Raw genomic sequence first — 55,861 nt, forward strand, 5'->3', positions numbered from 1 at the left:
GCGCCGCGGCCCGCGCGCCGTCCCGCGGGGCGGAGGGCCCGCCGAGGACCAGCGCGCCGGCGGTGAGCGCCAGCGCGAGGCCCAGCACCAGCGCCGCGTACAGGGCGGCGGCGCGCAGTCGGCCCGGGGCCGGTACGTCCATGGCTGCTGCCTTTCGGGAGGATGGGGTGGAGCCCGGCCGGGGCGCTTGCGGTGCGCCCCGGCCGGGTGCCGTGCGGTGTGCTTTCGGACCGGCGGCGGACCGGGCCTCAGGCCCGGCCGTGCGCCCCGCGGCCGGCGGGGCGGCGGCGCGTCCGCCACCACAGCAGCGCCGCCCCGACCAGCAGCACGCCCGCGCCGCCGGAGGCCGCGGAGGCGATCAGCACGGTGTTGTCGTCGTCACCGCCGCCGGAGAGCAGGCCGCTCCCGTTGAGTTGTGTGACCCCGTTGGACTGCGCCGAGTTGGTGGCCGGCTTGGCCAGCGGGCCGTCCGAGCCCGAGGCGGGCAGGGCCACGTACGGGAAGCCGGCGCCGAAGGCCTGGTCGTTGGCGTTGACGGCGTCGCCCAGGTCGTTCTTCGACCCGACCAGTTCGCCCTCCACCACCTGCAGTGCGATGTCGACGACGTCGTCACCGAGCCTGCGGCCGTTCGGGAAGCCCGCGTTGTCGCCGTCCAGGACGCCGAGCCGCTTGGGCGCGGCGGTCGGCGGGACGGCCGTGTTGAGCCGCAGCATCTCCGACGGGCGGACGTGCGGCGGCTGGTTGAGCCCGGGCACGCCCGTCAGGAACACCTGGACGAGGTCGTCGCGCGGGGTGGCCGGGGCCTTGATCTTGTAGATGCCCTCGATGAGCTTCGGCAGTTCGGGGTGCGTCACGTTCTTCAGGAACTGGGCGTCGTTCCAGGGCGAGGAGGCGTTGAACCGGTCCTTGTCCTTGAGCGGGTTGACCACCTCGTTGACCAGCGGCATGCCGAGCCGGGACACCTGCGCCCAGTCGCCGTTCGAGGTCCGCCGCTGCGTGGTGGACCAGATGCCGACGACGGGCTGCTTCGCCGACTTGCGGATCGCGGCCGTCGGGACCTGCAGGGCTATGGTGTTGACGTTGTAGCCCTTGAGGGTGTCGTCGCCGACCTCGGAGAGGTTGCCGCCGTAGAGCAGGTCGAAGACCCGCAGGTCCAGGAAGAACGGGTCGTCGGCCTGGCCGGCGAAGGCCTTGGTGCCGCGGCCGAGGTCCTTGACGGCCTGCCGGCGCAGCACGTCGTAGTCGGGCATGGAGGCCTTGCCGACGTTCGACGGCGCGACCGGCACGTCGTTCGCGACCTTGTAGCGGCCGGTGACCTGCTGGTCGTGCAGCCGGAACAGGTCGATGTCGTAGGTCTGGCGGAAGTTCAGGTCCGGGTCGTCGAGGCTGGTGACCGGGCCGGTGTTGTAGAGGAACGTCTTCTTGTTGCGGACGTGGTCCTGGAACGTCCACCGGTAGAGGTAGTCGCCCTGGGCGTCGCCGTCGTTGTCGATGTGGATGTCGTACTGGGCGTCGTCGGCGAACTTGTAGAAGTTCGGGCCGCCGGCCGGGTCCTGGAACGGGATCCAGTTGGCCACCAGGGTGGTGGTGTCCGGGCGGTCGGGGCTGACGAACGCGTAGACGTCCGTGGTGTCGTACTGCGGCTGCCCCGAGATCAGCGGTGCCTCCCGGTGGCTGGACGCCTGCGCCGTCCCCGGCTCCAGTCCGGTGACGCCCACGGTGGCGAGTCCCCCCGCGGCCACGGCGCCCGCGGCGAGCAGGGCGATCGTGCGCGATCGCCCGAACCGGGCCCTGAGCCTGCTCCTGCTGTGTGCGGTCATCGCGTCGGTCCTTCGCGAGTCTGGCCCCTCCCCCTTGGAAGAGGTCCTGCGTGGGTTGTTCGGGGCCGTTCGGACGGCGGATTGGCGGACCGGGGTGAATTTGTGTCACAGGGTTGTAACGTGATAAAGGCCCGGCCGGTCGGTGCGCGCACCGCGGAGGGAAGCGGGGCGACCCATGAGAGGTTCCGTGCACGAACTGGCCGCGGCGTACGCGCTCGACACCCTCGCGCCGCGGGAACTGCGCCGTTTCGAACGGCACCTGATGCGCTGCGACGCGTGCGCGGACCGGGTGCGGCGGCTCGCCGGGGACACCGTCCGGCTCGGCGCCGGGGGCTCCGCCGTGTCGGCGCCGCTGCCGCCCTTGGCGCGCCTGACGGCGCCGCAGACGGCGCCGTCCGCGGAGGTCCCGCCGCCGATCAGCGCCGGGCCGGACGGCGCGGACGCCCCGGAGGAAGCGCCGCCGGGACGATGGTGGGAGGCGTGGCGCCGGCCGCCCACGCCCCGTCTGGCCGTGGCGGGCGCCGGGGCGGCCCTCCTCGTCTGTGCGGTGCTGGGCGGCCTGCTGCTGTGGACCGCCGCGCAACTGGACCGCGTACGGGGTGACACACGCGCGGTGAACGAGGTCCTGACGGCCGCCGACGCCCGCCCCGTCTACTCCAGCGACGACCACGGGCGGGGGGTGTCCGCCGTCGTGTCACGGGACCTGCGCCGCGCCGTGGTGACCGTCCACGGGCTGCCGCCGCTGGAGGGGCGCGAGGTCTACCAGTTGTGGCTGGTGAGCGAACGCCCGACGTCCTTCCGCTCCCTCGCGGTGCTGGGCGCCGATCCGGCGGCGGGCGGCACGCCCGGTCCGTTCGTCACCGACGGACTCGACGAGTGGTCGTACGCCTTCACCGTGACGGTTGAGCCGACTGGCGGATCCGCGGTTCCGACCTCGGACGCCGTCGTCCAACTGCCGTTGCTCGCACTGGGTATCGGCTCGTGACGTCAACCCCCTTGACGGGAAGGTGAATCCGGGAACGCGGATGCATAGGTGACGCCGCAGGACGATAGGGTTACCCTGCCCGGTGCCGGGTGCCCTCGAACGGGTGGGGAGTGTCATGGATCAGATAGCAATGCGGAGCAGGGCGCGAGTGCCTGCCATCACGTGTGGGAGCAGCGCGTCCAGTGCGCGCCTCGACCGTCATCTCTCGGTGCTGGCCGGCCCTGCCGCGCCGCAGCAGGAGGCGGAGGAGGCCACGCTGTTGATGCGCGAGCTGACCTCGCGCGACCACGTGCGCGCGAACGCCAACCGCGGGGCGCGTGTATCGCTGTTCGCGCCACTGCGGCGACTGCGTCGTTCCCTCTTCGGCAGCCGCGGCTGACCGGAGGCGTTCTCGGCGTTCCTTCAGCGGACAGGCTCGGGCGCAGTACACCGTCCCGGCACCGCGCTGCGTCAAGCGGCGCGTCGGTGTACTCCGTCCGGGCCTGTTGTCATGTCGACTTGTGGTCACAGCAGGGCGAATTGCCCGTCCGGTCCCTCTTCGTGGTGATCCAGCACGGAGGCCGGGCGGCGCGCGGATTCCGGCACCGGAAGGACGCGCGCCGCGCGCAGCTCGGCGGCGCCGATCCGCGGGCCGGCCGCCACCCGGGCGGCGAGCGCACGGCGTGACGGCCGCGCCTCGGCCAGCAGCGCCAGCACACTGATCAGCTCCAGCAGCTCGGTCGTCCTCGCCCGCGGCCAGGTGGCGGGCCGGACCGCGTCGAGGCCCTCGGCCGGCCCGTCGGGGATCCGCCGCTCGAACCAGGTCTCCAGCACCCGCGTCCCCCCGGCGTGGAACTCCCACACCGCCTCCGGCACCGGCGACACCCGCCCGCTCCCCAGCACCAGCGCCTCTTCCCGCGGGTCGTACGACGGCGCCTCCCGCGGCACGTCGGGCAGCGCCGCCCGTACGTAGGGGCGCCGGCCGCCCGGCAGCCGGGGATGCCCGGCGGGGCGCTCCCGTGCCGGATCGGAGCAGCGGGCGCCCCGGGTGTGCAGCCACAGCAGACGGCGGCCCAGCGCGACCCCCTCCGCCCAGAGCGCCGGATCCGCGGTGAGCGGGACCTCGACGGGCGAGCCCGTGGCGAGCGCCGCGATCCAGGCGAGCACGTCCTGCGCGGCGACCGGGGTGCCCAGCCGTTCGGAGAGGCGGTCCAGCAGGCCCGGCGCCAGATTGGGGTCCTCGCCGCCGGGGCGGCGGAACAACGGCCGTACGCGGCCCGGCCGGCCGGCGGGGGAGTGGCCGTCCGGGAGCAGCGCGGAGAAGCCCAGCGGCGGCCCGGGGACCTGGGGCAGCCGCGCCAGCTCCACCGCGTACAGCTGGTGGTCCTCGTCGGCGACCCGCCACAGCTCGGGGCGGGCGGCGTCGATCAGCCGCTGGTCGGGGATGAGCCACTGCTGGTCGTAGGGCCCGTGCAGCACCCGCACCGGCTCCGCGCAGGGGCCCTCCGCCCGCTCCAGGCGGGTGGTGGGCGCCGGGTGGCCGGGCAGCTGGGCGACGGCGGTGTGCGGGGTGCGTGCCCGGGTCGGGTGGAACAGCCGCTCGCGCTCGGCGGCTCCGGCCTCCAGCAGCCGGTCCCAGCGCGCGGTGAGGGTCGCCGCCTCGGGGGCCATGACCCAGCTCCGCCCCAGGCGCAGGGGCGGTACGGACCACGGCATCAGGTCGGCCAGCGTCGGCGATTCATCGCTCACCGTGAGCATGCTACTGAGGCCCCTCAGGGTGCCTCCATGGTCACCGTGAAGGAGAAGCGGTCGCCCCGGTAGTGGATGCGGACCACGTCGACCGTGCGGCCGGTGTCGTCGTAGGTCACCCCCGTGTAGTGCAGGATCGGGCTGAGCAGGGGCACCTGCAGCAGCCGGGCGGTGTCCGGGTCGGCCAGCCGCGCCTCGACGGTGTCGGTGATGCGGCTGATCCGGACCCCGAGGGCGTCCCGGAGCACCTTCGTCATCGGCCAGCGCGCCAGGTCCGCCAGGTCTATCCGGGCCGCCAGTTCCGGCAGGACGAAGTTCTCCGCCCAGTTGGTCGGCTCACCCGACTCGTCGCAGCGCAGCCGGCGGTAGGCGACGGTGTCCGCCAGCCCGGGGAAGTACTCGGCGTACTCCGGCGGCACGGGCGACGGGCCGTGGCTGAGCACGCTGGTGCGCTCCCCGGACTGCTGGGCCACGATCGCGTCGACCGAGCCCAGCAGCCGCACCGGCGCCCCGCGCAGCGCGGCGGGCTCGATGAACGTGCCGCGCCGCCGGTGGCGGCTGATCAGCCCCTCCTCCTCCAGCTCCTTCAGCGCCTGCCGCATCGTGAGCACGCTGACGCCGTAGTGGCCCGCCAGCGCGTCCTCCGTCGGCAGCCGCAGCGGGGCGTCCGGACGGCGGCCGAGTATGGAGGCGCGCAGGGACTGCGAGACCTGGTACCACAGCGGGAGCTTGCGGTTCAGGACCAGCGAGTCGGGGGCGAAGGTGCTGCTCGGGCTCGTCGTCATGGCCTGAAGTGTCGCTCAAGCCCCCGCCACACGCCGTCGTAGTCCCGCTGCAGGTGCCCGGCCGTCATGGCCTCCGGTGTCGCCACCACCGGCCAGCGCGTCTCGAACATGAAGGCGAGGCCGTCGTCCACCTTCTGCGGGACCAGTTCGGCGGCGCTCGCCCGGTCGAAGGTCGTCCGGTCCGGGCCGTGCGCCGACATCATGTTGTGCAGCGAGGCCCCGCCGGGCACGAAGCCCTCCGCCTTGGCGTCGTACGCGCCCTCGACGAGCCCCATGAACTCGCTCATCACGTTCCGGTGGAAGTACGGCGGACGGAAGGTGTCCTCGCCGACCAGCCAGCGCGGGGCGAAGACCACGAAGTCGGCGTTGGCCAGGCCCGGGGTGTCGGAGGGCGAGGTCAGCACGGTGTAGATCGACGGGTCCGGGTGGTCGTAGCTCACGCTGCCCAGCACGTTGAAACGCCGCAGGTCGTACACGTACGGCACCAGGTTGCCGTGCCAGCCGACGACGTCGAGGGGGGAGTGGCCGTACTCGGCGGCCCACAGGTTGCCGCCGAACTTGTTCACCACCTCCACCGGCGCCTCGCGGTCCTCGTACGCCGCGACCGGCGCCATGAAGTCCCGCGCGTTGGCCAGGCCGTTGGCGCCGATCGGGCCGAGGTCGGGCAGCCGGAAGTGCTGGCCGTAGTTCTCGCACACGTAGCCGCGCGCCTCGCCGTCCGGCAGCTCGACGCGGAAGCGCACCCCGCGCGGGACCAGCGCGACGTGGCCCGGAGCGGCGGCCAGGACGCCGAACTCCGTGCGCAGCAGCAGCCGGCCGCGCTCCGGCACGATCAGCAGCTCGCCGTCGGAGGAGGAGAACACCCGGCCGTCCATGGAGCGGTTGGCCGCGTACCAGTGGATGCCGATGCCCTCCCGGCGCAGCACGTCACCGTTGCCGCCGACGGTGACCAGGCCGTCCACGAAGTCGGCCGGCTCCTGCGGCAGCGGCAGCGGGCTCCAGCGCAGCCGGTTGGGATCGGGCTCGGCCGTGAAGGGGGCGCTGCGCAGCCGCCCGTTGTCGATCCGGCGGAACGGCGGGTGGGCCGCCGAGGGGCGGATGCGGTACAGCCACGAGCGGCGGTTGTGATGCCGCGGCTCGGTGAAGGCCGTGCCGCTGAGCTGCTCCGCGTACAGGCCGAGCGGGGCGCGCTGCGGCGAGTTGCGGCCGGCCGGAACCGCTCCGGGGACGGCCTCGCTCGTGTGCTCGTTGCCGAATCCGGGGAGGTAGGCGAGGTCCTTGCCGTCCTGGATCTCTGTGCTGGCGATCTCTGTGCTGGTCACGATTCCTATGGTTGTCCATAGGAATCAACCCCGCAAGGGATCGGCCGGTCCCTGTGGAAAACCGGCATGATGGACCCCGTGCACAGCAGCGGCAACGGTCTCCGGCGCGTCCCCGTCCAGCAGCGCAGCGCCGAACGCTTCGCCCGGATCCTCGACGCGGCCGCGGCGATCCTCGACGAGGGCGGTTACGACGAGCTGAGCACGCGGGCCGTGGCCGCCCGCGCGGGTGTGCCGATCGGCTCGGTCTACCGCTTCTTCTCCAACAAACGCGCGATGGCCGACGCCCTCGCCCGCCGCAACCTCGACAAGTACCTCGCCGGGGTCACGGACCGCCTCGACGCCCTCGGCGCTGCCGACGGCGGCGCGGCCGACTGGCGCCTGCTGATCGACGTCGTCGTCGACCAGTACGTCGCGATGCGCCGCACCGTGCCGGGCTTCGCCCTCGTCAGCTTCGCCGGCCCGGCACCCGGCCCCGCCGTGAACGACCTGGCCAACCACCTCGTGGCCGACCGGCTGAGGTCGCTGCTCATCGCCCCGCTCGGCGCGGCGGGCGTGGCCGTGACCGACGACCGGCGGTTGCGCACCGCCTTCGTGGTGGGCGTGGAGGCCGCGGACGCGCTGCTCAAGATGGCCTTCCGCGCCGACCCGCAGGGCGAGGCCGCGCTCATCGCAGAGACGAAGGAACTGCTCCGCGCCTACCTGGCCGGGGTCCTGGAGCCGTAGGCCGTGTCGCGTTCCCGCGGCGGCCCTCCCACGGGGGTCGTCCCCGCGAACGCTATCCCGACATGCATACCGGTCGGTATGGTGACCGCACACGAGGAAGCGCCCTGCCCCGGGAGGCCCGATGGCCAGCAGTCGTACCGCCCTGCGTATCTGTCCGCTGTGCGAGGCAACCTGCGGACTGACCCTGACCATCGACGGAGACCGGGTCACCGGCGCCCGCGGCGACCGTGACGACGTCTTCAGCGCGGGCTTCGTCTGCCCCAAGGGCGCCTCCTTCGGCGAGGTCGACGGCGACCCCGACCGGCTCACCCGCCCGCTCGTACGCCGCGACGGCGTGCTCGCCGAAGCGACCTGGGCCGAGGCGTACGCCGCCGTCGCCGAGGGCGCCGCCCGAATCCGCGAGACCCACGGTGCCCACGCGACCGGTGTCTACCTGGGCAACCCCAACGTCCACACCATCGCCGGCGGCCTCTACCCGCCGGCCGTCGTCCGCGCCCTCGGCACCCGCGCGCTGTTCTCGGCCAGCACCCTGGACCAGATGCCCAAACAGGCGGCGTGCGGCCACCTCTACGGGGACGCGCTCGCCGTCCCCGTGCCCGACCTGGACCGCACCGACCACCTCGTCGTCATCGGCGGCAACCCGCTGGTCTCCAACGGCAGCCTCGCCACCGCCGCCGACTTCCCCGGCAAGCTCAAGGCGCTGCGCCGCCGCGGCGGCCGGCTGACCGTCATCGACCCCAAGCGCACCCGCACCGCCGAACTCGCCGACCTCCACATCGCCCCGCGCCCCGGCACCGACGCCGCGCTGCTCTTCGCCGTCGTCCACGTGCTGTTCGAGGAGGGGTTGACCGGCCTCGGCCACCTCGACGGGCACGTCACCGGCGTCGACGAGGTCCGCGACCTGGCCCGCGACTTCGGCCCCGAGACCGTCGCCCCGTACTGCGACGTCCCCGCCGAGCGGATCCGCACCCTCGCCCGCGACCTGGCCGCCGCCCCCAGTGCCGCCGTCTACGGGCGCCTGGGCAGCACCGCCGTACGCTTCGGCACCCTCGCCAGCTGGCTGATCGACGTCCTCAACATCCTCACCGGCAACCTCGACCGGCCCGGCGGCGCGATGTTCCCGCTGCCGGCCACCGCCCGCGCCCCGCGACCGGCCGGCCCCGGCCGCGGCTTCACCACCGGCCGCTGGCGCAGCCGGGTCTCCGGCCACCCCGAGGTCGCCTCCGAACTGCCCGCCGCCGCCCTCGCCGAGGAGATCGACACCCCCGGCGAAGGCCGGATCCGCGCCCTGGTCACCATCGCGGGCAACCCCGTGCTGTCCGCCCCCGACGGCGCCCGCCTCGACCGGGCCCTGGCGGGCCTGGACTTCATGGTCAGCGTCGACCCGTACCTCAACGAGACCACCCGCCACGCGCACGTCGTCCTGCCGCCGCCCCCGCCCTCCCGCAGCGCGCACTACGACCTCGCGTTCGGCAACTTCTCCGTGCGCAACAACGCCCGCTACAGCCCGCCCGCGATCCCGCTGGAGGACGGCAGGCCCGGCGAACCCGAGATCCTCGCCCGGCTCGCCCTCGTCCTCGGCGGTCTCGGCGCGGACGCCGACCCCGCGGTCGTCGACGAACAGGCCGTCGCCCACCGCCTGGCCAAGGAGACCGCCGACCCGCACTCCGCCGTCCACGGCCGCGACCCCGCGGAATTGGCGGCGACGCTCACCGGGGCCACCGGCTACGAGCGGCGGTTCGACATGATGCTGCGGCTCGGCCCGTACGGCGACGGCTTCGGCGCCGCCCCCGGCGGCCTCAGCCTGCGCCGCCTCCTCGACCACCCCCACGGCATCGACCTCGGCCCGCTGCGCCCGCGCGTCCCCGAGGTGCTGCGCACCGTCTCCGGCACGATCGAACTCGCGCCCGCGCCGCTCACCGCCGACGTGCCACGGCTGCTGGCAGCGGTCACCGGCCGGTCCGCGGACGGGCTGGTCCTCATCGGCCGCCGCCATCTGCGCTCCAACAACAGCTGGATGCACAACGTGCCCGCGCTCACCGGCGGGAGCAACCGCTGCACCCTCCAGGTGCACCCCGAGGACGCCACCCGGCTCGGCCTCACCGACGCGGCGCGCGCCCGCATCAAGGGCGACGGCGGCGAGATCGAGGCCCCGGTCGAGGTCACGGACGCGGTGCGGCCGGGCGTGGTGAGCCTGCCGCACGGATGGGGCCACGACCGCGCCGGCACCCGGCTGACGGTCGCGACCCGCGAACCGGGGGCCAACCTCAACCAGTTGCTCGACGGCACCCTGCTCGACCCGCTGTCGGGCACGGCCGTCCTCAACGGATTCCCCGTCCAGGTCGCCCCGGCGTGACCCACCGCACGGGGCACCGGCCTGGAAACCGAAAACTATCGGCGCTAGTTTGGGCGTGCCACGGCAGGCCCGCCCGGGAGGACAAGGGATGAAGCCGCACGACGGGATGTACATCGACGGTGACTGGCGGCCCGCCGCCGGCCCGGGGACGATCGAGGTCGTCAACCCCGCGGACGAGCAGGTGTTCGCCACCGTGCCCGCCGGCACCGCCGAGGACGTGGACGCCGCGGTCCGCGCCGCCCGCGCGGCCTTGCGCGGCTGGGCGGCCACCCCGCCCGCCGAGCGCGCCGCCCGCATCGCCGCGCTGCGCGACGTCCTCGCCGCCCGCGGCGAGGAGATCGCCGAGACCGTCTCCGCCGAACTGGGCGCGCCGCTGGCCTTCAGCCGGGCCGTCCACGCGGGGCTCCCGGTCGCGGTCGCGGGCTCGTACGCCGAACTCGCCGCCACCCACCCCTTCGAGGAGCGGATCGGCAACTCCACCGTCCTCCACGAGCCCGTCGGCGTGGTCGGCGCGATCACCCCCTGGAACTACCCGCTCCACCAGATCGTCGCCAAGGTCGCCCCCGCGCTCGCCGCCGGCTGCACGGTCGTCCTCAAGCCCGCCGAGGACACCCCGCTGGTCGCCCAGCTCTTCGCCGAGGCCGTCCACGAGGCGGGCCTGCCCGCGGGCGTGTTCAACCTCGTCACCGGCCTCGGCCCGGTCGCCGGACAGGCCTTGGCCGCCCATGAGGACGTCGACCTGGTCTCCTTCACCGGGTCCACCGCCGTCGGCCGGCAGATCGCCGCGACCGCGGGCGCCGCCGTCAAGCGCGTCGCCCTGGAACTCGGCGGCAAGTCCGCCAACGTCATCCTCCCCGGCGCGGACCTGGCCAAGGCCGTGGGCGTCGGCGTCGCCAACGTCATGTCCAACACCGGCCAGACGTGCAGCGCCTGGACCCGCATGCTCGTCCACCGCGACGTGTACGAGGAGGCCGTGGCCCTCGCCACGACGGCCGCCGCCAAGTACGTGCCCGGCGAGCGCATCGGCCCCGTCGTCAACGCCCGGCAGCACGAGCGCGTGCTCGGCTACATCGCCAAGGGCGTCGAGGAGGGCGCCCGCCTCGTCGCCGGCGGCACCGACGTGCCGCGGGCACGGGGATACTGGGTCAGCCCCACCGTCTTCGCCGACGTCACCCCGGAGATGACGATCGCCCAGGAGGAGATCTTCGGCCCCGTCCTGTCGATCCTGGCGTACGAGGACGAGGAGGACGCGCTGCGCATCGCCAACGGCACCGTCTACGGCCTGGCCGGGGCGGTCTGGGCGGGCGACGAGGCCACGGCCGTCGCCTTCGCCCGGCGCATGGACACCGGCCAGGTCGACATCAACGGCGGCCGCTTCAACCCGCTGGCGCCGTTCGGCGGGTACAAGAAGTCCGGGGTCGGACGCGAGCTCGGCCCGCACGGCCTCACCGAGTACCTCCAGACCAAGTCCCTCCAGTTCTGACCGCCAGGAGAAAACACCGTGGTCCGCGCCGCCGTACTGCCCGCCGTCAACGCGCCCCTCACCCTCGCCGACATCGACCTGCCCGAGCCCGGGCCGGGCCAGGTGCGGGTCAGGCTCGCCGCGGCCGGGGTGTGCCACTCCGACCTGTCCCTGTCCGACGGGACGCTGCGGCAGCCCGCGCCCGCCGTCCTCGGGCACGAGGGCGCCGGCACGGTCGTCTCCGTGGGCGAGGGCGTCACGGACGCGACCCCCGGCGACCGGGTCGTCCTCAACTGGGCGCCCGCCTGCGGCACCTGCCACTACTGCGGGCTCGGCGAGCCGTGGCTGTGCGCCGGCGCGGGCGCGGCGGCGGGCGTGCCCTACGCCAAGCTCGCGGACGGCGGGACCGAGCTCTACCCGGGACTAGGGACGGCCGCGTTCGCCGAGGAGACCGTGGTCGCGGCGGGCGCCGTCCTGCCGCTCCCGGACGGGATCCCCCTGACGGAGGCCGCGCTCCTGGGGTGCGCCGTGCTCACCGGGTACGGCGCGGTCCACCGCAGCGCCGCGGTACGCCCCGGGGAGTCCGTGGCCGTCTTCGGCGTCGGGGGCGTCGGGCTCGCCGTCCTCCAGTCCGCCCGCATCGCGGAGGCGGGCACCGTCGTGGCCGTCGACGTCTCCCCGGAGAAGGAGGCCCTGGCCCGGGCCGCGGGCGCCACGGAGTTCCTGACGGCGGGGGAGGACGTCGCGAAGCGGATCCGCGCGCTGACGGGCGGGCACGGGGCGGACGTCGCCATCGAGTGCGTCGGGCGCGGCGAGACGATCCGCTCCGCGTGGTCCTCGACGCGGCGGGGCGGGCGCACGACGGTCGTCGGCATCGGCGGCAAGGCGGACCTGGTCTCCTTCTCCGCGCTGGAGCTCTTCCACTTCGGGCGGACGCTGTCCGGCTGCGTGTACGGCAACAGCGACCCGGGGCGCGACCTGCCGGTTCTGGCGGAGCACGTGCGGGCGGGGCGGCTGGACCTCTCCGCGATGGTGACGGAGCGGATCGGGCTGGAGGGGATCCCGGGGGCGTTCGCGGCGATGCGCCAGGGGCGGGGCGGGCGGTCGCTGGTCGTCTTCTGACGGCTGGTGGTCGTGTGCGGCGCCGCGGTGGTTGTTGTTGGGTTGTCTCCCACCCTCCCGCCCGATTGCCCGGCGCGGTTGGTGCGGGTCTCGCACGTTGTGGTGGGGTCGGCGCCGCGCCGGCGCACGTCCTCAACGCTCGCGGTTTACCCCAACGTCATTCCGCGCCGGGTCCGCCGCTCGTCGTTTCCGGGCGCACCCCGACACACCCCCTCCCGTCGTATGGGCGCACAACGGCCGGTGGGATGTCACAAGGCAGCCCGGAGGCACCGCACCTTGTCCGACGCACCCCCAACGGGACACCCTGCGCCGGCGCAAGAGGGAGGGGTGCGGCGGGGTGCTCCCCCTGGCCGAAGGCTGGAGGAGACGGGCGGCAGACCCGGTGCCGAATGATGCGGGGTCGAACCGTGGGGCCGTGGGGGTCAGTGAGCGGTTCGGGGTGCCCTGGACCGCCTCCATACCCCCCACCGGCCGTTGTGCGCGCAAACCGGCGGGAGGGGGTGTGGCGGGGTGCGCCCATGGGGGTCCCCCCGGCCGAAGGCTGGGGGAGACGAGCGGTTAAGTGCGGTGCCCGAGGATGTGGGGGTAAACCGCGAGCGTTCTGGGGGTCCCCCCGGCCGAAGGCTGGGGGAGTGCGCCGGCGCGGCCCCGACCCCGCAACGAGGTGCGACGCCCGCACCAATCGCGCCGGGCAATCGGGCGGGCGGGTGGGGGAGAAACCGCAACAGAAACCACAACGGCGCCGCACACAACCACCGGGCCGCACGCAACAACAGCCCTACCCGGCACAGCCCAGCGCAGCGAACTGCACAGCCAGCCCGTCCACCAACGCCCGCAGCCCCGTCTCGAACGCACCCTCGTCCACCTGCTGCTGCCGTTCCGCGAGGAGGTGCGCCTGCCCGAGGTGCGGGTAGTCCGCCGGGTCGTAGGCGGACGCGTCGTCGACGAAGCCCCGCGCGAAGGACCCCAGCGCCGACCCCGCCACGAAGTACCGCATGAGCGCGCCTACGCGGGTGGCGTGGGCCGGGGGCCAGCCGGCGGCGGTCATGCCGCCGAAGACCGCGTCCGCCATGCGCAGGCCGGCCGGGCGGCGGCCGGGGCCCTGGGCGAGGAACGGGACGATGTGGGGGTGGGCCGCGAGCGCGGCGCGGTAGGAGCGGGCCCAGGCGACGAGGGCGTCCCGCCAGTCGCGGCCGTCGTCGAACATGGCGAGGTCGACCTCGCCGACGACCGCGTCGGCGACCGCGTCCAGGATGTCGTCCTTGGTCGGGAAGTGGTTGTAGAGGCTCGGCCCGCTGACGCCGAGCTCCGCCGCGAGGCGGCGCGTGGAGACGGCCTGCAGCCCTTCCCCGTCCACGAGCGCGAGTGCCGTGGAGACGATGCGTTCGCGGCTGAGCAGGGGCTTGCGGGGGCGGGCCATGCGGCACATAGTAGAGGCTGCGCCCAGGAAACTAGCAGTGGTAATTTAAGGCCGAACCGAGGTACGCCGTGAATCTTGAGCTGTCCGAGGAGCAGGCCGCGGTCCGCGCGCTGGCCGCCGAGTTCACCGCGCGCGAGATCGTGCCGCACGCGGCCGCGTGGGACCGGGCGGAGGCCGTGGACCGGGGCATCGTCAAGAAGCTGGGCGACGTGGGCTTCCTGGGGCTGACGGTGCCGGAGGAGTACGGCGGCTCGGGCGGCGACCATCTGGCGTACTGCCTGGTCACCGAGGAGCTGGGGCGCGGCGACTCCTCGGTGCGCGGCATCGTGTCCGTCTCGCTCGGGCTGGTGGCGAAGTCGGTCGCGCACTGGGGCACGGATGAGCAGAAGCGGGAGTGGCTGCCCCGGCTCGCCTCCGGGGAGGCGCTGGGCTGCTTCGGGCTGACCGAGCCCGGCACCGGCTCGGACGCCGGCAACCTGACCACGCGCGCCCGGCGCGACGGCGGCGACTACGTGATCAACGGCGCCAAGATGTTCATCACCAACGGCACCTGGGCGGACGTCGTCCTGCTGTTCGCCCGCACCGACGACGCCCCCGGGCACAAGGGCGTCAGCGCCTTCCTGGTCCCCACCGGCAGTCCCGGCCTCGCCCGGTACGAGGTGCACGGGAAGCTGGGGCTGCGCGGCCAGGCCACCGCGGAGCTGGTGCTGGAGGACGTGCGCGTGCCGGCCTCCGCGATGCTCGGGCCGGAGGGGAAGGGTTTCTCCGTGGCCATGTCCGCCCTGGCCAAGGGCCGGATGTCGGTCGCCGCGGGGTGCGTGGGCATCGCGCAGGCGGCGCTCGACGCCGCCGTGGGCTACGCCAAGGAGCGCGAGCAGTTCGGCAAGCCGATCGCCGGGCACCAGCTGGTGCAGGAACTGCTCGCGGACATCGCCCTGGACGTGGACGCCGCCCGGCTGCTGACCTGGCGGGTCGCCGACCTGATCGACCGGGGCCTGCCCTTCGCCGCGGAGTCGTCCAAGGCGAAGCTCTTCGCCAGTGAGGCGGCGGTGCGCTGTGCCGGCAACGCGCTGCAGGTCTTCGGCGGCTACGGCTACATCGACGAGTACCCCGTGGGCAAGCTGCTGCGGGACGCCCGCGTGATGACCCTGTACGAGGGGACGAGCCAGATCCAGAAGCTGCTGATCGGCCGGGAGCTCACGGGGGTGTCGGCCTTCTGAGGGGACGGGCCCGCACCGACCGACCGCTCGGTATCTAAGCGCTTGCTCAGCGTCCATGTAGGGTGTCCGCCATGGACGTGGAGGCGGAGCGGTCGGAGCAGCGGACCGAGGCGTGGACCGGTGTCACCCCTGATGCCGCCCGGCGGCTGGTGATCGCCGCGGTCGAGGCGTTCGCGGAGCGCGGTTACCACGCGACGACCACGCGCGACATCGCCGGCCGGGCCGGCATGAGCCCCGCGGCGCTCTACATCCACTACAAGACCAAGGAAGAGCTGCTCTACCAGATCAGCGTGGTCGGGCACCGGCTCTCGCTCGGGCTGCTCCAGGACGCCGCCGACGGCGACGGCGGCCCCGCCGACCGGCTGGCCACGGCCGTGCGCTCCTTCGTGCGCTGGCACGCGGAGCACCACACCACCGGGCGGGTCGTGCAGTACGAACTCGGCGCGCTCGGCCCCGAGCACTACACCGAGGTGGTGGAGCTGCGCCGCAAGAGCGAGGCGGCGGTCCGCTCGGTCATCCACGACGGCGTGCAGGCAGGGGAGTTCGACGTCCCGGACGTCTCCGGGACCACCGTCGCGCTGCTGTCGCTCTGCATCGACGTGGCCCGCTGGTTCAACCCCGGAGGGCGCCGGACGCCGGACGGGATCGGCGCGCTGTACGCCGATCTCGCCCTGCGCATGGTCGGGTACGCGCCCCGTCAGAGGTAGAAGCGGACGACCGTCTCGGCCACGCACACCGGCTTCTCGCCGCCCTCCCGCTCCACGGTGATCGCGACGACGAGCTGGGCGCCGCCGGGCACCTCGCTCACCTCGGCGATCCGGCCGGTCGCCCGCAGGCGCGAGCCGACCGGTACGGGGGAGGGGAAACGGACCTTGTTCACCCCGTAGTTGACGCCCATCTTCACGCCCTCGACCCGCAGCAGCTGTGGGGTGAAGGACGGGATCAGCGACAACGTCAGGTAGCCGTGCGCGATGGTCGTGCCGAAGGGGCCCTGGGCCGCCTTCTGCGGATCCACGTGGATCCACTGGTGGTCCCCGGTGGCGTCCGCGAACAGGTCGATCCGCTTCTGGTCGACCTCCAGCCAGCCGGTCGTGCCGAGGTCCTCCCCGATGGCCTCCTTCAGTTCGCCGACCGAGGTGAAGATCCTGGGCTGTCCCATGTCATGCCTCCCGTACTGTCCAAGCGCTTGCTCAGCATGGTCTCCGCGGCGGACCCGTGTCAACGCCCCGCACCCGGCGCGTATCAACGGCCGTTCGTCCGGTTTGTGACTATCTTTCATCTCCGTATGTCCCTGTTCGCGCCGGTGGAGGAGACGGAAGTGGCCGAGGCCCCCACGGAGACCAGCCCGTCCGACTGGCACACGGTGGAGGTCCGGCACGGCGGCGGCACCCCCGCCGCGGCGGGCGCCGGCATCGTCCTGCTGCGGCCCGCGACCTGGCCCCAGACCTGGCTCGCCCTCGGCGTCTACTGGCTCGCCAGCCGGGTGGTCATGCTGGCCCTCCTGCGCAGCGGGCAGGGCGACATCGCCCGCGAGGTGCACTTCCTCTACCGCCGGTGGAGCGAGGGCTTCACGCACGGGACGTTCCCCGTCGGCGACGTGACCTGGCAGTACCCGCCCGGCGCCGCCATGGTGATGCTCGCCCCGGAACTGCTGCCCGGGCTCAGCTACTTCCAGGGCTTCGTCCTGCTGTCGCTCACCGCCGACGCCGTCGTCCTGCTGCTCCTCCTGCGGGCCGGGACCGGCCGCCCCGGCCGCAGCACGGCCGGGGCGTGGCTGTGGGCGCTCGCCCTGCCGCTGCTGATGCACCTGCCCTACGCCCGCTACGACCTGATGGTCACCGTCGTCGCCGTCGGCGCGCTGCTCGCCCTGCCCGCGCGGCCACGGCTCGGCGGCGCGCTCGCCGGACTCGCCGCCCTCATCAAGCTCTGGCCCGTGCTCACCGTGCTCGGCACCCCGCGCGGCCGCACCACCCGGGAGACCTGGACCGCGCTCGCCCTGTCCGCCGGCGGCCTGCTCCTGGTGCTGTGCACCGCGTTCCGCGGCGCGTTCGGCTTCCTGTCCGCCCAGCACCACCGCGGGGTCGAGATCGAGTCCCTCGGCGGCACCTTCCTCCACGTCGCCGAGATGTTCGGCTGGCCGGGCCGGGTGGTCGCGCACTACGGGTCGCTGGAGTTCACCGGCCCGTACGTCGCCGAGATCACCACCGCCTCCCTGCTGCTCACCGGGACCTCCCTGCTGTGGCTGCTGATGTGGCGCGTGCGGGCGGCCCGCTGGACCCCGGCCACGCCGTACGACGCCGCGCTGGCGGCCGTGCTGCTCTTCACCGTCACCAGCCGGGTCATCAGCCCCCAGTACCTGGTCTGGCTGATCGGCCTCGGCGCGGTCTGCCTGACCACGCGGCAGACCACCCAACGCCCGGCCGCCGCCCTGGTGCTGCTCGCCACCGCCGTGACCACGGTCGACTACCCGCTCTTCTTCGCGGACGTCACCGCCGCCACCTGGCAGGGCGCCGTCATCGTCGCCGTCCGCAACGCGCTGCTGGTCGCCGCCGCGCTCGTCTCCTGCGTCCGGCTGTGGCGGAACAGCGTCCCGCACCGCAAGTAGAGTCGTGGCGTGGCGAGGATCCCCGGCGAGCACCGCGAACTGACCGTAGGCCAGCTGAGCGGGCGCAGCGGCGCCGCCGTCTCCGCGCTGCGCTACTACGAGGCCCAGGGCCTGATCCGCAGCCGTCGCACCAGCGGCAACCAGCGCCGCTACACCCGCGACACCCTGCGCCGCGTCGCCTTCATCCGGGCCTCCCAGCGGGTCGGCATGCCGCTCGCCGCGATCCGCGAGGCACTGGACGGCCTGCCCGAGGGCCGCACCCCGGACCGGGCCGACTGGGCCCGGCTCTCCGCGGGCTGGCGGGCCGAACTCGACGCCCGCATCGACCGGCTCACCGCGCTCCGCGACAGCCTCGACGACTGCATCGGCTGCGGCTGCCTCTCCCTGGACCGCTGCGCCCTGTCCAACCCCGGTGACACGCTCGGCGACCAGGGACCGGGAGCACGGCGGCTGCTCGGCGCGGAGCCGCCGCGCCCCGCCCCCGCTACCAGATCGCGGGCCTGCGGGAGGCCCACGGACGGGCCGACTCCAACTGCGCCGACAGCGAGATGAGCGTCGCCTCGTCCCCGAAGCGGCCGCCGAACATCACACCGATCGGCAGATCCTCCTCCGTCCAGTGCAGCGGCACGCTCACGGCCGGCTGGCCGGTCGCGTTGAACACCGGCGTGAACGGCGTGTAACCGGCCAGCCCCGCGAACTCGGCCGCCGGGTCGGCGTCGTTCCGCAGACCCGCGCTCCCCACGAACGCCGGGGGCTGCGCCAGCGTCGGGGTCAGCACCACGTCGTACGAGGAGAGCAACGCGTCCGCGATCAGCTGCCCCAGCGCCCGGAACGCGTACAGGGCCGCGGCGAACTCCGGGCCGCTCACCAGGCCGCCCTCGGCCCGCAGGTGCCGGGTGAGCGGCATCAGCAGCTCCTCCTGCTCCGGCGCCACCGGGTAGACGGTGGCCATCACGCCCCACACCCGGGTGAAGGCGTCCAGGACCGCGCCGTCGACGGGCAGTTCCAGCTCGTCCACCTGGTGGCCGAGACCCCGCAGCAGCTCGGCGGCGCCGTCGTACGCGGCACGGCAGTCCGGGTGCAGCTCGACCCCCGGCACGGGGGGCCGGGGCAGGCCGGCCACGCGCAGCGTCCCCGGGTCGCGCGTGACGTACGAGGAGAACGTCTCACCGGGCGGCAGCGAGGGCGCGCCGTACGGGTCGCCCGGCATCGGGCCCGCCAGGACGTCGAGCAGGGCCGCCGCGTCCGCGACCGTACGGGCGATCGGGCCGCTGCCGCTCAGACCGCTCACGTCGTGCTGCACCGGGCCCGCGCTCACCCTGCCGCGGCTCGGCTTGATGCCGAACAGTCCGCAGACGGAGGAGGGGATGCGGATCGAGCCGCCGCCGTCGCTGCCCTGCGCGACCGGGGCCAGCCCCGCGGCGACCGCGGCCGCCGCGCCGCCGCTGGAGCCGCCGGCGGACCGCTCCAGGTCCCACGGGGTGCGGGCGGGCGGCGCGAGCTTGTTCTCGGTGTAGCAGGGCAGCCCGAACTCCGGGGTGTTGGTCTTCCCCAGCAGCACCGTGCCGGCCGCGCGCAATCGGGCGGCGACGTGGTCGTCGACGTCCGGCACGTGGTCGGCGTACGCCTGCGAGCCCAGGGTGCAGCGGACCCCGGCCACGAAGTTGAGGTCCTTGACCGGGACCGGGACGCCGTGCAGCGCCGACAGCTCTCCCTCCCGGTCCCCGCGGCGGGCCGCCAGTGCCTCCGACTCGGCGTCGGCGGCCTGCTTGCGGGCGATCTCCGGGGTGACCGTGATGAACGCCCCGAGGGTCCCGTTGTGCCGGTCGACCCGGTCCAGATAGTGCTCGGCGAGCTCCGTGGGGGAGACCTCCCCGGCCTTGATCGCCTTCCCCTGCTCCAGCGCCGTCAGATCGTGCAGCTCCGCCATGTGCCGGTCCCGTCCCTCCGCGCGAGGTACTTGCCTGGGCTGGCATCGTCGCATCGTCCCCGTGGGGGTGCCAGTACGGCGGCGCGCGGTGCGCTTGCCGGTCCGGGGTCCGTTGTGCGGGCCCGTTGTTGGGTGCGGGTCCATTGCGCCTGCGGGCGGCTGCGCCGGGCCACCTGGTTGTTTGCGTGCACGTTGTGTGCGCGTGCGGGCGGCTGCGCCGGGCTGCCGGGTTGTTGGGCGCGGGTTGTTTGCGCCTGCGGCGGGCTGTCTCCCACCCACCCGCCCGATTGCCCGGCGCGGTTGGTGCGGGCCTGCGCACTGTGCATGGGTGGGCCGGGGGCGGGGCCTCCGGGGTGGGCATTCTGTACCGCATATTTATGTGCATGGCGGGCACCTGCGCATGGTCACCCGGGATGCCGCACATCAAATACACGTCAGCGTCCAGAACGCCCACCCCTACGACCCCACCCCCTCCGAATCGACAGCGACCAACGGCCGGTGGGTGGTACAAGGCAGTCCAGGGCACCGCACCTGCCTAACGCGCCCGCGCTAGCGGGAGGTGGGTGGACGGGGTTGTCTCCTGACCGAAGGCCGGCGAAGACGAGCGGCGAACCCGATGCCGAATGACGTGGGCGCAATTCTCATGGCCGCGGCGGTCAGAAAACCGGTTCGGGGCAACCTCAGACTCCCTCCGTACCCCTACCGGCCGTCCTGCGCGCATACGAGAGGGGGCGTGGCGGGGTGCTCCCCCTGACCGAAGGCTGGGGAAGGACGAGCGCCGGCACCGAATGATGTGGGCGTAGGGCCATGGAGCCGTGGGGTCAGAGAGCGGTTCGGGGCGCCCTGGACCGCCCTCCGTACCCCCACCGGCCGTTGTGCGCCCCAACCTCGGGAGGGGGTGTGTCGGGGTGCGCCCGGAAACGACGAGCGGCGGACGCGGTGCCGAATGATGTTGGGGTAAACCGCGAGCGTTGAGGACGTGCGCCGGCGCGGCGCCGACCCCAGACGAACTTGCGCAGGCCCGCACCAATCGCGCCGGGCAAACGGGCGGGAGGGTGGGGGAGAAACCCCAACAACAACCACAAACGACCCGCACACAACAACCCACCAGCCGGCCCGGCGCAGCCGGCCTCACCCCGTGGCCAGCAACGCCCCCCGCGCCCCCACCAGCGCAGCCTCGCAGAGCACAGGCACCGGCACCACGATCCCGCACCGCCCGCACACGGGCCCCGCCCCGGGGTAGTGGTTGAGCCCGTTCCGCCACCGCAGCCGCTGCTCGCCGCAGACCGGGCACCCCGCCCCCGGCCCCGCGTCGATCGCCGCGATGAGGCGGCGCAGCACGTCCGCCAGCCGGTCGTCCGGGTGGACGCGGGGGTCCTCGCACCAGGCGACCCCGTTGCCGCCCCAGGTGCGCCGGTGCCAGTCGTCGAGCGCGCCGGGCTGCCGGATGCCGTAGTACTTCTCCTCCTTGCGGCGGGCCGCGAACTCCCGCTCGTAGGTGAGCCAGACCGCTCGCGCCTCCTCCAGTTCCGCGAGGGCCGTGACGAGCCGGACCGGGTCCGGCTCGCGGTCGTCGGGCGCGATCCCCGCACCGGTGCACAGGTGGTCCCAGGTCGCGCGGTGCCCGTACGGCGCGAAGCGCTCGAGGCACCTGCGCAGGTAGGTGCGGCGCTGGGTGGGGGAGCGCCGGGGATCGCGCACCTGTCTGGCGAGGCTCCGGAATCCGGCCATGGTGTGCCACCTCCGTCGTCGGTGTCGCATCGCTGTCGAATGGACGTAACGGACGGCGTTCCGGATCCATCCCCGGCGCGGCGAGTTCCAGCCGGGATGGCGTAGCTGAAACGTGACGCATGTTCACCTTACTCGGCGGTCATCTCCCGAAGTAACCTGCGTCACACCGCGCTTCGGAGGAGTGGTCATGCGATCCAGATTTGGCAGGTTCAGGACAAGACTCAGGACGGCCGCCGCGGCGGCGGTGCTCGCCCTGGGGGCGAGCCTCGTCGCGCCGCTGCCCATGGCGGCGCACGCCGCCCCCGTCACCGACTACTGCCAGGGACGGTGCTCCGACGTCCTGCCGCCGGGCCAGAACGGCAACGCGACCCTCGCCCAGATCCTGCTGAACCAGATCTTCGGCACCCAGCCGGAGCACGCGGAGGACCAGCTCGGTCCGTACGCGAACCTGGCCGGCGGGTACCAGAACCTCACCGACGCCACCATCAACAACTTCTTCAACGACGCCTCCTTCGGCGTCCCGGCCGGGCAGGTCGCCTCGACGACCTCGCCCCGCAGCGACGTGACGATCACCCGCGACAAGAAGACCGGGGTCCCGCACATCTCCGGCACGACGCGGTACGGGACCGAGTTCGGCGCCGGGTACGCCGCGGCGCAGGACCGGCTGTGGCTGATGGACCTGTTCCGGCACGTGGGACGCGGTCAGCTGACCTCGTTCGCCGGCGGCGCCCCCGCCAACCAGGGTCTGGAGCAGGAGTTCTGGCGCGCCGCGCCGTACACCGAGGAGGACCTGCAGGCCCAGATCGACTGGATCGCCACGCAGAACGGGGAGCGCGGCCGGCAGGCGCTGGCCGACGTCAACGCCTACGTGGACGGGATCAACGCCTACATCGCGGCCTCCGACAGCGGCCGCTACTTCCCCGGCGAGTACGTCCTGACCGGCCACAAGGACGCCATCACCAACGCCGGGACGATCGAGAGGTTCAAGTCCACCGACCTGATCGCGCTGGCCTCCGTGATCGGCGCGCTGTTCGGCACCGGAGGCGGCGGTGAGGTGACCAACGCCCTGTCCCTGCTGGCCGCCCAGCAGAAGTACGGGGTCACCGAGGGCACCAGGGTCTGGGAGTCCTTCCGGGAGCGCGACGACCCCGAGGCCGTGCTGACCGTGCACGACGGCCAGAGCTTCCCCTACGCCGTCCGCCCGGAGAACCCGCAGGGCAGGGCGCTGCCCGACGCCGGGAGCGTGACGGTGGAGCCGCTCGTCCACGACCGCACCGGCAGCGCGGGCACCGCGAAGGCCTCCGCGGCGTCGAAGAGCGCCACCACGAGCGCGCTCTCCGCGAACACCCGGGGCATGTCGAACGCGCTGCTGGTCAGCGGCGCGCACACCGCGAGCGGCCACCCGATCGCCGTGTTCGGCCCGCAGACCGGCTACTTCGCGCCACAGCTGCTGATGCTCCAGGAGATCCAGGGCCCCGGCATCAGCGCCCGCGGCGCCTCCTTCGCGGGCCTGAGCATGTACGTGGAGCTCGGCCGCGGCCAGGACTACGCCTGGAGCGCCACCACCTCGGCCCAGGACATCACCGACACCTACACCGTCGAGCTGTGCCAGGACGACGTCCACTACCTCTACCGCGGCACCTGCACGGCCATGGAGAAGCTGGAGCGCAGCAACTCCTGGAAGCCCACCACCGCCGACGGCACCGCGGCCGGCTCCTACCGGATGCAGATCCACCGCACCGAGTACGGCCCGGTGACGCACCGCGCGACGATCGACGGCAAGAAGGTCGCCTACGTGGCGCTGCGCAGCTCGTACATGCACGAGGCCGACTCGGTCGTCGGCTTCCAGATGCTCAACGACCCCTCCGCCGTCACCGACGCGGCCTCCTTCCAGCAGGCCGTCCAGCACATCAACTACACCTTCAACTGGTTCTACGCCGACTCCCGTGAGGCCGCCTACTTCAACAGCGGCGCCAACCCGGTGCGGGCCGCCGACGTCGACCCGACCTTCCCCGTCCGCGCCGAGCCCGCGTACGAGTGGCGCGGCTTCGACCCGGCCCACAACACCGCCGACTACACGCCCGCCTCGGAGCACCCGCAGTCCGTCGGCCAGGACTACTACGTCTCCTGGAACAACCGGCAGGCGAAGGGCTACGACGCGGCCGGGTTCGGCAACGGCTCGGTGCACCGCGGCAACCTGCTGGACGACCGGGTGAAGAAGCTCGTCGCGGCGGGCGGCGTCACCCGCGCCCAGCTCACCAAGGCGATGGCCGACGCGGCGCTGACCGACCTGCGCGGCGAGGACGTGCTGCCCGGCCTGCTCAAGGTGCTGCGCAGCGGAGCCGTCTCCGACCCCGCGGTGTCCGCGGCCGTCACCAAGCTCTCCGACTGGGTGGCCGCCGGCGCCAAGCGCCGGGAGACCTCGCCGGGTTCGCACGCCTACGCCAACGCCGACGCGGTGCGGATCATGGACGCCTGGTGGCCGCTGCTGGTAAAGGCCCAGTTCGAACCGGGCCTGGGGAGCGAGCTGTACGCGGCACTGACCGCCAACCTCACGGTGGACGAGGCGCCCTCGGCCGGGCACGGCCCGACCGGCTCGCACGCCGGCAGCTCCTTCCAGTACGGCTGGTGGTCCTACGTCGACAAGGACGTACGGGCGGTGCTCGGCGAACCCGTGCGGGGCGGTCTGGCCCGCACCTACTGCGGCGGCGGCGACCTCGCGGCCTGCCGTGACGTGCTGACCGGCACCCTCAAGCAGGCCGCCGCCAGGACCGCCGCCCAGGTGTACCCGGGTGACGAGAACTGCTCGGCCGGCGACCAGTGGTGCGCCGACACGATCATCCACCGCACCCTCGGCGGCATCAAGCACGGCAAGATCAGCTGGCAGAACCGCCCGACCTACCAGCAGGTCGTGGAGTTCCCCGCCCACCGCTGACCCGCCGAGCCCGGCCCGCGCGGGCCGGCGAACGGCCCACGGCCTCAGGCCAGGAGCCGGCCCGCGCGCAACACGATCCGCGCCAGTTCGGGGTGGCAGATGTCGCTGTGCGCCCCGGACGGCGGACCCCCGCGGCTCACCACGGCCGAGGCGTCCACGCTCACGCAGCCGGCCCGGGGGAACGCCCCGCGCAGCGCCTCGGCCAGCGGCACGTCCATGGTGCCGTCGACCGCCTTGATGCCGTCGTGGCCGGTGGCCCCCCAGCGGTCGCCGAGGTCCGGCCCGAACCCGCGGTCGTCGCCCGCCAGCCGGGAGGCGATCGGGTACATCGTGCCCAGCGCCGTGTCGTGGCGCGAGTAGCAGGACACCACCGGACCCGCCACCTTGAGCCGGGCGGCGCCCAACGCGCCGCCGTGCGCGCCGTCGTGGGGCAGCCGGGACGCGAACGCGTAGTGCGAGAAGGCGCCCTGGAGCAGCGTCACCGACTTCACCGCCCGCACCCCCTCCGGCAGTCCGCGCAGCGCGTAGGAGACCAGCCGGCCGCCGAAGCTGTGCCCCACCAGGTGGACGGAGAGCGAGGGGTGGGTGCGGGCGAGGCGGCCGAGGAGCGGGCCGAGTCCGCGCTCGCCGACCGTGCCGGCCCGCCGTTTCATCGCGTAGTACGTCGCCTGGCGCAGCATCTCCTTGGCGCCGTTCCACAGCCGTGTCCAGCCGCCGCCCGCCAGCGGCAGCCGGGCGCCGCCCTCCAGGGCCGCCGCGTACTCCTCGCAGGCGGCCACGGGATCGCCGCACAGGACGGCCGGCTCCGCGCCCGGCGCCGCGTCCGAGGTGTCGTCCGCGCACAGCCTGGCGACGGCCTGCGGTGCGACCCCGGTCAGGCGCCGCACCAGGGCGGCGAACTCCGCGAACGGCTCCTCGCCGTCGGGGCGTTCCTCCAGCAGTTCGGCGATCCGGCGGATCTCGTCCTCGTGCCCGGGGAAGACCGTCACGAGCGCGTCGCGGCTGGCGGCGTCGAGCGCCGGCTCCGGCCGGGGCGGCTCCGGGACGGGCAGCAGGGCCTCGAAGTCCGGGATCGGCTCGTCGGAGAAGCGCATGGAGGGCCACAGCACGCCGACGTAGCCCAGGACGGTGCCGGGCCGGGCCCGGCCGGCGAGCAGCCCGGGGACGGGGGCGAGGAAGCGGTCGTACAGGGCGGTCGCGCCGGAGCGGTCGTTGTTCCAGCCGTGCGAGAAGACCAGCAGATCGGTGACGCCCCGCGCGCCGACGCCCGCCGTGAGCCGGTCGCGCTGCGCCCGGTCGGGGTCGCCGTCCGCGTCGAAGGTCAGCTCCCAGTACGGTTCGACACTCATCCCCGGCATGACCGTCCCCCTGGTTCGCCCGGACCGATGCGGTCGCATCATCCCAATCCGGCGCGGGTGCGGCCATACACCGCGCGGGGGGAATTCCGCCACCGGCCCGGTGCGCCCTTCCCCAGGCATGACCGACCGCTTAGTATGTTGACCGGAGCCGTTCCGAGCCGAAGTCGAAGGAGACACGATGGAAGCGCTGCGCGATGCCCGGGTGGTCGTCACCGGTGCCGGGGGCGGGATCGGGGCGGCGCTGGCCCGGGGGTTCGCGGCGCGGGGCGCGCGCGTGGTCGTCAACGACCTGGACGAGGACTCCGCCAAGGCCGTCGCGGACGAGATCGGCGGCATCTGCGTCCCCGGTGACGCCACCGCCGTCGTCGGGCCGGCCCGCGCGGCCCTCGGCGGGGGCGTCGACGTGTTCTGCGCCAACGCCGGCGTCGGCAGCATGGCCGGGGCCGAGGCCGAGGACGCCGTGTGGGAGCGGGTCTGGGACGTCAACGTCATGGCCCACGTGCGTGCCGCCCGGGCACTCCTCCCGGAGTGGCTGGAGCGCGGCGAGGGCCGCTTCGTCGCCACCGTCTCCGCCGCCGGGCTGCTGACGATGGTCGGGGACGCCCCGTACTCGGTCACCAAGCACGGCGCCCTGGCCTTCGCCGAGTGGCTCGCCCTCACCTACCGGCACCGGGGCGTGCGCGTCCACGCCGTCTGCCCGGAGGGCGTGCGCACCGACATGCTGCGCGCCGCGGGCCCCGCGGGCGACCTCGTGCTCGCCCCCACGGCCATCGAGCCGGAGGACGTCGCCGAGGCCGTGCTCCAGGGCATCGCCGACGAGCGCTTCCTGATCCTGCCGCACTCGGGGACGGCCGCCCACTACGCCGCCCGCGCCGGGGACACCGACCGCTGGATCGGCGGGATGAACCGGGTGCAGCGGAAGCTGGAGGAGGGGCACGGCGCGTGAGCCCGTACGGGAACAAGCCCTGGCTGCGGCACTTCGACGAGGAGCTGCACACCCTCCCCGACCCGCCGGTCACCCTGCTGCACGCCTTCCGCGAGGTCGTCGCCCGCGTCCCCGACCGCACCGCGCTGGCGTACTTCGACGGCCGACTGAGCTACCGCGAACTCGACGCGCTGTCGGACGGACTCGCCCGGTACCTCGCCGCCCGCGGCTTCGCGCGCGGCGACCGGATGGCGGTCATCCTGCAGAACGTGCCGCAGTTCGCGGTCGCGCTGCTCGGCGCCTGGAAGGCCGGCGGCACCGTCGTGCCGGTCAACCCCATGTACAAGGAGCGCGAACTCGCCCATGTGCTGGCGGACGCCGGGGTCACCGCCCTGGTCTGCGCCGACCGGGCCTGGGACGCGTACGTGCGCCGGACGGCGGCCGGGTCGCCGGTGCGGATCGCGCTGACGACCAGTGAACTCGACCTGCAGACCAGGGACGACGAGCGGGTCCTGCCCCAGCGGCGCACACCGCCCGGGGACACCGACGACCTGCTGGCCGCCGCACGCGCCGGCGCGGCCGGCCCGGAGCTGCCCGACCCCGGCCTGACCGGGGCCGACGTCGCGCTGATCAGCTACACCTCGGGGACCAGCGGCGTCCCCAAGGGCGCGATGAACACCCACGGAAACATCAGCTACAACGCCGACCGGCAGCGCGCCCACAGCGTCCTGCCCGACGGCGCCACGCTCTTCGCCCTCGCCCCGCTGTTCCACATCACCGGCATGGTCTGCCAGCTGGCCGCCGGTCTGGTCGCGGGCTCCGCCATCGCGCTCGCCTACCGCTTCGAGCCGGGCGTCGTCCTCGACGCGCTGCGCGAGCACCGCCCGGCGTACATGGTCGGTCCCTCCACCGCCTACATGGCGCTCATGGCCCGGCCCGACGCCACCGCCGAGGACTTCTCCTCCTTCCACCTGCTCTACTCCGGCGGCGCCCCCGTGCCGCCCGCGCTGGTCGCCGCCTTCCGCGAGCGCTTCGGCCACTACCTGCGCAACGGGTACGGCCTCACCGAGTGCACGGCGCCCTGCGCCAGCGTCCCCGCGGGGCTGGAGGCCCCGGTCGACCCGGTCTCCGGGACGCTCTCGGTCGGCGTCCCGGGCCCCGGGACGCTGGTGCGCATCGTGGACGACGAGGGCGCCGACGTGCCCTTCGGCGAGCACGGCGAGATCGCCGTCCGCGGGCCCATGGTGGTGCCCGGCTACTGGAACCAGCCGGAAGCCACCCGTGCGGCGCTGCCCGGCGGGGAGCTGCGCACCGGCGACATCGGCTTCATGGACGAGGAGGGCTGGCTCTTCGTCGTCGACCGCAAGAAGGACATGATCAACGCCTCCGGCTTCAAGGTGTGGCCGCGCGAGGTCGAGGACGTCCTGTACGCCCACCCCGCGGTGCGCGAGGCGGCCGTGGTCGGGGTCCCCGACGCCTACCGGGGCGAGTCGGTGAAGGCCTTCGTCAGCCTCCGGCCGGGGGCCGAGGCGGACCCCGCGGAACTGGTCGGGCACTGCAGGGACCGCCTCGCGGCGTACAAGTACCCGCGCGAGGTCGAGGTCCTGCCCGAGCTGCCGAAGACGTCCAGCGGCAAGATCCTGCGCAGGGAGCTGCGCGCACGGAGGGATTGAGCCACATACCGGTCGGTATGCTGTCCGGGCGCACCGGTACGGAGAGAGGGCAGGCCATGGCACGGAGCACCACCCCACCCAAGGCGACCGCGACCGCGGTACCCCAGCGGCTGCTCGCCGAGGCCACCCGCCTCTTCGCCGAGCGCGGGTACGACCGGACGTCGGTGCAGGAGATCGTCGAGGCCGCCGGGGTCACCAAGGGAGCGCTGTACCACTACTTCGGCAGCAAGGACGACCTCCTGCACGAGATCTACGGGCGCGTGCTGCGGCTGCAGATGGAGCGCCTGGAGGCGATCGCCGGCAAGGAGACGGCCCCCGTGGCCGAACGCCTGGTCGAGGCCGCCGCCGACGTCGTCGTCACCAGCATCGACAACCTCGACGACACCAAGATCTTCTTCCGGTCGATGCACCAGCTCGGCCCGGAGAAGCAGAAGGCGGTGCGGGCCGACCGCCGCCGCTACCACGAGAAGTTCCGCGCACTGGTCGAGGAGGGGCAGCGCGAGGGCGTGTTCCGGCCGGAGGTCCGGCCCGACCTCGTCGTCGACTTCTTCTTCGGGGCCGTGCACCACCTCGGCACCTGGTACCGGGAGGACGGGCCGCTGTCCGCCGGCCAGGTCGCCGCCGACTTCGCAGACATGCTGCTGCACTCCGTGCGGCAGCCCTGAACCGAACCGGGAGCAGACCGCATGAAGGCATGGCGAGTGCACGAGAACGGGGAGCCGCGCACGGCGATGCGCCTGGACGAGGTCCCCGACCCGCAGCCGGGCCCCGGTGAACTGCTCCTGAAGGTCCGCGCCGCGAACGTCAACTTCCCCGACGCGCTGCTGTGCCGGGGGCACTACCAGGTGCGGCCGCCCCTGCCGTTCACCCCGGGCGTCGAGTTCTGCGGCGAGGTCGTCGCGGCCGGCGAGGGGGTCACCGGGCACACGGCCGGCGACCGGGTCATCGCCCCGGCCGCGCTGCCCGGCGGTGCCTTCGCCGAACTCGCCGTCGTCCCCGCCGCGAACGTGCTGCCCGCGCCCCCGGCCCTGGACGACGGCGAGGCCGCCGCCCTCCACATCGGCTACCAGACCGGCTGGTTCGGGCTGCACCGGCGGGCCGGGCTGCGCGCCGGCGAGACGCTGCTCGTGCACGCCGCGGCGGGCGGTGTCGGCAGCGCCGCCGTCCAGCTCGGCAAGGCCGCGGGCGCCACCGTCATCGGCGTGGCCGGCGGCCCCGACAAGGCGAAGGCGGTACGGGAGCTGGGTGCTGACGTCGTCGTCGACCGGACCGCCGAGGACTTCGTCGCCGTCGTCAAGGAGGCGACCGGCGGACGCGGCGCCGACGTCGTGTACGACCCGGTGGGCGGCGACGCCTACACCCGGTCGACCAAGTGCATAGCCTTCGAGGGCCGCATCCTGGTCGTGGGCTTCACCAGCGGCACGATCCCCAGCCCCGGCCTCAACCACGCCCTGGTCAAGAACTACTCCGTCGTCGGCCTCCACTGGGGCCTGTACAACACCCACGACCCCGCCGCGGTGCGCCGCTGCCACGACGAGCTCACCCGCCTCGCCGCGGAGGGCGCCGTCAGGCCCCTCGTCAGCGAGCGCGTCCCGCTGGAGGGCGCGGCGGACGCCGTCCAGCGGGTCGCCGACGGCACGACGACCGGCCGTCTGGTGGTCCTGCCCGGCTGACCGCGCGGCGGGCACCCGGCCGCGCGGCGGATCCCACGCGGCCGGCCGGGTCCTCACGCGTCGCGATGCGGTGGCGCCGCGGCGGGGTGCCGTGGGGCCACCGCAGGGCCGACGCGGGGGTCAGCCCTCCTGGGCGTGGCGCTTCAGCTCGCGGCGCGCCAGGGAGCGCTTGTGGACCTCGTCGGGGCCGTCGGCCAGCCGCAGCGTGCGGGCCGCCGCGTACAGCTCGGCCAGCGGGAAGTCCTGGCTGACGCCGCCCGCGCCGTGCAGCTGGATGGCGCGGTCGAGGATCAGCCCGACCTTCTCCGGGGTGGCGATCTTGATGGCCTGGATCTCGGTGTGGGCCCCCCGGTTGCCGACGGTGTCCATCAGCCAGGCGGTCTTGAGCACCAGCAGCCGCAACTGCTCGATCTCCACCCGGGCCTCGGCGATCCACTGCTGGACGACACCCTGCGCCGCCAGCGGCTTTCCGAAGGCGACCCGCCCCGTGGCCCGGCGGCACATCAGCTCCACCGCCCGCTCGGCCATGCCGATCAGGCGCATGCAGTGGTGGATGCGGCCCGGGCCCAGCCGTGCCTGCGCGATGGCGAAACCGCCGCCCTCCTCGCCGATCAGGTTCTCCGCGGGGACCCGCACGTCGTGGAAGACGACCTCGGCGTGGCCGCCGTGGTCCCCGTCGTCGTAGCCGAACACCCGCATGCCGCGGCGCACTTCGAGGCCGGGCGTGTCCCGCGGTACGAGGAGCATGCTCTGCTGGCGGTGCCGCTCGGCGGACGGGTCGGTCTTGCCCATGACGATGAAGATCCGGCAACGGGGGTTCATGGCGCCGGAGATGAACCACTTGCGGCCGTTGACGACGTACTCGTCGCCGGCCCGTTCGATCCGCGTCTCGATGTTGGTCGCGTCGGAGGAGGCGACGTCGGGCTCGGTCATCGCGAAGGCCGAGCGGATCTCGCCCGCGAGCAGCGGCTCCAGCCAGCTCTTGCGCTGCTCCTCGCTGCCGAACTCGGCCAGCACCTCCATGTTGCCGGTGTCCGGCGCGGCGCAGTTGAGGGCCGGCGGGGCGAGGTGCGGGCTGCGGCCGGTGATCTCGGCCAGCGGCGCGTACTGCAGGTTGGTCAGCCCGGCGCCGCGCTCGCCGGGGAGGAAGAGGTTCCACAGTCCCCGCTCGCGGGCCGCCGCCTTCAGCTCCTCGACGACCGGCGGCGCGGACCAGACCTGCTCGCCCACGGCCGCCTCGCGCTGCCGGTGGAAGACCGGTTCCGCGGGGTACACGTGCTCGTCCATGAACGTGAGCAGCCGCCCGCGCAGTTCCTCGGTCCTGGCGTCGTACGCGAAATCCATGGCTCAGCCTTCCTGAAGCGTCCGCAGGCCGTTGTCGATGAAGGCCGGGACCAGGGCGCCGATCCGGTCGAAGCCGGCGCCGAGGGTCTGGCCGAGGGTGTAGCGGTAGTGGATGCCCTCGAGGATCACCGCGAGCTTGAAGTAGGCGAATGCGGTGTACCAGGCGACCGAGGACACGTCACGGCCGGAGCCGGCCGCGTAGCGTTCGACGAGCTCGGCGGGGGAGGGGTGGCCGGGCGCGCCCCCGGTGACGGAGACGGGCGTGCCGGGCGTGGGGCGCAGCTCGCCGTACATCAGCAGCAGCCCGAGGTCGGTGAGCGGGTCGCCGAGGGTGGACATCTCCCAGTCGAGGATGGCCCGGACGGTGTCGTCGGCGCCGACCAGGACGTTGTCCAGCCGGTAGTCGCCGTGCACGACCGTCGCGGGCGCGGAGGCCGGCAGCCGGGTGCCGAGCAGGGCGGAGAGCTCGTCGATGCCGGGCAGTTCGCGGCTGCGCGAGGCGTCGAGCTGCTTGCCCCAGCGGCGCAGCTGGCGTTCCAGGAAGCCGTCGGGCCGCCCGAAGTCGTCCAGCCCCACCGCCCGCGGGTCCACGGCGTGCAGCGCCACCAGGGTGTCCACCAGCCGCAGCACGATGTCGCGGGTGCGTTCCGGTCCGAGCGCCGTCAGCTGCCGCTCGGTGCGGTAGGGCGTGCCCTCGACGAAGTCCATCACGTAGAAGGGCGCCCCGACGACCTCGGGGTCCTCGCAGAGCAGCACGGCCCCGGGGACGGGCACGGGGGTCTCGCGCAGGGCGCTGATGACGCGGTGCTCGCGGGTCATGTCGTGCGCCGTGGCCAGGACGTGGCCGAGCGGGGGACGCCGGACGACCCAGCGGGCGACGCCGTCGGTCACCGCGTAGGTCAGGTTCGACCGGCCGCCCTCGATGAGCTCGCCGTCCAGCGGGCCCGCCAGCAGCCCGGGCCGCTCGGTGTCCAGGTGCCGCCGCAGCCGCTCCAGGTCGAGTCCCGGTGGGTTCTCCGTCCCGCTCATCCTTGCTCCTCGCCGCTGCCGTGGGACCTGTCCCGGCTATCATGCCGACCAGTCGGTATGTCGTCCAGTCCGCCGCCCCGCCCGCGGCCGGGAAAAGCAGGTGACCGGCGTTGCGGACGCTGCGAGACTGGTGACCATGATCCCGCCCGCCGCCCTCGACTCGCTGTACGGACTGGCCCACGGCGACGCGTTCGGCGACCGCTGGTTCTTCACCTCGCGGGAGGAGCGGGAGGGCGGCATGGCGCACCGGATCGCCCCCGAGGACGTTCCCTGGTACTGGACCGACGACACCGCCCAGGCCCTGGTGCTCTTCGGGCACCTGGCGGGGAATGGCGGATCCGTCGGGCAGGACTCCCTGGCGGCCGGCCTCGCCGGTGCCTACGCCGCCGACCCGCACCGCAAGTACGGGCCCTCCATGCACGACGTCCTGCGCCGCATCGGCGCCGGTGAGCGCTGGGCGGACGTCGTCGGCGAGCAGTTCGGCGGGCAGGGCTCGTACGGCAACGGCGCCGCGATGCGGGTGGCGCCGCTGGGCGCGTGGCTCGCCGCCGACCTGGAGGGCGTGGCCGGGGCCGCCGCCGCGCAGGCCGCCGTCTCCCACCACCACCCCGAGGCCGCCGTCGGCGCCGTCGCCGTGGCGCTCGCCGCCGCCTTCGCCGCGCGCAGCCGGGGCGGACCGGCGCCGCGGGACCTGCTCGCACGGGTGGCCGACCGGCTGCCCGACAGCGACGTGCGCTCCGGGCTGCGCATCGCGAGCCGCTTCCCGGAGGCCACGTCGGTCCGGCATGCGGCCGAGGTCCTGGGCTCCGGCTACGGGGTCTCCGCGCAGGACACCGTCCCCTTCGCGCTGTGGTGCGCCGCGCGGCACCCGGACGACCTGGAAGGCGGTCTGTGGGACACCGTCGCCGGGCTCGGGGACATGGACACCACCTGTGCGATCGCCGGCGGGGTCATCGCCGCCCGCACCGGGGTCGGCGAGCTGCCCTCCGCGTGGCGGGCGGCCCTGGAGCCGTTGCCGGACTGGGTCCCGGCGCCCTCCGGCGAACCGGTGTAGCGCCGCCGACCTGCGCGTTCTTGACGGGCATCCGGACGCCACCTAGGGTCGCGTTCTGGTGGACGCACAGGATTCACATATATGAACGCGAGGGGTGGCGTGCCGTGGCACAGCAGAGGGATCTGACGATCACCGGGGTGAGCCTCACCCCCGTCCTCATCTCCGACCCGCCGCTGCTCAACACCCAGGGCGTGCACCAGCCCTACACCCCGCGCCTGATCGTCGAGGTGACCACCGCGGGCGGGGTGAGCGGCGTCGGGGAGACCTACGGCGACACCCGCTACCTGGAACTCGCGCGGCCGCTGGCGGAGGCCCTGCCGGGCTGCCGCGTGGACGACCTGAACAACCTTCCGGTCCTCGCGGCGCTGGTGTGCGCGCCCCCCGAGGAGACCACCGACGCGGTGGACGCCGGCGGCCTGCGCGGCGTCCAGACCGCCGACAAACTGCTGCTCTCGGTGGTCTCGGCCTTCGAGGTGGCCTGCCTGGACGCCCTCGGCAAGGCGCTCGGGCTGCCCGTGCACGCCCTGCTCGGCGGGAAGGTCCGCGACACCGTCGACTACAGCGCCTACCTGTTCTACCGCTGGGCCGAACACCCCGGCGGCCACGGGGAGAAGGACGACTGGGACGCCGCGCTGGACCCCGCCGGGGTGGTCGCGCAGGCCCGCAGGCTGGTGCGCGAGCACGGCTTCACCTCGTTCAAGCTCAAGGGCGGGGTGTTCGCGCCCGAGCAGGAGATCGCCGCCGTACGGGCCCTCGCGCAGGCCTTCCCCGAGCAGGCGCTGCGCCTGGACCCCAACGGCGCCTGGTCCGTGGAGACCTCGCTGCACGTGGCACGGGAACTCGGCGACGTCCTGGAGTACCTGGAGGACCCGGCCACCGGCACCGCCCTGATGGCCGAGGTGTCCGCGGGCACCGACGTGCCGCTCGCCACCAACATGTGCGTGACGACCTTCCCCGAGATCGCCGAGGCCTTCGCCAGGGACGCGGTCCAGATCGTGCTCTCCGACCACCACTACTGGGGCGGGCTGCGCAACACCCGTGAACTGGCCGCGATCTGCCGCACCTTCGGGGTCGGCCTGTCGATGCACTCCAACACCCACCTGGGCATCAGCCTGGCCGCCATGACCCACGTCGCCGCCACCGTGCCGGACCTCCACCACGCCTGCGACTCGCACTACCCCTGGCAGACCGAGGACGTCATCACCCGCCGGCACGAGTTCCGCGGCGGCCGGCTGCCCGTCTCCGACGCCCCCGGGCTGGGGGTCGAACTGGACCGGACGGCCCTGGCCGCGCTGCACCGCCGCTGGCTGGAGGACGACGGCACCTTCCACGTGCGCGACGACGCCGCCGCCATGCGCAAGGCCGAGCCCGGCTGGGCCGCCCGCCGCTGGTGACCCGGCGACGGGCGGCCCGCACGGCCCTCAGGCCAGGCACTCCGGGATCCGGCCGCCGTTCAGCACGGCCATGTCGGTGATCACCGGCGGCAGGTCCAGCGGCGAGCCGAGCGGCAGGCCGTCCAGCTCCGCGTAGGCGCGGTGCAGGTTGGCGACCAGCCGCTCCGGCTCGCGCAGCGTCGCGAACCCGCCGAGGTCGGCCGCCCGCGCCACCTCCATCGGCGTCCGCCCCGCCTTGTGGCCCTCGGCCGCCAGCTCGGCCACGAAGCGCAGGTAGCCCTCGACGGTGGCGTACACCGAGGGGTCGCAGATGCCGCCGTGGCCGGGCACGACGACCTCGGCGTCGAGCGAGCGCAGCACCTCCAGGGCACGCAGCGAACCCTCGAGGGAGCCCATGGGGACGAACGGCGCGCCGCCGTTGAAGACCAGGTCGCCGGTGAAGACGACCTTGCGCCCCGGGAGCCAGACGATCGTGTCGCCGAGGGTGTGCGCCACGCCGGGGTGCAGCAGCTGCACCTCCTCCTCGCCGACGTGGAGGGTGAGGCGGTCCTCGTAGGTGACCGTCGCCGGGACCACCGGCACCTCGCCGTACTCCACGTCCGGCCAGATCGCGTGCAGCTGGTGCCCGGCCGCGATCTGCTCGGTGACGCACGCCGTGTGGCCGACGATGCGGGCGCCCTCCGCGAAGACGCTGTTGCCGTAGGTGTGGTCACCGTGGTGGTGGGTGTTGACCACGTGCGCGGGCATCGGCGCGCCGGAGGCGAGGAGGGCGTCGCGCAGCATCAGGGCGCGGCGCTCGGTGGCGGCGGTGTCGATCAGCAGCGTCGTGGCCCCGTCGGTCACCCAGCCCGCGTTGTTGAGGCACCAGCCCCCGTCCGGCTGGACGTAGGCGTGGACCCCGGGGGCGATCTCCTCGGTGAACGGATGGTCGGTGTGCAGCTGTGACATTTTGACGCCTTTCCCTGGTCAGACGCATGGAACGTATCAGGGCAGGGCGTACGGGCGACGACGTGGAGGCGTCGCCCCGCTGCCGTGACGCCTACAGGACGAGCGAGAGCAGCAGCACGAAGGCGATCCCCACGACGGAGATCACGGTCTCCATGGCGGACCAGGACTTGAGGGTCTGCGGGACGTCCATCCCGAAGTACTCCTTCACCAGCCAGAAGCCCGCGTCGTTGACGTGCGAGAAGAACAGCGAGCCCGCGCCGACGGCGAGCACCAGCAGCGCGGCGTGCGTCCCGGTCATCCCCTCGGCCAGCGGCGCGACCAGACCGGCGGCGGAGATGGTGGCCACGGTGGCGGAGCCGGTGGCGACCCGGATCAGGACGGCGATCAGCCAGGCCAGCAGCAGCGGCGAGATGTTCCAGCCGTCCGACCAGCCGAGGATCATGTCGCCGATGCCCGCGTCGATGAGGGTCTGCTTGAAACCGCCGCCGGCGCCGACGATCAGCAGGATGCCCGCGATCGGGCCGAGCGACCTCTCCACCGTCGTGGAGATCCGCTCCTTGGTGAAGCCGGCCGCCCGGCCCAGGGTGAACATGCCCAGGACGACGGCGGACAGCAGGGCGATCAGCGGTGAGCCGATGACGTCGAAGACCCGGAAGACCAGGCTGTCCTGGTCGTCCACGAGGACGTCCACCAGCGCCTTGCCGAGCATCAGCACCACCGGCAGCAGCATCGTGGCCACGGTGGGGGCGAAGCCGGGGCGCTGGTCCAGGTCGTCCGAGGCCCGGGTGGGGGTGAGGTGCTCGGGCGGGGTGACCTTCACCCAGCGGTCGGCGACCCGCCCGAAGAGCGGGCCGGCTATGGCGACGGTGGGCAGCGCGACGAGCACGCCGAGCGCGAGGGTGGTGCCGAGGTCGGCGTGGATGGAGTCGATCGCGGCGAGCGGGCCCGGGTGCGGCGGCACCAGGCCGTGCATCACCGACAGGCCGGCCAGCGCCGGGACGCCGATCCGGATCAGGGAGTGGTTGCCGCGCCGGGCCACCAGCAGCACGACCGGGATCAGCAGCACGATGCCGACCTCGAAGAAGAGCGGCAGCCCGATCAGGCCCGCGATCAGCGCCATCGCCCAGGGCAGCCGCCGTTCGCCCGTCCTGGCCAGGACGGTGTCGACGATCTGGTCGGCGCCGCCGGAGTCGGCGAGCAGCTTGCCGAGGATCGCGCCGAGCGCGATGAGCACGCCCACACCCGCGACGGTCGAGCCGAGGCCGGTGGTGAAGCTGGCGATGGTCTTGGCGAGGGGGGCGCCCGCGACGGCACCGAGGACTCCGGTGCCGATGGTGAGGGCGAGGAAGGCGTGCATCTTCCAGCGGGTGATCAGCAGGACGATCACCGCGATGCCGGCGAGCGCGGCGACGGCCAGGCGGGTGTCGCCCGCGCTGGTGATCGGTTCCGTCGCCGCGGGGGCCGCGGCCAGCAACTCGGCGCTGAGTGCAGACACGTTTCTACTCCGTGGGGGGAGGGGGTGGGGGGACGGTGGCGGGGGAGGACGGGCTCAGTGGGGGAGCACGGCCAGGGCGCGGTCGGTGATCCGCCGGGGGTCGCCGTCGACGGTGACGACGGCGCCGGCCTCGTCGGGTTCCAGCGGTTCGAGCGCGTCGAACTGGGAGCGCAGCAGGCCCGCGGGCATGAAGTGCTCCGTCCGCGCCGCCAGCCGCGCGGCGATCAGCTCCTCGGACCCGTCGAGGTGCAGGAAGAACAGACCGGGGGTGTCCTTGCGGAGCCGGTCGCGGTAGCGGCGCCGCAGCGCCGAACAGCTGACGACGCCGCCGCGCTCACCGCGCTCGACGATCCACGCCGCGATGGCGTCGAGCCAGGGTGCCCGGTCCTCGTCGTCCAGCGGGTGCCCGGCCGACATCTTGGCGATGTTCGCGGGCGGGTGGAAGTCGTCCGCCTCGGCGTAGGGGACTCCCAGCCGCTCGGCGAGCAGCCCCCCGACGGTGGACTTGCCGGAACCGGACACGCCCATCACCACCACCAGGGGAAGGTGCGGGGCCCGCGGGCCTGCCTCGGTCATCACTGGTACCTCCTCGTCCGCGTGACCGCCCCAGGAAACGCCATAGGTACTACTTATTCAAGGGTCCGACATCAAATCGTCACACGAAGCGTTGGCCGCATAGGCTGTCGCCCATGGACGGGTTCATCGATCGGCAGGCGGAGCACGGCGGTCTGCACGCCCGTGTCCTGGCGGAACTCGGTCCGGCCATCGCCTCGGGCGCGTACCCGCCGGGCACGGTGCTGCGCATCGACGAACTGGAGCAGCGTTACGGCGTCTCCCGCACCGTCGTCCGCGAGGCCGTACGCGTCCTGGAGGCCATGCACCTCGTCGAGTCGCGGCGCCGGGTCGGCGTCACGGTGCGCCGCACCGAGGAGTGGAACGTCTTCGACCCGGCCGTCATCCGCTGGCGCCTGGCCGGGGCGGATCGGCCCCGGCAGCTGCGTTCGCTCACCATGCTCCGCACCGCGGTCGAGCCCGTGGCCGCCGGTCTGGCGGCGACCGCCGCGACCCCGGAGCAGTGCCGCGAACTGACCGTCCTCGCCGCCGAGATGGCCGCGGCGGGGCGGGCCGCCGACCTCGACGAGTACCTGGTGCACGACGTGGCCTTCCACCGGGTGGTGCTCACCGCGTCCGGCAACGAGATGTTCGCCCGGCTCGGTGACGTCGTCGCGGAGGTGCTGACCGGGCGCACCGCGCACCACGTCATGTTCAGCGCCCCCGACCCCGAGGCGGTCACCCTCCACGTGCGCGTCGCCGAGGCGGTCCGCGCCCGCGACGCGGAGGCCGCGGAACGCCTGATGCGCGAGATCTGCGTCGGCGCGCTGCGCGAACTGGACGTCCTGGCCCCCTGACCCGCGGACCGCCGCCCTGCCGCGCCCTTGCCGGGACCGGGTCAGCCGGTGGGTCCGACGTGGCGGAGGATGGCGTCCACGGTCTCCTGCGGGGTCTGGCGTGAGGTGTCCAGCCACAGGCCGATCCGCGGGGTGCCGGCCCGCAGGGCGCGGTCGAGGTCGGCCGGCGTCCAGGCGCCGTAGGCCCGTTTGGCCCGCCCGGCCTCGCGGGCGGCGATCGCCTCCGGGGAGGGCACGAGCACCACGACGTGCAGTGGCCGGGTGCGCAACAGGGCGATCGTGCGCGGCAGTTCGTCGCCGAGGATGACGTCCTGCAGCACGGGGGTGAACCCGGACGCCGCATAGGCGTCGGCGCTCGCCGCCGCCAGGGAGTGCCGCAGCCGCAGTTGCCGCAGCGCCTCCTCGGTCAGGCCCGCGACGTCCCCCGAACCGTCGCCGGGCAGCGCCTCCGCCCGCCCTCCGACGATCATCCGCCGGAACGAGTCGCCGCGGACGTGCGCCGAGCGGGGCAATCGTTCGGCCAGTGCCTGCGCCACCGTCGACTTCCCCGACGCGGGGATCCCGGTGATCAGGAACATCGCTCGCACCTCACCGCCGTGTGCCCTTTCCCTCACCCCGCCCGGCACCGCGTGGTGCCCAGGGCGACTCTATGTTCGAGACACGTCAAGCGGAACGTTTCCGCGCACCGAAAACCAGGTGACCGGGGCGGAGTCGGGGTGCTGCACTGGGGATCATGACGCCTCCGCCGCCCGCCCCGCCGCCCCAGCCGTACCGCTGGGCGCTGTCGCGTGCCCCCGGCGGGGCGCCGCCGGACCGGCTCGGCACCCTCACCGAGGGCGCCGCACGCCCCCGCCTGTGGTTCCTGCCCGAACTGACCCTGTGCGCGGGGAAGGTGCTCGCCCGCTCCGGCGGCGCCGACCTGTGCTTCGTCGGACGCTCCCTGGACAGCATGTACGACCTGCTGACCGGCGCCTTCGAGGGCTCCTCCCGGGAAGGGAGCCTGCTGCGCCTGCCGTTGTCGCTGCGGCTGCGCCCGGTACCGCCACCCGCCCACACGGCCCGGCTGCGCGAGCACCTGGCCGCGGCCGGCCTCGCGCCGCACGCCCTGGCCCGCCGCACCCGCCCGGTGGCGCTGGTCGACCTCGTCTCCGGGGGCAGCACCTACGACGCGCTGTTCGCGGCCCTCGCCGACTGGGTGAGCGAGAGCCGGGAGCCGTGGCCGGTGATCCGCCGCAAGCTGCGCTTCGTCGGGGTCACGGCCCGCCGGCGGACGAGCCCGAACACCTGGCGCTGGCAGCAGAACACCGCGGGCGGCTGGGCGCGTTCCCTGCCGTCCGGGCACGTCGCCGGGGTGTCGCTGCACCCGGTGGTGTGGTCGTACTTCGGCGACTCGCAGCCGAAACTGCAGCCGTCCTTCCCGCCGCCGCGCTGGTTCGACGCGTACGCCGCGGAGCCCTGGCACGGACCGGACCTCCCCGCGGCGCTCGCCGAGTCGCTGGCCCTGGTCGAGGCGGGTCGCGGACGGCCGGTGCGCGCGGAACTGGTGCGGGTGATCGCGGGGGAGCCCGGTTTCGCGGACCGCGAGGTCCGCGCCCTCGTCGCCCCGCTGCGCGGCCTGGCGCCGACCGGCTCCCGTCCCCGTTCCCGGGCCCGGGGCGGTTCCCGTGCCCGGGCCGGGGCGCGTCAGCGGTCCTTGCCGCGGGCCTCCATGACCGGGCGCAGCCGCTCCAGCAGTGCGTAGAGGGCCGCCTGCTCGCCCTCGTCCAGGGTGTCCAGGGCGCCGTGGGTGGCCTGCATCTCGTCCCGTACGCGACGGATGGTCTCGCGCCCGAGGTCGGTGGCCACGACGTTCTTGACCCGGCGGTCGGTGGGGCTCACCTCGCGGCGGACGAAGCCGTGCGCCTCGAGCCGGTCGACGATGCCGGTGACGTTGGACGCGTCGCACACCAGCCGCTCGGCCAGTCCGCGCATCGGCACCGGGCCGCCCAGCTGGGCGAGCACCTTGGCCTGCATGGAGGTCAGCCCGTGCCGGGCGGCAGCGGCGGCGAAGTCCTGCCACTGGGCGGTGCCGATGGCGGCGAGCAGCTCCAGCAGCTCGATCTTGGTGGGCTGCGCGGTCGTCGCGGCGGTCGGGGCGCTCATGTCTGCGAGTGTACTCAAAAGCTTGAGATGGTAAATGATTAGCTTGAACTCTTCAAGCTCTTCCCGCGTCCTCGTTCAGCGCGGGCCGAGGAACACCAACAGCGCGCCCGCGACGGCGAGCACCAGGACGCACAGCAGCGCCCAGGACGCCGTCCCGTACGTCATTCCGGCGGGTCGCGCCGGGTTCAGGGCGGCGATCCGCCGCTGGGCGGTGACGGAGAACGCCAGCCACGCCAGCGCGCACAGCGAGAGCCCCAGCAGTCCGGCCGGGGACACCCCGTGCAGCAGCGCCTCGCGCCCGGCCAGCAGCGCCGCCACCGCGAAGGCGAGGGTGGTGCGCCGCCAGGCCAGCCGGGTCCGTTCGGGCTGCAGGCCCGGGTCACGCGCCGTGTCCCCGCCCGGGGCCGTCATCAGCCCGCCCACCCGAGCACCGCCGTGAGCAGCATCGCCACCGCCACCAGCGCCACCAGCACGGCCAGCAGGGCGGGGAAGCGCGAGACCGGCAGGTCCTCCCCGCGCCGCATCGCCCGCTCGGAGCGCACCCAGTGGTTCACCGCGCGGACCGCGCACATGGCCCCGCCGACCACCAGCACCACCGCGAGCGTCACCCGGACCGGACGGCGCAGGTCCCGGAGGAACTGGTCGACCGCGAACCCGCCGCCGACCAGTGCGAGGGCGGTGCGCAGCCAGGCGAGGAAGGTCCGCTCGTTGGCGAGCGAGAAGCGGTAGTCGGGCGTCGTCCCCTCGGCCCGCACCCGCGCCGGGGCGAACCACAGGGCGACCGCCCCGAACGCGGCCCGCGCATGCTTGATCACGGCCCCCACAGTACCGAGCGCCGTCCGGCCGGGCGCGTCCTGGGCGGGGCCGTGAAGGGACGGTCCGCGGACGCCATAGTGTAACAATTGATCCAGAAATGGTAGGCTCGCGCCATGGCGCGCACCAGGGAGTTCGACCTCGACCAGGCCCTCGACCGTGCGATGGACCTGTTCTGGCGCCGCGGCTACGCGGCGACGTCCCTCCAGGACCTGCTGACCGAGCTCTCCATCGGCAGCGGCAGCCTCTACGCCGCCTTCGGCTCCAAGGACAAGCTCTACGCGCGCGCCCTGGAGCGCTACTGCTCCCAGTACGCCGGCGGACTCGTGGAACTGCTGGAGAACGCCGACGAGATCCGCCCCGCCGTCCGCACCGCGCTGACGCAGATGGTCGAGGCCGACCTGGAGGACCCGGAACGCGGCTGCCTGCTGGTCAACGCCGCCACCGAGCGCGGGGACGACCCCGGCACCGTGGACCGGGTCGCGGTCACCCTCCGCCTGCTGGAGTCCGCCCTCGCGGCGGCACTGGAGAAGGCGCGGGCCCGGGGGGAGCTGTCCGCCGACAAGCAGCCGGTGGAGCTCGCGCGCTTCCTCACCACCTTCGTCCAGGGCCTGCGCGTCGTCGGCCGGGCCCGCCTCGGCCGGGCCTTCGTCGACGACGCCGTCGCCACCGCCCTGCGCTCCCTGGACTGATCGGGCCGCCCGCCCGCCCGCGCCGCCCGCCCACGACCGTGGCCGGAACGGGCCGCATGTGGCCGGAACCACGGTGGTGTCCCGCGGTGTCCCCCTCCCCATGGGACCGATCGTCACCGGCATCCGCAGGCTCGTGCTCTTCGGCTGGACGGAGGCGCGCTGCTGCGCCTTCGCCGTCGCGCTGATGGCGGGCGTGGCCGGCTCGCGGCTGCTGCCCCCGCTCCCCGTCGCCCGCTACGACCTGCTGCTCTGCTACGGGGTCGCACTCAGCGCGCTGTTCTGGGCCTGCGGCTGGGAACGCGGACGTGACGTCGCCGTCATCGCGGTCTGCCACGCCGTCGGGCTGCTCTTCGAACTCGTCAAGGTGCACCTGGGGTCCTGGAGCTACCCCGAACCCGCGCTCACCAAGTTCGGCGGCGTCCCGCTCTACGGTGGCTTCCTCTACGCCGCCGTCGGCAGCTACGTGTGCGCCGCCTGGCGGCTGTTCGAGCTGGGCCTGACCGGCTACCGCCGCCGGGCCATGACGATCCTGGCCGCGGCGGTGTACCTCAACTTCTTCACCCACCACTGGCTGCCCGACGCGCGGTGGCTGCTGGCCGTCCTGCTGCTGTGGGCCACCGCGGGCACCTGGGTGCACTTCACCGTCGACGGGGCGCGCCTGCGGATGCCGCTCGCGCTCTCCTTCGTCCTCATCGGCTTCTTCCTCTGGGTCGCGGAGAACGCCGCCACCTACCTGGGCGCCTGGCGCTACCCCGACCAGGAGCACGGCTGGGTGCCGGTCTCCCTCGCCAAGTTCGGCGCCTGGGCGCTGCTGATCAGCGTCACCTTCGTCGTCGCCAGTCGCGCAGCCGCTCCCAGGCCTCCAGGCCGTCGGGCACCCATTCCCGCTCCGGCAGGAGGCGTTCCAGTTCCTCCTCCGTCACGAAGTCGTGCCAGGCGACCTCCTCGGCCTGCGGCGCGACCGGCAGATCGCAGCGCACCTCGTACACCCGGGACCACCAGGTGTGACCCGCCGCCGCCCCCGTCCCCTCGTACAGGAAGCTGAACAGCGGCGTCGGGCGCGGCAGACCGGACACCCCCAGCTCCTCCTCCGCCTCGCGCAGCGCCGCGTCGTCGTACGCCTCGCCCGCCCCCACCACACCGCCGACGAACATGTCGTGGAGCGAGGGGAACACCAGCTTCTGCGCGGTGCGGCGGTGCACGAACACGCGCCCCTCGGCGTCCCTGGCCAGGATGAAGACGCAGCGGTGCCGCAGGCCGCGCGCGGTGGCCTCGCCGCGCGTCGCGCGGCCGACCACCCGGTCCTTCTCGTCGACGACGTCCAGCAGTTCGTCCGCCGAGCGCGGCGCGTCCTCCATGGTGCCTCCCGTCCGTCCCGGGCCCGTGCTGCCCCTGGCGCCCCCATGATCGGTCCCGGGGCGGGTTCGGGCCAAACTCCCGGCCCGGACCCCGTCGCCGCCGCACCGGGCGCACAATCGCACCATGACGACCGCCCACACGAAGGCGCCGGGCCCTGCGGGGGTGCCGCTCCTCGGGTCCCTGCTGGACCTGCTGCGCGACCCCCTCGGCACCTACGAGCGCGCGCGGCGCGACCACGGCGACCTCGTCCGCCTCACCGCGGGCCCGCCGGGACTCCGCGCCGAGGTGTACGCGGTGTTCTCACCCGAGGGCGCCCAGCAGGTGCTGGCCACCGACTCGGCCGGCTTCCGCAAGGACAACGCGTTCTACGAGGAGGTCCGGCAGTCGCTCGGCAACGGGCTCCTCACCAGCCAGGACGCCGACTACCAGCGGCAGCGCAGGCTCCTGCAGCCGCTGTTCACCCCGCGGTGCGTCGACGGCTACGCGACCGCCGTCACCGCCGAGGCGACCGCCCTCGCCGGCACCTGGCGCACCGCGCCCGGCGGCACCGTCGACGTCCTGGACGACATGCACGGCCTGACCCTCCGCACGATCGCCCGCGTGCTGTTCGGCGGCGCGGTCGAGCCGGCCGTCGACGCCGTCCGCCGCTGCATGCCGGTCGTCGACGACCACATCCGGCGGCGCGGCTTCGCCCCGGTGCGCACCCCCCGGCACTGGCCGACCCCGCGCAACCGGAGGGCGGCCGCCGCCACCGCGGAGCTGTACGCGGTCTGCGAGGACATCATCGAGCGCCGCCGCGCGGAGGGCGGCGACGGCCAGGACCTGCTCTCCCTGCTCGCCTCCGCCCGGGACGAGGACGGCCGCCCCCTCGACCCCGCCGAGATCCGCGACCAGGTGCTGATCTTCCTGCTCGCCGGGCACGAGACGACCGCCACCTCGCTCGCCTTCGCCCTCCACCTGCTCGCCCGCCACCCCGAGGCGCAGGCCCGGGCCGCGGACGAGATCGACCGGGTGCTCGGCGACCGCGTGCCCGGCGCCGCGGACCTCGACGCCCTGCCCTGGCTCACGGCGGTCATCAAGGAGGCCATGCGCCTCTACCCGGCCGCGCCCGTCATCGGACGGTGCGCGGTCGACGCCACCCTCGTCGCGGGCCACCCCGTCCCGGCCGGCGCGGACGTCATCGTCGTCCCCTGGGTGATCCACCGCCACCCCGGCCACTGGACGGAGCCCGACCGCTTCGACCCCGGCCGCTTCTCCCCGGAGGCGGAGGCCGCCCGCCACCGCTACGCCTGGCTCCCCTTCGGCGGCGGCCCCCGCGCGTGCATCGGCAGGCACCTGTCCATGCTGGAGTCGGTGCTCGCCCTCGCCGTGCTGCTGCGCGGCCACGAACTGACGGCCGTCGACCAGGACGTACCGCTCGGCGCCGGCATCACCCTCCAGGCCCGCGGACCCGCCCGCTGCCGGGTCACGCCCCGGGCGACGGCGCGACCCGCGCACTGACCCGCGTCCGGTTCCCCGGGCCGGTCCCGCCGAACCCTTCATCCAGGCACGCCGGGGCCGGTAGCGTGCCGCTCCGGGACGGGCCGCCGCCGCTCCGTTCGCGCCGCGACGAGGCGTGTGCGAGCGTGGCCGGAGGCGTATCCGCACACGCCGCGGGTAGGGAATCGGGCCCCGAACGGTCCTACGGGAGGCGAGTGATGAAGCGACCCAGGATCCTGGTCGTCGGCGGCGGCTTCGCGGGCATGGAGTGCGTGCACCGGCTGGAGCGGCGGCTGACCCAGGACGAGGCCGAGATCACCCTGGTCACGCCCTGGAGCCACCAGCTCTACCTGCCCCTGCTCCCCCATGTCGCCGCCGGCGTGCTCACCCCGCAGGCGGTGGCCGTCCCGCTGCGCCGCATGGTGCACCGCAGCGAGGTCATACCCGGGCGGGCGATCGGGGTCGACCCGGCCGCGAAGGCCGTCGTCATCAAGAAGATCACCGACGAGGAGCTCGTCAGGGAGTACGACTACCTCGTGCTGGCCCCCGGCAGCGTGACCCGCACCTTCGACATCCCGGGCCTGACCGAGTACGGCCGCGGCATGAAGACCCTGGCCGAGGCGGCCTACATCCGCGACCACGTCATCGCACAGCTGGACCTGGCGTCCGCAACGACGGACCAGGCCGAGCGGGAGTCGCGGCTGCAGTTCGTCGTCGTCGGCGGCGGCTACGCCGGCACCGAGACGGCCGCCGTCCTGCAGCGGCTGACCACGGCGGCGGTCAAGCGCTACCCGCGCCTCGACCCGGGCCTCATCAAGTGGCACCTGATCGACATCGCGCCCCGCCTGATGCCCGAACTCGGCGAGAAGCTCGGGCTGAAGGCGATGCAGATCGTCAGCGAGCGCGGGGTGGAGGTCTCGCTCGGCGTGTCCGTCGCCGAGGTCACCCCCGACACCGTGACCTTCACCGACGGGCGCAAGCTGCCCTGCCGCACCCTCATCTGGACGGCCGGCGTCGTCTCCAGCCCCCTGGTGACCACCCTCGGCACCGAGACCGTCAAGGGCCGGCTCGTCACCGACCCCGAGATGTGCATCCCCGGCGCCGACGGGGTCTTCGCCCTCGGCGACTCGGCCGCCGTCCCCGACCTCGACGTGGGTGGCGGCGCGGTCTGCCCGCCCACCGCCCAGCACGCCATGCGGCAGGGCAAGGCCGTCGCCGAGAACGTGGTCGCGGCGCTGCGCGGCCGCCCCCTCCGGCCGTACCGGCACCGGGACCTCGGCCTGGTGGTGGACCTCGGCGGGGTCGAGGCGGTCTCCAAGCCCCTCGGCATCCCGCTCAGCGGTCTCCCCGCCCAGGTCGTCGCCCGCGGCTACCACCTCGGCGCGCTGCGCACCTTCCCCGCCCGCTTCCGCGCCGCCGCGGGCTGGTTCCTCAACGCCGTCGCCGGGGACGACTTCGTCCGCACCGGCTTCCAGGCCCGCAGGCCGGCCGCGCTGAAGGACTTCGAGGTCACCGACATCTACCTCTCGCCCGAGGAGATCCGCCGCCACGTCGAGTCGCTGCGCGCGACGGCCGCCTGAGCCCGCACACGAGCACCACCCACCACCACCCACATCTGAACACCGACACCGCTGACGGCGAGGGACATGACCCAGCGACGTGAGACCCTGCGCATCGCCAACTGCTCCGGCTTCTACGGCGACCGCCTGTCGGCCGCCCGCGAGATGGTCGAGGGCGGCCCGATCGACGTACTGACCGGCGACTACCTCGCCGAGCTGACGATGCTGCTGCTCTGGAAGGCCCGGCAGCGCGACCCCGAGGCGGGCTACGCCCTCTCCTTCCTCGCCCAGATGGGCGACGTCCTGGCCACCTGCCTGGACCGCGGCATCAAGATCGTCGTCAACGCGGGCGGGCTCAACCCCGCCGGGCTGGCCGGCAAGCTCCGCGAACTGGCCGCCCTGGCCGGGCTGAACCCCTCCGTCGCCCACCTGGAGGGCGACGACCTGATCGACCGGCTGCCCGAACTCCAGCGCGCGGGGCACCCGTTCGCCCACCTGGCCACCGGACTCCCGCTCGCCGACGCGGACGTGCGCCCGCTCACCGCCAACGCCTACCTCGGCGCCTGGGGCATCACCGAGGCCCTGCGCGCCGGGGCCGACGTCGTCATCTGCGGCCGCGTCACCGACGCCTCCCTCGTCGTCGGCCCCGCCGCCTGGGCGTTCGACTGGGCCACCGACGACTGGGACCGGCTCGCCGGCGCGGTCACCGCCGGGCACATCATCGAGTGCGGGGCCCAGGCCACCGGCGGCAACTACTCCTTCTTCACCGAGATCGAACGGCCCGTGCGCCCCGGCTTCCCCATCGCCGAACTGCGGCCCGACGGCTCCAGCGTCATCACCAAGCACGAGGGCACCGGCGGAGCGGTCACCGTCGACACCGTCACCGCCCAGCTGCTCTACGAGATCGACCGCCCCGCCTACCTCAACCCCGACGTCGTCACCCGCTTCGACACCGTGACCCTGCAACAGCAGGGCCCCGACCGCGTCCTGGTCTCCGGCGCCCGCGGCGAACCCGCCCCCGACACCCTCAAGGTGTGCCTCAACCACCACGGCGGCTACCGCAACGCGGCCACCTTCGTGCTCACCGGCCCCGACATCGAGGCCAAGGCCCGGTTCGCCGAGGCGTCCCTGCTCGACGCGACCGGCGGTCCGGCCGGCTTCGCCACGTACGACCTGCGCACCGAGCCCACCGCCTCCGGCGCCCGGCTCACCCTCACCGTCAAGGACCCCGACCAGGACAAGGTCGGCCGCGCCCTGTTCGGCGCCGTCGTCGGCACCGGCCTGTCCACGGCGCCCGGGCTGCACATGGAGCACTTCTCGCCCCGGCCCACCGAGTACGGCGTCCACTGGCCGGCCCTCGTCCCCGCCGCCCTCGTCCACCCCGAGGTGGTGCTGCAGGACGGCACCCGCGTCCCCGTGCCGCGTCCGCCCGCCACCTCGGTACGCGTCCCCGCGCAGCCCCCGGCCCCGCCCGGGCGGCCCGCCGACGGTCCCACCGTGCGCGCCCCGCTGGGCCTGCTCGTCGGCGCCCGCTCCGGCGACAAGGGCGGCGACGCCAACATCGGCCTCTGGGCCCGCGACGACGCCGCCTACACCTGGCTGCGCCACTGGCTCGACGTCGAACGGCTGCGCGCCCTGCTGCCGGAGACCGCCAAGCTCCCCGTGAGCCGCTACGAACTGCCCAACCTGCGCGCCCTCAACTTCGTCGTCCACGGCCTGCTCGGCGAGGGCGTCGCCGCCTCCACCCGCCCCGACCCCCAGGCCAAGGGACTCGGCGAGCACCTGCGCGGCCTGGAGGCCGACATCCCTGCCGCGCTCGTCCCCGGGCAGCGCCGCGAGGACGTGAACGTGACCGCGCCATGAGCAACCTCGACGTCCATCCCGCGCCCGCCACCTGCGGCGGGCGCGAGGACGTGTCCGCGCGGCCCGTCCACGACCTCCTCACCGGACGCCTCGTCCCGCTCGGCGAGAGCACCGCCGTACGCCGCCTGCTGCCGGGCCTCGGCCGCCGCATGGTCGGCGCCTGGTGCTTCGTCGACCACTACGGGCCCGACGACATCGCCGGCCGGCCCGGCATGCAGGTGCCCCCGCACCCGCACATCGGGCTGCAGACCGTCAGCTGGCTGCACGAGGGCGAGGTGCTGCACCGCGACACCCTCGGCAGCCTGCGGACCGTCCGCCCGCGGGAACTGGGCCTGATGACCTCCGGCCGGGGCATCGCCCACTCGGAGGAGTCCCCCCGCGAGCACGCCCGGCTCCTGCACGGCGCCCAGTTGTGGGTCGCCCTCCCGGAAGCGGCACGGCACCGCGAGCCCTCCTTCGAGCACCACCCCGACCTGCCGGTGCTGCGGGGCGGGAACGGCCTGACCGCCACGGTCGTCCTGGGCGAACTGGACGGCGCGGCCTCGCCCGGCACCGTGCACACGCCCATCGTCGGCGCCGACCTCGCGCTCGCCGCGGGCACCGACGTGACGCTGCCGCTGCGGCGGGACTTCGAGTACGCGGTGCTGTCGATGTCCGGCCGCGCCGACGTCGACGGCGTCCCCGTCGAGGCCGGTTCCATGCTCTACCTCGGCTGCGGCCGCACCGGACTGCCGCTGCGAGCCGACTCCGCCGCGGGCCTGATGCTGCTGGGCGGCGAGCCGTTCGAGGAGAAGCTCGTCATGTGGTGGAACTTCGTCGCCCGCAGCGGGGAGGAGATCGCCCGGGCCCGCGAGGAGTGGAACACCGGCAGCGCCTTCGGCACCGTGCACGGCTACGACGGCGCCCGCCTCCTCGCCCCGGAACTCCCCGCGACCCCCCTCAGGCCCCGCGGCCGGGACCGCTGACCACCGCGCGGCGCGCGCCGCCGACGCCCCTGGTAGGGCTCTGCCAGGGGGCTGGTCAGGGGTGGGGGTGGTCAGGGGTGGGGCCGGTGGTTCGCCGCGGTCATGACGCCGGACGGCCCGCGGGCTCGTCCGGCGCCGACGGCCGGGCACCGCGGCAGCGTGACGCCCGGCCCGTCGCCATGTGCCGCACCCACAGCGCGTCGACCTCCCGGCCGTTCTCCAGGGTGTGGGTCGGCGGCCCGTCGGCGGCGACGAAGCCCGCGGCGGCGAGTGCCCGAGCGGACGCGGTGTTCGTCGGCTCGTAGCCGGCGCGTACGGTCCGGAGTCCGAAGTGGGTGTGCGCGAGCAGCAGGGCTGCCCCGAACAGTTCCGCGCCCAGTCCCGTGCCGCGCGCATGGGGTGCCAGCCAGCCGCCGATCTCCCGGAGGACGGGGTTCAGTTGGATGCACCCGGCGTATCTGCCGTCGTCCCGGCGGACACCGACGAGAACCTCTCCCTCTCCAGCGGGCTCGAAGGACTTCGTCAGCATGTTCCGTGTCCACGGGGCCGCACGGAGCGAGGCGGGGTCACCGGGACGCACATTCAGGACGGCTTCTCGGATGCGGGCGTCGGCCAGGTGGGCAGTCGCCTCGTGTTCCGCCGAACCGAGCCACTGCTGCGCTTCAGGGTCCGCGGCGGCGGCAAGCACAGCGACGACGTCCAATGCCGTCTCCGGTGTGCGGAACGACAAGTGCTCGGTCCCCAGGACGTGCCGACGGTACGCGCAGACGCCCGGCAAGGGCGGCAGTGGCGCCGCCGGCCCCCGACGCAGCCGTGACCAGACCATGTCGCCCCCTCGGACGTTCCAGGGCTCCCCAGCCGCGGATGGCATGCGGAGTCTAGACCGCTGATCGGGAAGGCTCCCGCCCGGCAGGTCCGACCCGCTCGGCGGACTCCCCGGACGCGCACGAGGTGCGGCCGTCCCGGGCGCCGTCCGGGTCTTCCCGGCCAAAGGGTGCCAAAGGCCCGCCACCCGCCCGCGGCCGTCAGACGCGGAAGACCGAGCCGACGAACTCCGTCAGCAGCCGTTCCTTGAGCGGGACGGGCAGCGCGTCGAGCAGCGCGAGCACCGGGGCCATCCGGCGCGGCAGGGCGGCGCCGCCGCCCATGCCCGCGAAGGCCAGGACGGCCTCGACCTCCTCCGGGCCCAGGGTGTCCGGGTCGAGCCCGGCCGCGAACTGCGCGATCGCCGGGTCCACCGCCACCGGTTCCAGGGCGCGCGCCGCCTTCGACGCCGCGTCCAGGTCGGTGAGGAGGGCGTCCACCAGCCCGGCCGCCGCGGGGGTCAGCGTCAGGTGCAGATTGGGCGGCAGCCCGTCGAAGGACAGCTGCGGCTGCAGGTACCAGCCGCGCTCGCGCATCTCGTCGGCGAGGTGGAGCAGCAGGCTCAGGTCCGGCTCGCCGTCGGCGCCGAGCAGCGTGAACGCGACGAGCCCGGCCTGGGGATCGCCCAGCACCCGCACCCCCTCGACCGCGCGCAGCCCGGGCAGCAGCCGGTCGGCCGCCGCGGCGGTGCGCTCGGCCAGCGCGCGGTAGCCGTCCTCGCCGATGTGCCGCTGCACGGCCCACGCCTGGGCCAGGAGCCCGGCCGACTTGGTGCCCTGCACCGTCGGGTTGACCACCGGGTAGCCCGGCCAGCCCGCGTGCGCGAAGTACTGGTGGCGGCGCAGCTCCGCGTCCCGGTAGAGCACCACGGACGCGCCCTTGTCGGCGTAGCCGTACTTGTGCAGGTCCACCGAGAGCGAGGTCACCCCGGGTACCGACAGGTCGAAGTCCGGCACGTCCCGCCCCGCGCGCCGCAGGTGGGGCAGCAGCCAGCCGCCGATGCACGCGTCGACGTGGCACAGCACGCCCCGGCCGGCCGCCGCGGCGGCGATCTCCGCGACCGGGTCGACCACCCCGTGCGCGTACGAGGGCGCCGAGGCCACCACCAGCGCCGTGCGGTCGGTGATCGCGGCCGCCGTGCCCGCCGCGTCGGCCCGCAGGGTCTCGCGGTCCACCGGCACCACCACGGCCTCCAGGCCCAGGTAGGCGGCGGCCTTGTGGAAGGCGGCGTGCGCGGTGGAGGGCAGCACCAGCTGGGGCGCGGTCACCCCGCGCACCGCGCGGGCGTGGTCCCGGGCGGTCTTCACGGCCAGCAGGATGGACTCGGTGCCGCCGCTGGTGAAGGTGCCCTGGGCGTCGGGTGTGCCCAGCAGCGCCACGGCGGCGGCGACCAGGTCGTTCTCCAGCCGTGCGACGCTGGGGAAGACCGTCATGTCGAGCCCGTTGACGGTGGCGAACTCCGCGTACGCGGCGGCGGCCAGCTCGTCCACGCCGGACAGCCCGGAGTCGTAGACGTACGCGAAGGTGCGGCCGCCGCGCGTGGGGGCGTCCTGCGCGCGCAGCCCGGCCAGCCGCGCCAGCACCTCGCCGGCGGGACGGCCCTGCGGGAGGGCGGGGGAGGGAACGGGCTCACTGGTCATGGTCGTCGGTGTCCTCGGGCCGGTCGGTACGGACGGGGGTCTGCGGGGCGGGACCGGCGGGGTCCTCGCGGTAGCGGTGGAGCAGCCACAGGCTTGCGGCGGCGAGCAGCGCGGGCAGCACGCTCATGCCGGCCGTGATGCCCGCCAGGGCCGAGTACGGCTGGTCGGCGTGGTGCGAGGCGTCCGAGGAACGGAACCCGCTCACCGCCAGCACCAGCGCGAAGGCCCCGGCGCCCAGCGCGAACGCCAGCGTCTCGGCGGCCGTCCACAGCCCGGTGAAGGTGGCCGCCCGCCGCCGCCCGGTACGGACCGCGTCCGCGGCCAGGGTGTCGGCGAGCATCGTCAGCGGCAGCAACTGCAGCCCCGCGTAGGCGATCCCCACGGCCGCGACCGCCGGGTAGCCGAGGCCCGGCCCTGAGTACGGGGTGAGGGACAGCAGCGCGGCGGCGGCGACGAAGAGCAGCGAGGCGCACCACTGCGCGTACTTCACACCACGGGCCCGGGCCAGCCGGTTCCACAGCGGCATCACCAGCACCAGCGGGCCGATCATGCAGACGAACAGCGGGGTGACCGCCCCGGCCGCGCCCAGGGTGTACGTGGCGAAGTACTGGACCCCGGCCAGCATGACGCCCACGGCGAGCGCCTGCAGCGTCCACATCCCCACCAGGAACAGGAACGGCCGGTTGCCCCGGGCCGCCGCCAACTGCGCCCGCAGCGACGCCTCCGACTCGCTGCGGGCGACCGAGGGCGCGTGCCGGGTGAAGTGCCAGGCTCCGAGCATCCCCACCAGCAGCAGCACCGCCACGACCGCGCCCATCAGCCGGTAGCTCGCGGGGGTGTCGCCGTTCTCGTGGGCGACCGCCGGGGCGAGCGCCCCCGACAGCAGGATCGCCACCCCGAGGAACCCCACGCGCCAGCCCAGCACGCGGGCGCGCTCGTCCGGGTCCTGCGTCATCTCGGCCGGCATCGTCACGTACGGCACCTGGAAGACGGCGTAGGCGGTGGCGGCCAGCAGGAAGAACACCGCCACGTAGCCCGCGGCCGCGGCCCCGCGCAGCGGCGGCGCCGCGAAGACCAGCGCGAACAGCGGAGGCAGCGTCAGCGCCCCGGCCAGCAGGAACGGCCGTCGTGAACCGCCCTGCAGCCGGCTGCGGTCGGCGGCCGCGCCCACCAGGGGGTTGATCAGCACGTCCCACGCCTTCGGCAGGAAGACGGCCGCGCCTGCCACGGCCGCCGGCACGGCCAGCACATTGGTGAGGTAGTAGAGCAGGATCAGGCCCGGCACCGTGCCGAAGGTGCCGGTGCCCAGCGACCCCAGGCCGTAGCCGATCCGCACCTGCCGGGGCAGTGGCGGGCCGGAGGCGCGGCGGGCGTCCTGGTCGGGTGCGGAGGGCAGCGTCTCGGACATGGCTCCCCTGCGGGTCCGGGCCGTGTCGCGGCGGGCGGGCGGGCGGATGCGCGTACGCGACGGCGCGGCGTGCCGTGGCCGGACGCCGCGCCGTCAGGCGTAGGAGATCACGCCGACCCGGGACTCGGACAGACCCCTGAGCAGGTCAATTCACGCGGGTACCGGTCCCGCCACCACCCGGCCCGCGACCTCGCCGAAACCGATGCGGGTGCCGTCCGGGCCCGGGGCGCTCGCCGAGATGACGAGCTCGTCGCCGTCCTCCAGGAACGTCCGCTTCGTGCCGTCCGCCAGGACGAGCGGCTCCTCGCCGTTCCACGTCAGCTCGATCAGCGCACCCCGTTGCTCGCGCAGCGGGCCGCTGACGGTGCCCGAGGCGAAGAGGTCGCCCGCCCGCAACGAGGCGCCGTTCACGGTCATGTGGGTGAGCATCTGGGCGTACGTCCAGTACATGGTGGAGAACGGCGGACGCGAGACGACCTCGCCCCGCAGCCGGACCTCCACGGCGATGTCGAGCCCGCGCGGCGGTGTCCCGGCGCCGCGGTCGTCCAGGTAGGGCAGGATCCCCACGTCGTGCGGCGGCGGGTCGACGCGCGCCGCGGACAGCGCGTCGAGGGGGACGATCCACGGGGAGACGGAGGTCGCGAAGGACTTGCCCAGGAACGGGCCGAGCGGCACCGTCTCCCAGGCCTGGATGTCCCGGGCGGACCAGTCGTTGAGCAGGCAGACGCCGAAGACGTGCTCCTCGGCCTCCGCCAGTGGCACCGGTTCGCCCTGCGCCGTCGGGCCGCCCACGACGAAGCCGAGCTCGGCCTCGAAGTCCAGCCGCTCGCACGGCCCGAAGGACGGGGCCGAGAGGCCGGCGCCCCTGCGCTGCCCGTTGGGACGCACCACCGGCGTCCCCGAGACCACGATCGTGCCGCTGCGGCCGTGGTAACCGATCGGCAGGTGCTTCCAGTTGGGGGGCAGCGGCTCCCCGTCCGGGCGGAAGATCCGGCCGACGTTGGTGGCGTGGTGCTCCGAGGCGTAGAAGTCGACGTAGTCGGCCACGTCGAAGGCCAGGTGGAGCGTGACGGAGTCGCGCGGCAGCAGGTGCGGCTCGACGGCCGGCCGGTGGGCCTCGTCGGTCAGCCACGCGGTGACCAGCGACCGCACCGCCGTCCACGCCGAACGCCCGGCCGCCAGCAGCGGGTTGAGCGTCGGCGCGGTCAGCAGCCCGGCCTCCGGCCCGGCCGTCCCGGCACCGGCGGCGCGGGCGGCGGCGCCCGCGTCGAGCACGTGGTCTCCGATCGCGACGCCGATCCGGCGTTCCTGCGGGCGGTCCGCGGTGGTGAACACCCCGTACGGCAGATTGTGGACGCCGAAGGGGGAGTCGTCCGGCACGGCGACCCAGGTGGGGGCGGCCATGGCACCTCCAGATACGTCGGGGCCGCGCTTCCTCGCGCGGTCGGCTCACCCTAACGTCCAGCGTGCCCTGCGCCTCGGTGCGGCCCCGCGTCGGTAGTCTCGCCGGACATCACCCGTTCCGCCCCATTCGCGAGCGAGGAGGCCGGCGATCAGCCACCCCGGGAACCAGCCTCAGGAAGCGGACCAACTGCGCGAACTGCTGCGCCGGCCGGCGTACCGCAGGACCCTGGTGTTCTCCGCGCTGATCGGCATCCCGGTGTCCTTCCTGGCCTTCTGGTTCCTCGTCGCACTGCACGAACTGGAGCGGCTGCTGTGGCAGGTGCTCCCCGGGCAGTTCGGCCTGCGGACGCCGCCGTGGTGGTGGCCGCTGCCGCTGCTCACCCTCGCCGGGGTGGTCGTGGGCCTGGTCGTCACCCGCCTGCCGGGGCGCGGCGGGCACGTCCCGGCGGGCGGCCTGCACACCGGCGGGATCACCCCGTCCGCGCTGCCCGGGGTGGTCCTCGCCGCCCTCGCCGGCCTGCCGCTGGGCGCGGTGCTCGGCCCCGAGGCCCCGCTCATCGCCTTCGGCGGCGGACTCGCCCTGCTCTTCCGCGACCTGGTCCGCTCGCCGGCGACCCCGCAGAACAACGCGCTGCTGGGCGCGGCCGGTTCGGCGGCGGCGATCGCCACGATCTTCGGCAACCCCGTGGTCGCCGGGGTCCTCCTGATGGAGGTGGCCGGGATCGGCGGTCCCCAGCTGTTCGCCGTGATGCTGCCCGCCCTGCTCGCCAGCGGCGTGGGCGACATCGTGTTCACCGGCTTCGGCCGCTGGACGGGACTGAAGACGTCCCACCTCGACATCGGCCTGCCCCGGCCGCCCACGCTCGACGCCGGCGACGTGGTGTGGGGCGTGCTGCTCGCCCTGGCCGTCGGAGCGGGCGTGCACCTGATCGTCACCGGCGGCAGGGCCGCCGCGGTGTTCGTCTCCCGCCGGCCGCTGCCGCACACCGTGCTCCTGGCGCTCGCCGCCGGTGCCTGCGCCGCCGGCTATGCGCTGGCCACCGGCCGTACCCCGGAGGAGGTCGCCTCCTCCGGGCAGACGACGCTGGCGCGGATGGCCGCCGACCCGCACCTCTGGCCGGCCGGCGCCCTCGTCGCGGTGCTGCTGTGCAAGGGCGCCGGCTACGCGTTGTGCCTGGGCGGCCTGCGCGGCGGCCCGATCTTCCCCTCGCTCTTCCTGGGCGGTGC

General features: G+C 74.1%; 48 protein-coding genes and 1 pseudogene (1 of these 49 cut by a window edge). 26 read left to right on the top strand and 23 right to left on the bottom strand.

Annotated features, from left to right (window positions below):
* Positions 1–248: 248 nt before the first annotated feature.
* The gene (locus ABZ479_RS36270; protein WP_500465528.1) at positions 249–1,820 is read right to left on the bottom strand and encodes a DUF4331 domain-containing protein; all 1,572 of its coding nucleotides are present in this window, start codon (positions 1,818–1,820) and stop codon (positions 249–251) included.
* A gap of 175 nt (positions 1,821–1,995) precedes the next feature.
* On the opposite strand from ABZ479_RS36270, the gene ABZ479_RS36275 reads away from it, so the two are divergent.
* Positions 1,996–2,805, top strand: a complete 810-nt coding sequence (locus ABZ479_RS36275; protein WP_500465529.1) for an anti-sigma factor — start codon at positions 1,996–1,998, stop codon at positions 2,803–2,805.
* Positions 2,806–2,920: 115 nt separating this feature from the next.
* Positions 2,921–3,184 (top strand): hypothetical protein, encoded by a 264-nt coding sequence (locus ABZ479_RS36280; RefSeq protein WP_500465530.1) that lies wholly within the window; start codon positions 2,921–2,923, stop codon positions 3,182–3,184.
* Positions 3,185–3,309: 125 nt separating this feature from the next.
* Here the strand turns inward: ABZ479_RS36280 and ABZ479_RS36285 are convergent, their stop codons facing one another.
* From ABZ479_RS36285 to hmgA, 3 genes are read right to left on the bottom strand one after another with little or no spacing between them, the layout of a single operon-like run.
* Positions 3,310–4,542 (bottom strand): type ISP restriction/modification enzyme, encoded by a 1,233-nt coding sequence (locus ABZ479_RS36285; RefSeq protein WP_500465531.1) that lies wholly within the window; start codon positions 4,540–4,542, stop codon positions 3,310–3,312.
* A gap of 14 nt (positions 4,543–4,556) precedes the next feature.
* The gene (locus tag ABZ479_RS36290) at positions 4,557–5,318 is read right to left on the bottom strand and encodes a GntR family transcriptional regulator (RefSeq protein ID WP_500465532.1); all 762 of its coding nucleotides are present in this window, start codon (positions 5,316–5,318) and stop codon (positions 4,557–4,559) included.
* Complete coding sequence (gene hmgA / locus ABZ479_RS36295) at positions 5,315–6,640, bottom strand: homogentisate 1,2-dioxygenase (RefSeq protein WP_500465533.1); 1,326 nt, start codon at positions 6,638–6,640, stop codon at positions 5,315–5,317. The genes ABZ479_RS36290 and hmgA overlap by 4 nt, the downstream gene beginning before the upstream one ends.
* A gap of 66 nt (positions 6,641–6,706) precedes the next feature.
* On the opposite strand from hmgA, the gene ABZ479_RS36300 reads away from it, so the two are divergent.
* The 4 genes from ABZ479_RS36300 to ABZ479_RS36315 all read left to right on the top strand — a co-directional run bounded on the left by ABZ479_RS36300 (position 6,707) and on the right by ABZ479_RS36315 (position 12,303).
* Positions 6,707–7,363 (top strand): TetR/AcrR family transcriptional regulator, encoded by a 657-nt coding sequence (locus tag ABZ479_RS36300; protein WP_500465534.1) that lies wholly within the window; start codon positions 6,707–6,709, stop codon positions 7,361–7,363.
* Between the two features lie 121 nt (positions 7,364–7,484).
* A complete protein-coding gene (locus ABZ479_RS36305) occupies positions 7,485–9,719 on the top strand; it encodes a molybdopterin-dependent oxidoreductase (protein ID WP_500465535.1) in 2,235 nt (744 codons plus the stop codon).
* Positions 9,720–9,807: 88 nt separating this feature from the next.
* Complete coding sequence (locus ABZ479_RS36310; protein ID WP_500465536.1) at positions 9,808–11,202, top strand: aldehyde dehydrogenase family protein; 1,395 nt, start codon at positions 9,808–9,810, stop codon at positions 11,200–11,202.
* An 18-nt stretch (positions 11,203–11,220) separates the two neighbouring features.
* Complete coding sequence (locus tag ABZ479_RS36315; protein ID WP_500465537.1) at positions 11,221–12,303, top strand: zinc-binding dehydrogenase; 1,083 nt, start codon at positions 11,221–11,223, stop codon at positions 12,301–12,303.
* A gap of 778 nt (positions 12,304–13,081) precedes the next feature.
* Here ABZ479_RS36315 and ABZ479_RS36320 read toward each other — a convergent pair.
* Positions 13,082–13,723, bottom strand: a complete 642-nt coding sequence (locus ABZ479_RS36320; protein ID WP_500465538.1) for a TetR/AcrR family transcriptional regulator — start codon at positions 13,721–13,723, stop codon at positions 13,082–13,084.
* 68 nt (positions 13,724–13,791) lie between these two features.
* On the opposite strand from ABZ479_RS36320, the gene ABZ479_RS36325 reads away from it, so the two are divergent.
* On the top strand, positions 13,792–14,943 hold the full coding sequence (locus ABZ479_RS36325) for an acyl-CoA dehydrogenase family protein (protein WP_500465539.1): 1,152 nt from the start codon (positions 13,792–13,794) through the stop codon (positions 14,941–14,943).
* A gap of 71 nt (positions 14,944–15,014) precedes the next feature.
* Positions 15,015–15,650, top strand: coding sequence for a TetR/AcrR family transcriptional regulator (locus ABZ479_RS36330; protein WP_499603717.1), 636 nt, complete (start codon positions 15,015–15,017; stop codon positions 15,648–15,650).
* Here ABZ479_RS36330 and ABZ479_RS36335 read toward each other — a convergent pair.
* On the bottom strand, positions 15,641–16,102 hold the full coding sequence (locus ABZ479_RS36335) for a MaoC family dehydratase (protein WP_499603715.1): 462 nt from the start codon (positions 16,100–16,102) through the stop codon (positions 15,641–15,643). The two genes, ABZ479_RS36330 and ABZ479_RS36335, sit on opposite strands and share 10 nt — an antisense overlap.
* 126 nt (positions 16,103–16,228) lie before the next feature.
* On the opposite strand from ABZ479_RS36335, the gene ABZ479_RS36340 reads away from it, so the two are divergent.
* Positions 16,229–17,548 carry a glycosyltransferase 87 family protein gene (locus tag ABZ479_RS36340; protein ID WP_500465540.1) on the top strand — a complete coding sequence of 440 codons (1,320 nt, stop codon included), beginning with the start codon at positions 16,229–16,231 and terminating at the stop codon, positions 17,546–17,548.
* A gap of 9 nt (positions 17,549–17,557) precedes the next feature.
* Positions 17,558–18,100, top strand: a complete 543-nt coding sequence (gene soxR, locus ABZ479_RS36345) for a redox-sensitive transcriptional activator SoxR (RefSeq protein WP_500465541.1) — start codon at positions 17,558–17,560, stop codon at positions 18,098–18,100.
* On the opposite strand, the gene ABZ479_RS36350 is transcribed toward soxR, so the two are convergent.
* On the bottom strand, positions 18,033–19,478 hold the full coding sequence (locus ABZ479_RS36350) for an amidase (protein WP_500465542.1): 1,446 nt from the start codon (positions 19,476–19,478) through the stop codon (positions 18,033–18,035). The genes soxR and ABZ479_RS36350 overlap by 68 nt on opposite strands.
* 1,131 nt (positions 19,479–20,609) lie before the next feature.
* On the bottom strand, positions 20,610–21,209 hold the full coding sequence (locus ABZ479_RS36355) for a hypothetical protein (RefSeq protein WP_500465543.1): 600 nt from the start codon (positions 21,207–21,209) through the stop codon (positions 20,610–20,612).
* A 283-nt stretch (positions 21,210–21,492) separates the two neighbouring features.
* Here ABZ479_RS36355 and ABZ479_RS36360 point away from each other — a divergent pair, with 283 nt between their 5' ends.
* The gene (locus ABZ479_RS36360) at positions 21,493–24,144 is read left to right on the top strand and encodes a penicillin acylase family protein (protein ID WP_500465572.1); all 2,652 of its coding nucleotides are present in this window, start codon (positions 21,493–21,495) and stop codon (positions 24,142–24,144) included.
* 44 nt (positions 24,145–24,188) lie between these two features.
* Here the strand turns inward: ABZ479_RS36360 and ABZ479_RS36365 are convergent, their stop codons facing one another.
* A complete protein-coding gene (locus tag ABZ479_RS36365) occupies positions 24,189–25,493 on the bottom strand; it encodes a lipase family protein (protein ID WP_500465544.1) in 1,305 nt (434 codons plus the stop codon).
* A 187-nt stretch (positions 25,494–25,680) separates the two neighbouring features.
* Between ABZ479_RS36365 and ABZ479_RS36370 the strand changes: the two genes are divergently transcribed.
* Genes ABZ479_RS36370 through ABZ479_RS36385 form a run of 4 tightly spaced genes read left to right on the top strand, consistent with a single transcriptional unit; the run spans position 25,681 to position 29,773 of the window.
* Entirely contained in the window at positions 25,681–26,448 is a 768-nt protein-coding gene (locus tag ABZ479_RS36370) for an SDR family oxidoreductase (protein ID WP_500465545.1), read from the top strand.
* Positions 26,445–28,100 (top strand): AMP-binding protein, encoded by a 1,656-nt coding sequence (locus ABZ479_RS36375; protein ID WP_500465546.1) that lies wholly within the window; start codon positions 26,445–26,447, stop codon positions 28,098–28,100. Before ABZ479_RS36370 ends, ABZ479_RS36375 begins: the two co-directional genes overlap by 4 nt.
* Positions 28,101–28,156: 56 nt before the next feature.
* Positions 28,157–28,765, top strand: coding sequence for a TetR/AcrR family transcriptional regulator (locus ABZ479_RS36380; RefSeq protein WP_500465547.1), 609 nt, complete (start codon positions 28,157–28,159; stop codon positions 28,763–28,765).
* A gap of 21 nt (positions 28,766–28,786) precedes the next feature.
* Positions 28,787–29,773 (top strand): NADPH:quinone oxidoreductase family protein, encoded by a 987-nt coding sequence (locus tag ABZ479_RS36385; protein WP_500465548.1) that lies wholly within the window; start codon positions 28,787–28,789, stop codon positions 29,771–29,773.
* 120 nt (positions 29,774–29,893) lie between these two features.
* Here the strand turns inward: ABZ479_RS36385 and ABZ479_RS36390 are convergent, their stop codons facing one another.
* Both ABZ479_RS36390 and ABZ479_RS36395 read right to left on the bottom strand, forming a co-directional pair.
* Positions 29,894–31,117 (bottom strand): acyl-CoA dehydrogenase family protein, encoded by a 1,224-nt coding sequence (locus tag ABZ479_RS36390; protein WP_500465549.1) that lies wholly within the window; start codon positions 31,115–31,117, stop codon positions 29,894–29,896.
* A 3-nt stretch (positions 31,118–31,120) separates the two neighbouring features.
* Positions 31,121–32,146 carry a phosphotransferase family protein gene (locus tag ABZ479_RS36395; RefSeq protein ID WP_500465550.1) on the bottom strand — a complete coding sequence of 342 codons (1,026 nt, stop codon included), beginning with the start codon at positions 32,144–32,146 and terminating at the stop codon, positions 31,121–31,123.
* A 136-nt stretch (positions 32,147–32,282) separates the two neighbouring features.
* On the opposite strand from ABZ479_RS36395, the gene ABZ479_RS36400 reads away from it, so the two are divergent.
* Entirely contained in the window at positions 32,283–33,200 is a 918-nt protein-coding gene (locus ABZ479_RS36400; RefSeq protein WP_500465551.1) for an ADP-ribosylglycohydrolase family protein, read from the top strand.
* 104 nt (positions 33,201–33,304) lie between these two features.
* A complete protein-coding gene (locus ABZ479_RS36405) occupies positions 33,305–34,594 on the top strand; it encodes a glucarate dehydratase family protein (protein ID WP_500465552.1) in 1,290 nt (429 codons plus the stop codon).
* A gap of 27 nt (positions 34,595–34,621) precedes the next feature.
* Here the strand turns inward: ABZ479_RS36405 and ABZ479_RS36410 are convergent, their stop codons facing one another.
* From ABZ479_RS36410 to ABZ479_RS36420, 3 genes are all read right to left on the bottom strand, one after another.
* The gene (locus ABZ479_RS36410; protein WP_500465553.1) at positions 34,622–35,542 is read right to left on the bottom strand and encodes an MBL fold metallo-hydrolase; all 921 of its coding nucleotides are present in this window, start codon (positions 35,540–35,542) and stop codon (positions 34,622–34,624) included.
* Between the two features lie 91 nt (positions 35,543–35,633).
* The gene (locus ABZ479_RS36415) at positions 35,634–37,037 is read right to left on the bottom strand and encodes a GntP family permease (protein ID WP_500465554.1); all 1,404 of its coding nucleotides are present in this window, start codon (positions 37,035–37,037) and stop codon (positions 35,634–35,636) included.
* Between the two features lie 54 nt (positions 37,038–37,091).
* Positions 37,092–37,613, bottom strand: a complete 522-nt coding sequence (locus ABZ479_RS36420; protein ID WP_500465555.1) for a gluconokinase — start codon at positions 37,611–37,613, stop codon at positions 37,092–37,094.
* 113 nt (positions 37,614–37,726) lie between these two features.
* On the opposite strand from ABZ479_RS36420, the gene ABZ479_RS36425 reads away from it, so the two are divergent.
* Positions 37,727–38,446, top strand: a complete 720-nt coding sequence (locus tag ABZ479_RS36425) for a FadR/GntR family transcriptional regulator (protein WP_499603685.1) — start codon at positions 37,727–37,729, stop codon at positions 38,444–38,446.
* 41 nt (positions 38,447–38,487) lie between these two features.
* Here ABZ479_RS36425 and ABZ479_RS36430 read toward each other — a convergent pair whose 3' ends face one another.
* Positions 38,488–39,024 carry an AAA family ATPase gene (locus tag ABZ479_RS36430; RefSeq protein WP_500465556.1) on the bottom strand — a complete coding sequence of 179 codons (537 nt, stop codon included), beginning with the start codon at positions 39,022–39,024 and terminating at the stop codon, positions 38,488–38,490.
* A gap of 155 nt (positions 39,025–39,179) precedes the next feature.
* Between ABZ479_RS36430 and ABZ479_RS36435 the strand changes: the two genes are divergently transcribed.
* Positions 39,180–40,187 carry a hypothetical protein gene (locus tag ABZ479_RS36435; RefSeq protein ID WP_500465557.1) on the top strand — a complete coding sequence of 336 codons (1,008 nt, stop codon included), beginning with the start codon at positions 39,180–39,182 and terminating at the stop codon, positions 40,185–40,187.
* On the opposite strand, the gene ABZ479_RS36440 is transcribed toward ABZ479_RS36435, so the two are convergent.
* The 3 genes from ABZ479_RS36440 to ABZ479_RS36450 all read right to left on the bottom strand — a co-directional run bounded on the left by ABZ479_RS36440 (position 40,130) and on the right by ABZ479_RS36450 (position 41,403).
* A complete protein-coding gene (locus ABZ479_RS36440; RefSeq protein ID WP_500465558.1) occupies positions 40,130–40,588 on the bottom strand; it encodes a MarR family winged helix-turn-helix transcriptional regulator in 459 nt (152 codons plus the stop codon). The two genes, ABZ479_RS36435 and ABZ479_RS36440, sit on opposite strands and share 58 nt — an antisense overlap.
* A 75-nt stretch (positions 40,589–40,663) precedes the next feature.
* Complete coding sequence (locus ABZ479_RS36445) at positions 40,664–40,999, bottom strand: DUF202 domain-containing protein (protein WP_500465559.1); 336 nt, start codon at positions 40,997–40,999, stop codon at positions 40,664–40,666.
* Positions 40,999–41,403 carry a YidH family protein gene (locus ABZ479_RS36450; protein WP_500465560.1) on the bottom strand — a complete coding sequence of 135 codons (405 nt, stop codon included), beginning with the start codon at positions 41,401–41,403 and terminating at the stop codon, positions 40,999–41,001. Before ABZ479_RS36450 ends, ABZ479_RS36445 begins: the two co-directional genes overlap by 1 nt.
* 114 nt (positions 41,404–41,517) lie before the next feature.
* Between ABZ479_RS36450 and ABZ479_RS36455 the strand changes: the two genes are divergently transcribed.
* Positions 41,518–42,093: a TetR/AcrR family transcriptional regulator gene (locus ABZ479_RS36455; RefSeq protein WP_500465561.1), complete on the top strand. Its 576-nt coding sequence runs from the start codon at positions 41,518–41,520 to the stop codon at positions 42,091–42,093.
* Positions 42,094–42,193: 100 nt separating this feature from the next.
* Positions 42,194–42,967: pseudogene (locus ABZ479_RS36460) on the top strand (DUF817 domain-containing protein); the annotation flags it as partial.
* On the opposite strand, the gene ABZ479_RS36465 reads toward ABZ479_RS36460, so the two are convergent.
* The gene (locus ABZ479_RS36465; protein ID WP_500465562.1) at positions 42,915–43,451 is read right to left on the bottom strand and encodes an NUDIX hydrolase; all 537 of its coding nucleotides are present in this window, start codon (positions 43,449–43,451) and stop codon (positions 42,915–42,917) included. The pseudogene ABZ479_RS36460 and the gene ABZ479_RS36465 overlap by 53 nt on opposite strands.
* Before the next feature lie 124 nt (positions 43,452–43,575).
* On the opposite strand from ABZ479_RS36465, the gene ABZ479_RS36470 reads away from it, so the two are divergent.
* The 4 genes from ABZ479_RS36470 to ABZ479_RS36485 all read left to right on the top strand — a co-directional run bounded on the left by ABZ479_RS36470 (position 43,576) and on the right by ABZ479_RS36485 (position 49,318).
* Positions 43,576–44,952, top strand: coding sequence for a cytochrome P450 (locus ABZ479_RS36470; RefSeq protein ID WP_500465563.1), 1,377 nt, complete (start codon positions 43,576–43,578; stop codon positions 44,950–44,952).
* 197 nt (positions 44,953–45,149) lie between these two features.
* Positions 45,150–46,511, top strand: a complete 1,362-nt coding sequence (locus ABZ479_RS36475; protein WP_500465564.1) for an NAD(P)/FAD-dependent oxidoreductase — start codon at positions 45,150–45,152, stop codon at positions 46,509–46,511.
* Positions 46,512–46,577: 66 nt separating this feature from the next.
* A complete protein-coding gene (locus tag ABZ479_RS36480) occupies positions 46,578–48,353 on the top strand; it encodes an acyclic terpene utilization AtuA family protein (protein WP_500465565.1) in 1,776 nt (591 codons plus the stop codon).
* Positions 48,350–49,318 (top strand): pirin family protein, encoded by a 969-nt coding sequence (locus tag ABZ479_RS36485; protein WP_500465566.1) that lies wholly within the window; start codon positions 48,350–48,352, stop codon positions 49,316–49,318. Before ABZ479_RS36480 ends, ABZ479_RS36485 begins: the two co-directional genes overlap by 4 nt.
* Positions 49,319–49,418: 100 nt before the next feature.
* On the opposite strand, the gene ABZ479_RS36490 is transcribed toward ABZ479_RS36485, so the two are convergent.
* The 4 genes from ABZ479_RS36490 to fahA form a co-directional block, all read right to left on the bottom strand.
* Positions 49,419–50,189 carry a GNAT family N-acetyltransferase gene (locus tag ABZ479_RS36490; protein ID WP_500465567.1) on the bottom strand — a complete coding sequence of 257 codons (771 nt, stop codon included), beginning with the start codon at positions 50,187–50,189 and terminating at the stop codon, positions 49,419–49,421.
* A 154-nt stretch (positions 50,190–50,343) separates the two neighbouring features.
* Positions 50,344–51,822, bottom strand: a complete 1,479-nt coding sequence (locus tag ABZ479_RS36495; protein ID WP_500465568.1) for a pyridoxal phosphate-dependent decarboxylase family protein — start codon at positions 51,820–51,822, stop codon at positions 50,344–50,346.
* On the bottom strand, positions 51,812–53,230 hold the full coding sequence (locus ABZ479_RS36500; protein ID WP_500465569.1) for an MFS transporter: 1,419 nt from the start codon (positions 53,228–53,230) through the stop codon (positions 51,812–51,814). Before ABZ479_RS36500 ends, ABZ479_RS36495 begins: the two co-directional genes overlap by 11 nt.
* A 150-nt stretch (positions 53,231–53,380) precedes the next feature.
* Entirely contained in the window at positions 53,381–54,634 is a 1,254-nt protein-coding gene (gene fahA / locus ABZ479_RS36505) for a fumarylacetoacetase (RefSeq protein WP_500465570.1), read from the bottom strand.
* A 229-nt stretch (positions 54,635–54,863) separates the two neighbouring features.
* Here fahA and ABZ479_RS36510 point away from each other — a divergent pair, with 229 nt between their 5' ends.
* On the top strand, positions 54,864–55,861 hold the 5' portion of the coding sequence (locus ABZ479_RS36510) for a chloride channel protein (RefSeq protein ID WP_500465571.1). The gene runs 295 nt beyond the window's last position; only the first 998 of its 1,293 coding nucleotides appear in the window; the start codon lies at positions 54,864–54,866; the stop codon falls past the right edge of the window.

The organism is Streptomyces sp. NPDC005722, from assembly GCF_040630935.1.
Taxonomy (GTDB): domain Bacteria; phylum Actinomycetota; class Actinomycetes; order Streptomycetales; family Streptomycetaceae; genus Actinacidiphila.

What these genes read in the sequence shown, in the direction of transcription:
- ABZ479_RS36285 (WP_500465531.1), bottom strand. Translation starts at nt 4,542, where the DNA reads ATGCTCACGGTGAGCGATGAATCGCCGACGCTGGCCGACCTGATGCCG.
- ABZ479_RS36330 (WP_499603717.1), top strand. Translation starts at nt 15,015, where the DNA reads ATGGACGTGGAGGCGGAGCGGTCGGAGCAGCGGACCGAGGCGTGGACC.
- ABZ479_RS36365 (WP_500465544.1), bottom strand. Translation starts at nt 25,493, where the DNA reads ATGAGTGTCGAACCGTACTGGGAGCTGACCTTCGACGCGGACGGCGAC.
- ABZ479_RS36490 (WP_500465567.1), bottom strand. Translation starts at nt 50,189, where the DNA reads ATGCCATCCGCGGCTGGGGAGCCCTGGAACGTCCGAGGGGGCGACATG.
- ABZ479_RS36380 (WP_500465547.1), top strand. Translation starts at nt 28,157, where the DNA reads ATGGCACGGAGCACCACCCCACCCAAGGCGACCGCGACCGCGGTACCC.
- ABZ479_RS36370 (WP_500465545.1), top strand. Translation starts at nt 25,681, where the DNA reads ATGGAAGCGCTGCGCGATGCCCGGGTGGTCGTCACCGGTGCCGGGGGC.
- ABZ479_RS36290 (WP_500465532.1), bottom strand. Translation starts at nt 5,318, where the DNA reads ATGACGACGAGCCCGAGCAGCACCTTCGCCCCCGACTCGCTGGTCCTG.
- ABZ479_RS36500 (WP_500465569.1), bottom strand. Translation starts at nt 53,230, where the DNA reads ATGTCCGAGACGCTGCCCTCCGCACCCGACCAGGACGCCCGCCGCGCC.
- ABZ479_RS36305 (WP_500465535.1), top strand. Translation starts at nt 7,485, where the DNA reads ATGGCCAGCAGTCGTACCGCCCTGCGTATCTGTCCGCTGTGCGAGGCA.
- ABZ479_RS36335 (WP_499603715.1), bottom strand. Translation starts at nt 16,102, where the DNA reads ATGGGACAGCCCAGGATCTTCACCTCGGTCGGCGAACTGAAGGAGGCC.
- ABZ479_RS36485 (WP_500465566.1), top strand. Translation starts at nt 48,350, where the DNA reads ATGAGCAACCTCGACGTCCATCCCGCGCCCGCCACCTGCGGCGGGCGC.
- ABZ479_RS36300 (WP_500465534.1), top strand. Translation starts at nt 6,707, where the DNA reads ATGATGGACCCCGTGCACAGCAGCGGCAACGGTCTCCGGCGCGTCCCC.
- ABZ479_RS36390 (WP_500465549.1), bottom strand. Translation starts at nt 31,117, where the DNA reads ATGGATTTCGCGTACGACGCCAGGACCGAGGAACTGCGCGGGCGGCTG.
- ABZ479_RS36320 (WP_500465538.1), bottom strand. Translation starts at nt 13,723, where the DNA reads ATGGCCCGCCCCCGCAAGCCCCTGCTCAGCCGCGAACGCATCGTCTCC.
- ABZ479_RS36470 (WP_500465563.1), top strand. Translation starts at nt 43,576, where the DNA reads ATGACGACCGCCCACACGAAGGCGCCGGGCCCTGCGGGGGTGCCGCTC.
- ABZ479_RS36280 (WP_500465530.1), top strand. Translation starts at nt 2,921, where the DNA reads ATGGATCAGATAGCAATGCGGAGCAGGGCGCGAGTGCCTGCCATCACG.
- ABZ479_RS36435 (WP_500465557.1), top strand. Translation starts at nt 39,180, where the DNA reads ATGACGCCTCCGCCGCCCGCCCCGCCGCCCCAGCCGTACCGCTGGGCG.
- ABZ479_RS36475 (WP_500465564.1), top strand. Translation starts at nt 45,150, where the DNA reads ATGAAGCGACCCAGGATCCTGGTCGTCGGCGGCGGCTTCGCGGGCATG.
- ABZ479_RS36430 (WP_500465556.1), bottom strand. Translation starts at nt 39,024, where the DNA reads ATGTTCCTGATCACCGGGATCCCCGCGTCGGGGAAGTCGACGGTGGCG.
- ABZ479_RS36275 (WP_500465529.1), top strand. Translation starts at nt 1,996, where the DNA reads ATGAGAGGTTCCGTGCACGAACTGGCCGCGGCGTACGCGCTCGACACC.
- ABZ479_RS36455 (WP_500465561.1), top strand. Translation starts at nt 41,518, where the DNA reads ATGGCGCGCACCAGGGAGTTCGACCTCGACCAGGCCCTCGACCGTGCG.
- ABZ479_RS36420 (WP_500465555.1), bottom strand. Translation starts at nt 37,613, where the DNA reads ATGACCGAGGCAGGCCCGCGGGCCCCGCACCTTCCCCTGGTGGTGGTG.
- ABZ479_RS36425 (WP_499603685.1), top strand. Translation starts at nt 37,727, where the DNA reads ATGGACGGGTTCATCGATCGGCAGGCGGAGCACGGCGGTCTGCACGCC.
- ABZ479_RS36360 (WP_500465572.1), top strand. Translation starts at nt 21,493, where the DNA reads ATGGCGGCGCACGCCGCCCCCGTCACCGACTACTGCCAGGGACGGTGC.
- ABZ479_RS36350 (WP_500465542.1), bottom strand. Translation starts at nt 19,478, where the DNA reads ATGGCGGAGCTGCACGATCTGACGGCGCTGGAGCAGGGGAAGGCGATC.
- ABZ479_RS36355 (WP_500465543.1), bottom strand. Translation starts at nt 21,209, where the DNA reads ATGGCCGGATTCCGGAGCCTCGCCAGACAGGTGCGCGATCCCCGGCGC.
- fahA (WP_500465570.1), bottom strand. Translation starts at nt 54,634, where the DNA reads ATGGCCGCCCCCACCTGGGTCGCCGTGCCGGACGACTCCCCCTTCGGC.
- ABZ479_RS36385 (WP_500465548.1), top strand. Translation starts at nt 28,787, where the DNA reads ATGAAGGCATGGCGAGTGCACGAGAACGGGGAGCCGCGCACGGCGATG.
- ABZ479_RS36445 (WP_500465559.1), bottom strand. Translation starts at nt 40,999, where the DNA reads ATGACGGCCCCGGGCGGGGACACGGCGCGTGACCCGGGCCTGCAGCCC.
- ABZ479_RS36465 (WP_500465562.1), bottom strand. Translation starts at nt 43,451, where the DNA reads ATGGAGGACGCGCCGCGCTCGGCGGACGAACTGCTGGACGTCGTCGAC.
- ABZ479_RS36270 (WP_500465528.1), bottom strand. Translation starts at nt 1,820, where the DNA reads ATGACCGCACACAGCAGGAGCAGGCTCAGGGCCCGGTTCGGGCGATCG.
- ABZ479_RS36495 (WP_500465568.1), bottom strand. Translation starts at nt 51,822, where the DNA reads ATGACCAGTGAGCCCGTTCCCTCCCCCGCCCTCCCGCAGGGCCGTCCC.
- ABZ479_RS36410 (WP_500465553.1), bottom strand. Translation starts at nt 35,542, where the DNA reads ATGTCACAGCTGCACACCGACCATCCGTTCACCGAGGAGATCGCCCCC.
- ABZ479_RS36395 (WP_500465550.1), bottom strand. Translation starts at nt 32,146, where the DNA reads ATGAGCGGGACGGAGAACCCACCGGGACTCGACCTGGAGCGGCTGCGG.
- ABZ479_RS36480 (WP_500465565.1), top strand. Translation starts at nt 46,578, where the DNA reads ATGACCCAGCGACGTGAGACCCTGCGCATCGCCAACTGCTCCGGCTTC.
- ABZ479_RS36340 (WP_500465540.1), top strand. Translation starts at nt 16,229, where the DNA reads ATGTCCCTGTTCGCGCCGGTGGAGGAGACGGAAGTGGCCGAGGCCCCC.
- ABZ479_RS36400 (WP_500465551.1), top strand. Translation starts at nt 32,283, where the DNA reads ATGATCCCGCCCGCCGCCCTCGACTCGCTGTACGGACTGGCCCACGGC.
- ABZ479_RS36310 (WP_500465536.1), top strand. Translation starts at nt 9,808, where the DNA reads ATGAAGCCGCACGACGGGATGTACATCGACGGTGACTGGCGGCCCGCC.
- ABZ479_RS36440 (WP_500465558.1), bottom strand. Translation starts at nt 40,588, where the DNA reads ATGAGCGCCCCGACCGCCGCGACGACCGCGCAGCCCACCAAGATCGAG.